This window comes from Silvibacterium bohemicum, assembly GCF_001006305.1.
Classification (GTDB): domain Bacteria; phylum Acidobacteriota; class Terriglobia; order Terriglobales; family Acidobacteriaceae; genus Silvibacterium; species Silvibacterium bohemicum.
In genome coordinates this window covers 788,895-846,565 of the sequence record NZ_LBHJ01000012.1, presented here as the reverse complement: position 1 = coordinate 846,565, position 57,671 = coordinate 788,895, and the positions used below count along the sequence as shown (strand labels likewise).

The 57,671-nt window shown below is 60.2% G+C and carries 52 protein-coding genes (1 of these 52 only partly in view); 27 read left to right on the top strand and 25 right to left on the bottom strand.

Going from position 1 to position 57,671, the window contains the following annotated elements; translation table 11 throughout:
* The first annotated feature begins 136 nt into the window (after positions 1-136).
* From XX99_RS19775 to trmD, 3 genes are read left to right on the top strand one after another with little or no spacing between them, the layout of a single operon-like run.
* Positions 137-421, top strand: coding sequence for a KH domain-containing protein (locus XX99_RS19775; RefSeq protein WP_197081909.1), 285 nt, complete (start codon positions 137-139; stop codon positions 419-421).
* Positions 378-1,040, top strand: a complete 663-nt coding sequence (rimM, locus tag XX99_RS19770) for a ribosome maturation factor RimM (RefSeq protein WP_082125735.1) — start codon at positions 378-380, stop codon at positions 1,038-1,040. Before XX99_RS19775 ends, rimM begins: the two co-directional genes overlap by 44 nt.
* Positions 1,041-1,057: 17 nt before the next feature.
* Entirely contained in the window at positions 1,058-1,864 is an 807-nt protein-coding gene (gene trmD / locus XX99_RS19765; protein ID WP_050061065.1) for a tRNA (guanosine(37)-N1)-methyltransferase TrmD, read from the top strand.
* A 12-nt stretch (positions 1,865-1,876) separates the two neighbouring features.
* On the opposite strand, the gene XX99_RS19760 is transcribed toward trmD, so the two are convergent.
* Positions 1,877-4,309 carry an ABC transporter permease gene (locus XX99_RS19760; RefSeq protein WP_050061064.1) on the bottom strand — a complete coding sequence of 811 codons (2,433 nt, stop codon included), beginning with the start codon at positions 4,307-4,309 and terminating at the stop codon, positions 1,877-1,879.
* A 278-nt stretch (positions 4,310-4,587) separates the two neighbouring features.
* Between XX99_RS19760 and rplS the strand changes: the two genes are divergently transcribed.
* The 3 genes from rplS (at position 4,588) to XX99_RS19745 (ending at position 6,932) form a co-directional block, all read left to right on the top strand.
* On the top strand, positions 4,588-4,941 hold the full coding sequence (gene rplS, locus XX99_RS19755; protein WP_050061063.1) for a 50S ribosomal protein L19: 354 nt from the start codon (positions 4,588-4,590) through the stop codon (positions 4,939-4,941).
* Positions 4,942-5,168: 227 nt separating this feature from the next.
* Positions 5,169-6,164 (top strand): ribonuclease HII, encoded by a 996-nt coding sequence (locus XX99_RS19750; RefSeq protein WP_082125734.1) that lies wholly within the window; start codon positions 5,169-5,171, stop codon positions 6,162-6,164.
* Between the two features lie 9 nt (positions 6,165-6,173).
* Complete coding sequence (locus tag XX99_RS19745; protein WP_050061062.1) at positions 6,174-6,932, top strand: PIG-L family deacetylase; 759 nt, start codon at positions 6,174-6,176, stop codon at positions 6,930-6,932.
* A gap of 24 nt (positions 6,933-6,956) precedes the next feature.
* Here the strand turns inward: XX99_RS19745 and XX99_RS19740 are convergent, their stop codons facing one another.
* From XX99_RS19740 to XX99_RS19720, 4 genes are all read right to left on the bottom strand, one after another.
* Positions 6,957-7,373, bottom strand: coding sequence for a DUF1801 domain-containing protein (locus XX99_RS19740; protein WP_050061061.1), 417 nt, complete (start codon positions 7,371-7,373; stop codon positions 6,957-6,959).
* A gap of 293 nt (positions 7,374-7,666) precedes the next feature.
* The gene (locus XX99_RS19730) at positions 7,667-8,092 is read right to left on the bottom strand and encodes an SRPBCC family protein (RefSeq protein WP_050061059.1); all 426 of its coding nucleotides are present in this window, start codon (positions 8,090-8,092) and stop codon (positions 7,667-7,669) included.
* Positions 8,089-8,412, bottom strand: a complete 324-nt coding sequence (locus tag XX99_RS19725) for an ArsR/SmtB family transcription factor (RefSeq protein ID WP_050061058.1) — start codon at positions 8,410-8,412, stop codon at positions 8,089-8,091. Before XX99_RS19725 ends, XX99_RS19730 begins: the two co-directional genes overlap by 4 nt.
* 160 nt (positions 8,413-8,572) lie before the next feature.
* Positions 8,573-10,786, bottom strand: coding sequence for a DUF1800 domain-containing protein (locus XX99_RS19720; RefSeq protein ID WP_050061057.1), 2,214 nt, complete (start codon positions 10,784-10,786; stop codon positions 8,573-8,575).
* Between the two features lie 67 nt (positions 10,787-10,853).
* Here XX99_RS19720 and XX99_RS27805 point away from each other — a divergent pair, with 67 nt between their 5' ends.
* Together XX99_RS27805 and XX99_RS19710 are read left to right on the top strand one after the other, a co-directional pair.
* Positions 10,854-11,273 carry a hypothetical protein gene (locus XX99_RS27805; protein ID WP_197081908.1) on the top strand — a complete coding sequence of 140 codons (420 nt, stop codon included), beginning with the start codon at positions 10,854-10,856 and terminating at the stop codon, positions 11,271-11,273.
* Between the two features lie 227 nt (positions 11,274-11,500).
* The gene (locus tag XX99_RS19710; protein ID WP_082125733.1) at positions 11,501-12,304 is read left to right on the top strand and encodes a 2-keto-4-pentenoate hydratase; all 804 of its coding nucleotides are present in this window, start codon (positions 11,501-11,503) and stop codon (positions 12,302-12,304) included.
* Positions 12,305-12,404: 100 nt separating this feature from the next.
* Here XX99_RS19710 and trxA read toward each other — a convergent pair whose 3' ends face one another.
* The 3 genes from trxA to thrC all read right to left on the bottom strand — a co-directional run bounded on the left by trxA (position 12,405) and on the right by thrC (position 15,642).
* The gene (trxA, locus tag XX99_RS19705) at positions 12,405-12,812 is read right to left on the bottom strand and encodes a thioredoxin (protein WP_082125732.1); all 408 of its coding nucleotides are present in this window, start codon (positions 12,810-12,812) and stop codon (positions 12,405-12,407) included.
* Positions 12,813-13,342: 530 nt separating this feature from the next.
* Positions 13,343-14,263, bottom strand: a complete 921-nt coding sequence (thrB, locus tag XX99_RS19700) for a homoserine kinase (protein ID WP_082125731.1) — start codon at positions 14,261-14,263, stop codon at positions 13,343-13,345.
* Positions 14,260-15,642, bottom strand: a complete 1,383-nt coding sequence (thrC, locus tag XX99_RS19695; protein ID WP_156186100.1) for a threonine synthase — start codon at positions 15,640-15,642, stop codon at positions 14,260-14,262. Before thrC ends, thrB begins: the two co-directional genes overlap by 4 nt.
* Positions 15,643-15,812: 170 nt before the next feature.
* On the opposite strand from thrC, the gene XX99_RS19690 reads away from it, so the two are divergent.
* The 5 genes from XX99_RS19690 (at position 15,813) to XX99_RS19670 (ending at position 20,761) form a co-directional block, all read left to right on the top strand.
* Positions 15,813-16,214, top strand: coding sequence for a helix-turn-helix transcriptional regulator (locus tag XX99_RS19690; protein WP_050061054.1), 402 nt, complete (start codon positions 15,813-15,815; stop codon positions 16,212-16,214).
* On the top strand, positions 16,207-16,989 hold the full coding sequence (gene modA, locus XX99_RS19685) for a molybdate ABC transporter substrate-binding protein (RefSeq protein ID WP_231581509.1): 783 nt from the start codon (positions 16,207-16,209) through the stop codon (positions 16,987-16,989). Before XX99_RS19690 ends, modA begins: the two co-directional genes overlap by 8 nt.
* Entirely contained in the window at positions 16,990-17,679 is a 690-nt protein-coding gene (modB, locus tag XX99_RS19680) for a molybdate ABC transporter permease subunit (protein ID WP_050061053.1), read from the top strand.
* Positions 17,669-18,409, top strand: coding sequence for an ATP-binding cassette domain-containing protein (locus XX99_RS19675; RefSeq protein WP_050061052.1), 741 nt, complete (start codon positions 17,669-17,671; stop codon positions 18,407-18,409). Before modB ends, XX99_RS19675 begins: the two co-directional genes overlap by 11 nt.
* A gap of 264 nt (positions 18,410-18,673) precedes the next feature.
* Positions 18,674-20,761, top strand: a complete 2,088-nt coding sequence (locus tag XX99_RS19670) for a phosphocholine-specific phospholipase C (RefSeq protein ID WP_050061051.1) — start codon at positions 18,674-18,676, stop codon at positions 20,759-20,761.
* Between the two features lie 58 nt (positions 20,762-20,819).
* Here XX99_RS19670 and XX99_RS19665 read toward each other — a convergent pair whose 3' ends face one another.
* The 4 genes from XX99_RS19665 to XX99_RS19650 all read right to left on the bottom strand — a co-directional run bounded on the left by XX99_RS19665 (position 20,820) and on the right by XX99_RS19650 (position 24,131).
* Positions 20,820-21,839: a UDP-N-acetylmuramate dehydrogenase gene (locus tag XX99_RS19665; protein ID WP_050061050.1), complete on the bottom strand. Its 1,020-nt coding sequence runs from the start codon at positions 21,837-21,839 to the stop codon at positions 20,820-20,822.
* Between the two features lie 14 nt (positions 21,840-21,853).
* A complete protein-coding gene (locus XX99_RS19660) occupies positions 21,854-22,495 on the bottom strand; it encodes an alpha/beta hydrolase (protein ID WP_050061049.1) in 642 nt (213 codons plus the stop codon).
* The gene (locus tag XX99_RS19655) at positions 22,492-23,475 is read right to left on the bottom strand and encodes a ring-cleaving dioxygenase (RefSeq protein WP_050061184.1); all 984 of its coding nucleotides are present in this window, start codon (positions 23,473-23,475) and stop codon (positions 22,492-22,494) included. Before XX99_RS19655 ends, XX99_RS19660 begins: the two co-directional genes overlap by 4 nt.
* 83 nt (positions 23,476-23,558) lie before the next feature.
* Positions 23,559-24,131, bottom strand: a complete 573-nt coding sequence (locus XX99_RS19650) for a TetR/AcrR family transcriptional regulator (RefSeq protein ID WP_050061048.1) — start codon at positions 24,129-24,131, stop codon at positions 23,559-23,561.
* Between the two features lie 142 nt (positions 24,132-24,273).
* On the opposite strand from XX99_RS19650, the gene XX99_RS19645 reads away from it, so the two are divergent.
* Entirely contained in the window at positions 24,274-24,903 is a 630-nt protein-coding gene (locus tag XX99_RS19645) for a carbonic anhydrase (RefSeq protein WP_050061047.1), read from the top strand.
* 56 nt (positions 24,904-24,959) lie between these two features.
* On the opposite strand, the gene XX99_RS19640 is transcribed toward XX99_RS19645, so the two are convergent.
* The 3 genes from XX99_RS19640 to XX99_RS19630 form a co-directional block, all read right to left on the bottom strand.
* Entirely contained in the window at positions 24,960-25,859 is a 900-nt protein-coding gene (locus tag XX99_RS19640) for an Fpg/Nei family DNA glycosylase (protein WP_050061046.1), read from the bottom strand.
* Between the two features lie 414 nt (positions 25,860-26,273).
* Positions 26,274-28,343 carry a RecQ family ATP-dependent DNA helicase gene (locus XX99_RS19635; RefSeq protein ID WP_050061045.1) on the bottom strand — a complete coding sequence of 690 codons (2,070 nt, stop codon included), beginning with the start codon at positions 28,341-28,343 and terminating at the stop codon, positions 26,274-26,276.
* Between the two features lie 100 nt (positions 28,344-28,443).
* The gene (locus XX99_RS19630) at positions 28,444-29,676 is read right to left on the bottom strand and encodes a DUF481 domain-containing protein (RefSeq protein ID WP_050061044.1); all 1,233 of its coding nucleotides are present in this window, start codon (positions 29,674-29,676) and stop codon (positions 28,444-28,446) included.
* A 452-nt stretch (positions 29,677-30,128) separates the two neighbouring features.
* On the opposite strand from XX99_RS19630, the gene XX99_RS19625 reads away from it, so the two are divergent.
* The 5 genes from XX99_RS19625 to XX99_RS19605 all read left to right on the top strand — a co-directional run bounded on the left by XX99_RS19625 (position 30,129) and on the right by XX99_RS19605 (position 33,951).
* Positions 30,129-31,058: a dehypoxanthine futalosine cyclase gene (locus XX99_RS19625; protein WP_050061043.1), complete on the top strand. Its 930-nt coding sequence runs from the start codon at positions 30,129-30,131 to the stop codon at positions 31,056-31,058.
* A 51-nt stretch (positions 31,059-31,109) separates the two neighbouring features.
* A complete protein-coding gene (locus tag XX99_RS19620; RefSeq protein WP_082125729.1) occupies positions 31,110-31,493 on the top strand; it encodes an AbrB/MazE/SpoVT family DNA-binding domain-containing protein in 384 nt (127 codons plus the stop codon).
* Entirely contained in the window at positions 31,486-31,911 is a 426-nt protein-coding gene (locus XX99_RS19615) for a PIN domain-containing protein (protein ID WP_050061042.1), read from the top strand. Before XX99_RS19620 ends, XX99_RS19615 begins: the two co-directional genes overlap by 8 nt.
* A 76-nt stretch (positions 31,912-31,987) precedes the next feature.
* Entirely contained in the window at positions 31,988-33,616 is a 1,629-nt protein-coding gene (locus XX99_RS19610) for a cellulose synthase family protein (protein WP_050061183.1), read from the top strand.
* A gap of 77 nt (positions 33,617-33,693) precedes the next feature.
* A complete protein-coding gene (locus XX99_RS19605) occupies positions 33,694-33,951 on the top strand; it encodes a hypothetical protein (RefSeq protein WP_050061041.1) in 258 nt (85 codons plus the stop codon).
* 279 nt (positions 33,952-34,230) lie between these two features.
* Here the strand turns inward: XX99_RS19605 and XX99_RS19600 are convergent, their stop codons facing one another.
* From XX99_RS19600 to XX99_RS19565, 8 genes are all read right to left on the bottom strand, one after another.
* The gene (locus XX99_RS19600; protein WP_050061040.1) at positions 34,231-35,100 is read right to left on the bottom strand and encodes a hypothetical protein; all 870 of its coding nucleotides are present in this window, start codon (positions 35,098-35,100) and stop codon (positions 34,231-34,233) included.
* Between the two features lie 445 nt (positions 35,101-35,545).
* Positions 35,546-38,911 carry an Rne/Rng family ribonuclease gene (locus XX99_RS19595; protein WP_050061039.1) on the bottom strand — a complete coding sequence of 1,122 codons (3,366 nt, stop codon included), beginning with the start codon at positions 38,909-38,911 and terminating at the stop codon, positions 35,546-35,548.
* Positions 38,912-39,370: 459 nt separating this feature from the next.
* Positions 39,371-40,471 (bottom strand): rod shape-determining protein RodA, encoded by a 1,101-nt coding sequence (gene rodA, locus XX99_RS19590; RefSeq protein ID WP_050061038.1) that lies wholly within the window; start codon positions 40,469-40,471, stop codon positions 39,371-39,373.
* Entirely contained in the window at positions 40,472-42,547 is a 2,076-nt protein-coding gene (gene mrdA / locus XX99_RS19585; protein WP_082125727.1) for a penicillin-binding protein 2, read from the bottom strand.
* The gene (mreD, locus tag XX99_RS19580) at positions 42,544-43,062 is read right to left on the bottom strand and encodes a rod shape-determining protein MreD (RefSeq protein WP_050061037.1); all 519 of its coding nucleotides are present in this window, start codon (positions 43,060-43,062) and stop codon (positions 42,544-42,546) included. Before mreD ends, mrdA begins: the two co-directional genes overlap by 4 nt.
* Positions 43,063-43,065: 3 nt before the next feature.
* A complete protein-coding gene (gene mreC, locus XX99_RS19575; RefSeq protein ID WP_050061036.1) occupies positions 43,066-44,742 on the bottom strand; it encodes a rod shape-determining protein MreC in 1,677 nt (558 codons plus the stop codon).
* 77 nt (positions 44,743-44,819) lie between these two features.
* On the bottom strand, positions 44,820-45,884 hold the full coding sequence (locus XX99_RS19570) for a rod shape-determining protein (protein WP_050061035.1): 1,065 nt from the start codon (positions 45,882-45,884) through the stop codon (positions 44,820-44,822).
* 246 nt (positions 45,885-46,130) lie between these two features.
* The gene (locus tag XX99_RS19565; RefSeq protein WP_050061034.1) at positions 46,131-46,691 is read right to left on the bottom strand and encodes a carboxymuconolactone decarboxylase family protein; all 561 of its coding nucleotides are present in this window, start codon (positions 46,689-46,691) and stop codon (positions 46,131-46,133) included.
* A gap of 154 nt (positions 46,692-46,845) precedes the next feature.
* Here XX99_RS19565 and XX99_RS19560 point away from each other — a divergent pair, with 154 nt between their 5' ends.
* The 7 genes from XX99_RS19560 to ald all read left to right on the top strand — a co-directional run bounded on the left by XX99_RS19560 (position 46,846) and on the right by ald (position 54,118).
* Entirely contained in the window at positions 46,846-47,511 is a 666-nt protein-coding gene (locus XX99_RS19560) for a Crp/Fnr family transcriptional regulator (protein ID WP_050061033.1), read from the top strand.
* Between the two features lie 101 nt (positions 47,512-47,612).
* The gene (locus XX99_RS19555; protein ID WP_050061032.1) at positions 47,613-49,106 is read left to right on the top strand and encodes an aldehyde dehydrogenase family protein; all 1,494 of its coding nucleotides are present in this window, start codon (positions 47,613-47,615) and stop codon (positions 49,104-49,106) included.
* Between the two features lie 62 nt (positions 49,107-49,168).
* Complete coding sequence (locus XX99_RS19550) at positions 49,169-49,477, top strand: nucleotidyltransferase family protein (protein WP_050061031.1); 309 nt, start codon at positions 49,169-49,171, stop codon at positions 49,475-49,477.
* Positions 49,467-49,811 (top strand): HepT-like ribonuclease domain-containing protein, encoded by a 345-nt coding sequence (locus XX99_RS19545; protein WP_050061030.1) that lies wholly within the window; start codon positions 49,467-49,469, stop codon positions 49,809-49,811. The genes XX99_RS19550 and XX99_RS19545 overlap by 11 nt, the downstream gene beginning before the upstream one ends.
* Positions 49,812-49,952: 141 nt before the next feature.
* Positions 49,953-51,203 carry a cation:proton antiporter domain-containing protein gene (locus XX99_RS19540; protein WP_050061029.1) on the top strand — a complete coding sequence of 417 codons (1,251 nt, stop codon included), beginning with the start codon at positions 49,953-49,955 and terminating at the stop codon, positions 51,201-51,203.
* Between the two features lie 163 nt (positions 51,204-51,366).
* Positions 51,367-52,869, top strand: a complete 1,503-nt coding sequence (locus XX99_RS19535) for a B12-binding domain-containing radical SAM protein (RefSeq protein WP_050061028.1) — start codon at positions 51,367-51,369, stop codon at positions 52,867-52,869.
* 133 nt (positions 52,870-53,002) lie between these two features.
* A complete protein-coding gene (ald, locus tag XX99_RS19530) occupies positions 53,003-54,118 on the top strand; it encodes an alanine dehydrogenase (protein WP_050061027.1) in 1,116 nt (371 codons plus the stop codon).
* Here the strand turns inward: ald and XX99_RS19525 are convergent.
* A complete protein-coding gene (locus tag XX99_RS19525) occupies positions 54,115-54,825 on the bottom strand; it encodes a carbohydrate-binding protein (RefSeq protein ID WP_082125762.1) in 711 nt (236 codons plus the stop codon). The genes ald and XX99_RS19525 overlap by 4 nt on opposite strands.
* A gap of 76 nt (positions 54,826-54,901) precedes the next feature.
* A complete protein-coding gene (locus XX99_RS27800) occupies positions 54,902-55,717 on the bottom strand; it encodes a hypothetical protein (protein WP_050061026.1) in 816 nt (271 codons plus the stop codon).
* A 110-nt stretch (positions 55,718-55,827) separates the two neighbouring features.
* On the opposite strand from XX99_RS27800, the gene XX99_RS19515 reads away from it, so the two are divergent.
* A protein-coding gene (locus XX99_RS19515) for a HAMP domain-containing histidine kinase (protein ID WP_050061025.1) crosses the window boundary here: on the top strand, positions 55,828-57,671 show its 5' portion. The gene runs 544 nt beyond the window's last position; the window shows 1,844 of its 2,388 coding nt (coding positions 1-1,844); its start codon is at positions 55,828-55,830; its stop codon lies beyond the right edge, outside the window.

The following is a 57,671-nucleotide window of genomic DNA, read 5'->3' as shown; positions in this document are numbered from 1 at the left end:
GCCCTTACCCATTCGGGAACATCTTTCTCATGGATGGGCGGTACTCGTGAATTCCTCTGTTTTCCATTCAAGGTTGCTGATAATATTGCGCGAGCCCTAGAGCGAAACACCCACGTCCTCAAGGGAGGCTAATGGAATGACGCAGCAGGAGCGGCCAGATAATATGCAGGAGCTGGTGACAGAAATCGCACGTGCTCTTGTGGATGAACCTGGCGCAGTAGTTGTTGAAGCAGTTGAGAGAGAAGAGAGCACGGTGTTGCGCCTACGCGTTGCCCCCAGCGATGTTGGCAAGGTCATCGGGAAGCAGGGTCGAACTGCACGCTCTATGCGAACCATTCTGGGCGCTGTCAGCATGAAGCACCATCACCGCTATACGCTTGACATACTCGAAGAAGACAAAAACGGAGCCTCAGGCGAATAGCACGGCGGAAGAATCGGGATGGGCCCTGCTCGCCCATCTTGTGCGCCCGCAAGGCCGCCACGGCGAAGTTCTGGCCGACATCCTCACTGACTTCCCCGAACGCTTTTCCGAACGCAAACGGCTCTTTCTGATTGCCTCTGAGAAAGACGCCTCTTCTGCGGCTCGAAACCGCCCTCCTCGCGAAATCACCCTCGAAAATCACTGGCTACACAAAGGCCGGATCGTCTTCAAGTTCGCAGGCATCGACTCCATCAATGATGCCGATACGTTGCGCGGCCTGGATGTTGCGATTCCCGCCAGCGAACGCGCTCCTCTTGATGACGGAGCTGTATATATCAGCGATCTGATCGGCTGCGAGCTTGTGGATCTGGCGAGTGCACGGGAAACCGCTATCGGCCGCGTTGTGAATGTGGATCGCGAAGCGTCGCTGCTGGTGGTTGAAAATGCCGATGGCGCCGAGCTTCTGATCCCCTTCACGCGCGCCTATCTCGAAAAGATGGACCTCGCCGCAAAGCGCATCGAGATGCGCCTGCCAACCGGACTACTCGATATCAATGCTCCGCTCTCCGAAGGCGAACGCGCCGAACAACGCGCGCAAGAGTCGGGCAAGAGCGAGTGAGGCTGGAAGAGCCGCAAATGCGCTTCGATATCATCACAATTTTTCCGGACTTCTTTCACGGCATTTTTGGCCACGGAGTTGTGAAGCGCGCGCTGACCAATGGCTTGATTGACGTCAGCCTGCACGACCTGCGCGGGTTCACCCACGACCGCCATCGCACCGTCGATGACCGTCCCTTTGGCGGTGGCGAGGGCATGGTGCTCAAGCCCGAGCCACTCATCGCTGCGGTGGAGTCGCTCGGTATCGCCCCCAAAGCAGAGCGTAGCTCGACTCGCGAGACAGTGATTCTGCTCTCGGCGCAGGGAGCGAGGTTCACGCAATCCGTGGCAAGGGAGCTGGCCGGTCTCGGCCGCGTCGTGCTGCTGTGCGGCCGCTACGAAGGCGTGGACGAGCGGGTCAATGAACTGGTCTGCGATCGCGAGCTTTCGATCGGCGACTACGTGCTCTCCGGCGGCGAGCTGGGTGCGGCAGTGATCGTGGATGCCATCATGCGGCTCATTCCCGGCGTATTGGGCAACGAAGATTCGAGCGCCTATGAGAGCTTTGGCCATGCCGACGCAACGTTCCCCAACGATCCGGACGGGCCGCCTCGAGCGACTCATGGATCGGGCGGCCTGCTCGACTACCCGCACTACACGCGGCCGGCCGAGTTTCGCGGGATGGCCGTACCCGAAGTGCTAAGCGGAGGGGATCATGCTGCGATCCGCAAATGGCGGCGCGAGCGCGCGCTCGAAAAAACACTGCGCAATCGCCCTGACCTCATTGAAAACGCAGATCTTTCCAAAGAAGACCAAGCATTGCTTCGCCGGCTTCAGGGAAAGTAGGCTGGCTCTTCACTATTCCGAGCGCAGGGCCTTCATCGGCTCGATCGAAGCGGCACGTCGCGCCGGAAGAAGCGCTGCCAGCAGACCGGCGAGCATCAATCCGACGGCCAGCGAGCCGAGCAGAAGACCTTCGTGCCCGAAGTGAATTACGGCAACGGAAGCGATCAGCTTTCTGGCCGCAACGGTGAGCAGAAAGCCCGCAGCGACACCACCCAACAAGAGCAGAGTGACCCGGCGCAGCACCATGGCCAGTACACCGCCGCGAGAGGCGCCCAGCGCCATGCGCACGCCGATGTCGCGGGTGCCAAGTTCCACCTCATGACTGATGAGGCCATAGAGTCCAATCATCGCCAGCAATGCGGCCAGCGAAGCAAAGATGCCGAAGAGCCAGCCCTCCATGCGCTGCATCACCAGCTCGTCGGAGATGATCTCGTCCATGGTTTCAGGCGTGCGGAAGGGCAACGTGGCGTCGACATCATGAAAGATCCCGCGCAGCGACGAGATCACGGCTTTGGGATCTCCTCCTGTGCGGACGATCAGGCTGCTGTTGAGCAGCATCTGCCCCTGATCTTTCGCTGACAGCTCCGAATACAACCAGTCCATCTCCGGCAGCGGAGCCTCCATCAGATCCTGCCGAACGTCGGTGACGACGCCGACGATTCCGGTCTTCTCATCCGCCTTGTCGCTGTCGTCGATATGCTGGCCTACCGGCACCAGCCCTTTGGGGATGAACTTCTTCACAAAGGCCTGATTGACGACCATGGTACCGGCCTTGTTCGAGGCAATGTCGGCAGCCGGCGACAGCCGGCGGCCCTGCACCAAGCGGATGCCCATGGCGTCGAAGTAGCCCTCGCTGACAAAGCGGTTCTCCGCCAGGGTGACTTCGTTCGGTGGATAGGGCGGCTGGCCGGTGACATGGATCTCGCTGTTCGATCCCCAACTCTGGATGGGCACCAGGTTGATGAGGCCTGCAGCGCGCACGCCGGGAATATGCGCGACGCGATCGAGCATGGGCTGGTAGAAGTCGGCCCAAATATTGCGGCCTTCGTAGCGGCCGGGGGAAAGGTCGATCTCCGCAGCCAGAATGTGTTTTGCGTCGAAACGCAGGTTCGCGTTGCGATATCCGCCGACCATGTGCAGCAGCACTCCGGCGACGGCCAGCAATACGAGAGACAACGCGACCTGGGTGACGATAAACCCGGAGCGAAGACGATGCTGGGCCTGCGCCGTGCCGGTATTACCGCCACTCTTGAGAGCACGGTTGGGATCGGCGCCGGACAGTCGCAGCGCCGGAGCCAGCGACGCTACAACACTGGTAAGGGTCGAGATGAGAACGGCGGCGATAAGCACCTGCGCATCGATGTGCACCTCCGAGCCGCGCGCAATCGCGTGAATCATGAACGTGCGCAATGCGGCCAGCAGTAGAGACGCGAACAATATCGCGCCTGCCGCGCCGAAGACGGCAAGGAGCAATCCCTCGGAGAGAACCTGGCGGATAATCCGGGAGCGGCTAGCACCCACGGCGGTCCGCAACGCCATCTCACGTTCACGCTTGACGCCCCTGGCCATCAGCAATCCTGCGACATTGATGCAGCCGATGAGCAGCACCGCCAGTACCGCAGCGGAAAGCGCCCAGAGGGCGCCGGAGGTCGAGCCGTTGACGCCATCTTCCACAGAGATCAGCTGAAGCCTGCGGCCCGCATCGGTGTCGGGGTAGGCACGACCCAGGTTGGCCATCACCGCATTCAGATCGGCCTGCGCCTGCTGGCGGGTAACGCCGGGCTTCAGGCGTCCGACGGTATGCAGCCAATGTGAGCCCCGCGAGTTTCCCCAGCGCACACTCAAAGGTATGTAGATGGCGCTGCTGGCGTTCAGAGGGTAGCGGAAGTCGGCGGGCATCACTCCGATGCAGGTGTAGGGCTTGCCATCCAACTGAACGGTGCGGCCGAGGACACTCGGGTCGCCTCCGAAGTTCGTCTGCCAGACCTGATAGCTGAGAACCACCACGCTGCCCTTGCCCGGCTGGTCCTCGCCGGCGCGAAAGGTGCGCCCGAGGATGGGATGAATGCCGAAGACATCGAAAAAATTGTCCGATCCTTCGACTGACTTCAGTGCCACAGGTCCGGAGGGCGTCTGCAGGTTAACTCCGTTCGCAGTCCACACGCCGGAAAGCGCCGCGAAACTATGATTTTGCCCTTGCACATCCTTGAAGCTGGCATAGGAAAAGGGCTGATTGTATCCCTCTTTAGCCAGGGTTTGCGGAGCATAGATCAACTCAGGATGGTCGTAGGGCAACGGACGCAGGAGAACAGCGTCGACCACGCTGAAGATAGCCGTCGCCGCTCCCGCTCCGAGAGCCAGGGTGAGCACGGCGATTAAAGTGAAGCCAGGCGACTTCCGGGCCAGGCGCAGAGCGTAGTGAATATCCTGAAGCAGAGTTGTCATGGGCTGGTTCCTAAAGATATGCACCCTACGCTGCAGCAATTGGGCATCCAGTTTACGGCCCGCAAATGCTCGGTATTTCGAAGGTTCTCGCGAAATGCCCTGTCCAGAACCGGACCCGGTGTTCGCAGGCGGACATCAGGGCATGAGATCCTGAACGAGCCAGCGATTTGTCCTGCTTGCTGCAGGAAATCCGTCGAGAAATACTGGCCGTAGCGGGTACGCAATCGGCGCAATTCCGTGTAAACTAAAAGTTCTGAATCAAGAGCCAGGAAAGCACTATGTCTATTCATCCAGTAATGCAGCGGCTTGCCGACAAACTCAATCGTACCGATCTGCCCGCGTTCGTCGCAGGCGACACGGTGCGCGTGCAAGTCAAGATCAAGGAAGGCGATAAAGAACGCCTCCAGGCCTTCGAAGGCATTGTCATTGCGCGCAAGAACGGCGCGCAGGGCAGCTTCACGGTTCGTAAGATGAGCTTCGGCCACGGCGTCGAGCGCATCTTCCCCTTCAACTCCAAGGTCGTCGACAAGGTGGAGAAGATTCGCTCGGCTCGCGTTCGCCGCGCCAAGCTCTTCTACCTTCGCGGACTGCGCGGCAAGGCCGCCCGTCTCAAAGAAGTCGAGCGCACCTAGGACCGGTTTCTTTCAAACGCCCCGGTTTGCGCCGGGGCGTTTGTGCGTGTCTAGAAGGACTTGCCGTCCAGGCATACGCGCTTCGCGCCATTTGAGGGCCGGGTCTGGTCGGTTCTTCAAAGCCTGAAGAACCGACGAAGATTCATCTGGGCGTCCGGATTTTTTTTTGTTCTGGCGACGCGAAGCGTGGACGCCCATGCGGCCAGCATCGGATTACACTCGAAGAGATGGCGCGGACCTTTCAGTTGAAGCCAGGACCATCGGCTGCCGAGGCCACTGCGGGACGCCGGAATGCGGATGTCTCCGCTGCTACGCGCAAGCTCCGCATGCTGCGCACCTTGGTCTGCGGCAATAAATACGAAAAAGCTGCCCGCGCGCAAGGCGCTGTGCACATTGCCGGCGTGGATGAGGTGGGGCGCGGATCGCTCTTCGGTCCGGTCGTTGCTGCGGCCGTCATTCTCCCGCCCGACACTCGCATTCAAGGACTGCGCGATTCGAAGCAGCTGGAGCGCGAAGACCGCGAGCGGCTGGCTGATGTGGTCGAGCGCAAGGCTCTGGCGATGGCCATCGAAGAAGTCGACGCCCAAACCATCGACCGCATCAACATCTACCAGGCTACGCGGCTGGCCATGACCACGGCTGTTCTCAAGCTCACGCTCGCACCCGATCACCTGTTGATCGACGCCATGCGCCTGGACTTGAGTCAGGATCGGGGCCACGGACGACAAGGCGAAGACCGCACCTGCACTCAGACCAGCATCATCTACGGCGATTCACTCTCGATCTCCATTGCCGCCGCGTCGGTGGTGGCCAAGGTCTATCGCGACCGGCGCATGTGCGAGCTGCACGAGCAGTATCCGCAGTACGGATTGGCTTCTCACAAGGGCTACAGCACGCCCGAGCATCTGGCCGCGCTCGAGAAGCATGGTCCGTCGCCGCTGCATCGCAAAACCTTTCGGCCGGTGGCCCAGGCCTCGCTGCCCTGGGACGAACTATTCCATGGAGCGGAAATACCGGCCGCCGGCGATGCCATTCCGGATGACATTCTTGCCGAGCAGGCGATGGAAAACCAGATCATCAACGAGTCCATTGTCGATGAGGCCATTGGCGGCGAACCGCTCGCTGCGCTGCTTGACGAGCCCCTCGAAACGGAAATGACGCTCGAAGAGGCCGGCGAGGGGATTCTTATAGATTCTCTCGAACCCGGTCCACTTCCCTGCTGAGGAGCCTGCTTGCCTTTTCGACTGCTATGCATCACCGCCCATCCTGACGACGAAAGTGCCGGCTTCGGTGGCGCACTGCTGATGGCAAATCGTGGAGGCATCGAGACCTATCTGCTTTGCCTCACCGACGGACAGGCGGCCCATTTTCGCGGTGAGACCGCGGACGCTGCGGATCTCGGCCTACGCCGCCGTGCCGAACTGGCCGAGGCTTGCGAACTGCTGGGCATCACCGATTATGAGGTTCTGCATTATCCCGACGGTGCGCTGCTGAAGCAGGATATTCACGAAATGACGGGCACCATCGTCGAGCGCATTCGCAGGCTGCGCCCGCAGGTCATCCTGACCTTCGGAGGAGACGGCAACGTCAACCTGCATCGCGATCACACCGTGGTCTGCATGGCGGCGACGGCGGCCTTTCACTGGGCGGCCCGCGGCATTTATTTTCCCGAGCAGCTAGAGCAAGGGCTTGCGCCCTATGCTCCGCAAAAGCTCTATTACCTCAGCACGCAGTTCATCTCCGTTCGCGACCAACCGGAGCTGGAGTCGCTGCCAACTGTTCCCTATTCGCTGACTCTGGAATTAGGCGAGCTGGCGGACAAGAAGAACGAGGCGTTTGCCAGACATAGCTCGCAGGCTGGAGTGCTCGGACGCGTGCAAAGCTTCATCGACCAGCACAAGATGACGGAACGCTATCTTCTGGTCGCGGCGCCGGGACAGATCGAAGTGGGCTCCGATGACGGATTGTTTGCCGGCGTCACTCCGGATTAGAAGAGCCGCGCGCCTGAGCCCGGCTTACTTCTTCTTTGCTGCCCGCTGGGCGTGGGCTGCGGAGTTGGCTGCCACCGCTGCGCGGATGAGTTGCTGGAATGCAGCTTCGTCGATCTTCTCCCCTTCGCGCAGGTCGATTGCACGCCGTACATTTCCTTCGAGGCTGGAGTTGAAGAGCTTCTTTGGATCTTTGAGGGCGGCACCGCGTGCGAAGGTTAGCTTTACGACCTGCTTGTACGATTCCCCTGTGCAGACGATGCCATCGTGGGACCAGACGGGAACTCCCCTCCATTTCCACTCCTCCTGAATTTCGGGATCGGTGTCGTGAATGAGCTGGCGGAGATGCGCGAGAGTTTCTCCTCTCCAATCGCCCAGCTCCTGAATCCGCTGGGTGATGTTGGCCGAAGCGGCCTCACTGCTTGGATGACTTGTCGGCTTCATGTTCCCTCCAATCGTATGTTTCGCCGGCCAGCCCGATGGCGGCAGGCGTCTTGTCAGGCCGGTCGCTTTGGGAAAAGCCGCCAGAGTAAATGGCCTTTCCACATTAACAATCCCGTCAGGACCATGAGAGGAAAGAAGACGAACCGGGTTGGACGCGCGTACTGGGGAAGCTTTTCAAACGGGCTATAGATGTATCCGTAGATCGGAATGCTGATGACGATGTGAATCCAGCGAAGAACCGAACGTGAGAGGACATTTGCTCTCATAATCAAGCCTCCTTTTCGCTGCCGGTATTATTCGAGCCCGGCGACAACCCGTTCCAGACCGCCCATGAACTTCTGCCATCCGTACTGCGCGCCCTTGTAGTTGTCCTCTTGATCGGGACGGAAGCCGGACTGCTCCATGCGCACATGAGTGCCCGCAGGGGTCGGCGTCAGCGTGAACAGGACGATGCTCTCCATCCCTAATGTGCCCCAGGTGTAGGAAAGAGTGCGGAGCGGCTCCACGACGAGAACCTGGCAGTCGATGACACCGTTCCAGTTCGGCACCGGGTCCATGCGCAGGCTGAAGGAGTGCCCGGCGACAGGCTGAAAGTCGTTCTTCATCAGCCATTGCTCAATCAACGAGCTTTCGGTGAGGGCTCGCCACACTTTCTCCGGCGGGTGAGGGAACTCTTTCTCCACGACTACGGAACGGGTAGAGGAATCAGGTGTCGTCATTTGTCCATCCTTTCCAAGAGGTCTTCGAGGCGAGCGAATTTGTTTTGCCAGAATGCGCCATAGTGGCCGATCCAGTCTACGAGCGGCGCGAGTGCTTGCGGCTGAGCGCTGTAGTGGGTCTCGCGGCCCTGGCGGCGATTGCGAACCAGTTTGGCACGCTTCAGAGCCGAGAGGTGCTTCGAGACCATGGGCTGAGAGACGCCTGCATGCTCGGTCAGGGCATGGACGGTCTGGTCTCCGTCGCGGGTGAGCCGCTCGAAGATGGCTCGGCGAGTGGGATCGGCCAGGGCCTTGAAGACATTGTCTGTAGAACTTCGCACGAAGAAACCATAACCATTCGGTTATGGTTTGTCAACCGCGGTTTTTGATTGGTTTTCTCTCCGAATAAGAGTGCATCGTCGCCGATGCACTCCTGTAACCACGGCTGATTTCGGACGGACCATTATGCCGAGAAAGAAGGACTGGCTGGTCCGAACCTGCTCAGTGCATTTGAAACTCGGGCGATCCGAGGATCAATGCGGTCATCGTATCGAGCGACTGGGTGGGATCGGCCAATGCTTGAGACTGGTTTTGAGCCGCATTTGACGGTCCCGGGCTGGGCTGAGCTGCGCTGGACTGCTGCATTCCGGATTGCATGCCCGATTGCATGGAATCGCTCTGAGAGGAACCCATTGCAGGGTTTTGACTAACAGCCGGCGCAGCGCCTGCTGCCATATCGGGAGTGGCCGATCCGCTAAGTTCGCGGCGAATCACGGCGTTGGTCTTTTCCGATACCTGGCTGCCGATCAGCATGCCTTCCATCAGCTTGAGCGCTTCGTCCTGGCCGCTGGGCAGCCCAGACGCGGTCATGGCGATCGACTCGGTTCGTCCGCTGCTATGCAGCGACGACGGCGATGCAGCAGGTTTCGCCAATATGCCTTCGGCAAGCAGGCGGGGCCCATCGAAGTGAATGCCTCCAACCTTGCTGTTGGCGAACTGCATGGAGAAGTTCAGGCGGTCGACCAGGGCGCCGGAGTTCATCCAGTGATCGGCGGTGGTGGGATAGCCGGTGGGCGGCTGCATCTGGTAAAGCGGCTCGCCCATGCGGGCGAGGACCTGGACCACGGCCATGGGATTGGACGGATTAGTATCGGTGGCGCGGAAGACCGAGGCGACGAATTCGAGCGGCGTCTTGAGCTGGTTGCGGTAGTACTTCTGCGAATTGAATTCGGGCGAGTGCACCATGGTGCGCAGGATCTCTTTGATGTCGCCGCCTGTCGCCAGATATGTCTTGGCCATGCTGTCGACCAGCGCCGGCGGCGGATCGTCGGCCACGAAGCGCTGGGCCAGCTTGTAGCTGATGAAGTGCGCGGTCTGCGGCTGCGCTGCCAGCCACAGCAGCGCCTGCTGGCCTTCGAGATAGCCGTTGTCCTGCATGGTCTGCCCGAACCACTTGACCGAGCCCGGCTCGTGTTTGCGCGGATCGAAGACGAATCCACCGCCCTGCTGCGGATTGTCGATGGTCCAGCCGGTGAAGATCTTCGCCAGGTTCGTTACGTCGGCCTGGGTGTAGCCGCCATCCACGCCGACGGTGTGCAGTTCCATCACCTCGCGGCCATAGTTCTCGTTCAATCCCTTCTGCGCCTGCTTCTTGTTGGGCTTGCCTGCCGCGATGGAATCGGGGCCGATGCTCGACCAGTTGTCGAGATAGAAGAGCATGGCAGGATGCTGCGCCGTGGCCAGCAGCAGATCGCTGAACTTGCCCAGAGCGTGGGCACGAATGGCATCGCGCTCATAGGTGGGTGTGTACCACTGCGTCGCCTGCTTGCGTATGTCGACATTGAAGTGGTTAAACCAGAAGTCAGTCATCACCTCGAGCAGCTGGCGCTCGCTCAGCACAGCGCGGAGTATCTTGGCCTGCTGCAGCTCGCTGTCGATGATCTTGATGCCGTCTACGCCTCCACCCATGAGGGCGAAGACTTCTTTCTGACGCGGATTGAGGTCGTTGAGCAGCAGCGTCTTCTGGGGCTCGGGAACGAACTCGGCGAGCAGGGCGCGCTGTTCGGGCGGCAGCTTCAGGATGGTGGACATGCGCTGGTCTTTGGGATTCGACAGTACCTGATCGGCGAGCACCTGCGCCTGCAGCTGCGATTGTTGGCGCTGCTCCTTCTTCTGCGCGTCGGTCATCTCGGGAGCCGCGTTGCCCATCGCCTGCTTGGCCTTCTGTTCGGCCTCTCCCCGATTGATCTTCATGGTCAGCACTTCATACACCGACGCCAGGGCAGGGTCGGCGGGCATAGGCCGCTTGCCGTTGGCAGTCTGGCGAATGATCTGGTCCGAAGGAAACTGCACCAGAAGATCGCTCGGGGCGAGATAGAGCGAGGGGAACTCGGACAGACGCCGGTCGCAAACCGGATCAGGAATGCTCTGCAGATTGAGTTGCCGTTCGAACCAGGCGTCGGGGCCCATTTTGAGCACGGCATCGATGTCGCCGGGGCGCGCCCCGAAGGTGAGGCGGTCGAGCAGCTGAACGGCACGCTGCTGCTGATCGAGGGGCGGCAGCGGCTCCGGCGCGTGGGCAGTGGAGTGGGTCGGCTTGGCCTTGTGGTCCGCCGGTTTGATCTGAGTCTGGCTTTGCTGAGACTGAGCGCTTGCAATCAGCGCAGCCGTAAGCGGAAGAAGGGCGGCCAGTCGGCTTAGAGATAGAAAGCGCATAGGTTCCTCGGGAGAGGGTCCAAACAGGATCCTGACGCCAGAATAGACCCTAATCGCGGGGAGTTAGTTGTCTTCAGGCTCGATTTTGGGCCGTCGGGACGTCGATGAACAAGTGTATTTTGCAAGGAAAATGCCGGGAACCTTCGTAATATCCTTCGTCAAATTTTGCAGACCCCTTCGAACCAGCAGCTTGCTAGAATCAGCCAGGGCGAGATCGCAGATGAGTACAGACATCATCACCGGAGTGCGGCAGGCGGTACAGGATTTCGTAGCTCCTGAAATCCGTCAGCTGCGGGGAGATATTTCTGCACTCGACACTCGCATTTTCGCGTTCGAAAAGGTGATGGAAGCCCGCTTCAGCGAGATGAACGCCAAGTACGACGCGCGTTTCAGCGAACTCAACGGGCGTTTTGGCGAAGCCAATGCGCGCTTTAACGAAATGAATACAAGTTCAATGAAGCGAATACCAAGCTCGACGCCATCCTGAGTCTGCATAATTTCGAGATCCGACTGGCCAAGCTCGAGTCGCAACGAACTGCCTGATCGATTTGCCGATTCCCTTCCGCAACAGCTTCGAAGCTTGATCCCGCAAAATAGAGAGAGCGGAGTAACGGATGTGCCTGATTGCGCTTCCTAGTTAGGGAAGAACGCGGGCAACGGCCATTCATCAACGAATTCGCGGCGCCCATAATTCGGTGCGCAGAGGAGAGAGCAATGTCGACGACTACGGATGTAGCTGGACACAGAATTCCGCCAATCGAGAATGACCGGATGCGGCAGGCGGCGGAGGTTCTGCTTCGCGCGCGCCGGGAGAGGATGCCGATTGCCGAGCTGCCGGCGAATCTGCAGCCTCACAATCTGGATGAGGCTTATGCCCTGCAGGATGTGATGGCCGAGGCCTGCGGGCCGATCGGCGGATGGAAGGTCGGCGCTCCATCGCCAGACGCCACTCCGCTGTTTTCAGCCATGCCCTACTGGGGCGGCTACGGGCCCTCAGGAGTTCAGCTTGTCGACCACTTCCGCCGCCTGCGCGGCGTGGAGGCGGAGATCGCCTTCTGCCTTGGCCACGATCTGCCGCCGCGTGAGAAGCCCTACTCGCGCGAGGAAGTGGCAGACGCCATCGCCAGCGCCCATCCCGCAATTGAGTTGCTGGAATCTGCATTTCTCGATCCAGACAAGGCCGCTCGCCTGTCAGTCATCGGCGATCTACAGATGAACGGCGGATTCGTGCATGGGCCGGCTCTTCCCGATTGGCAGAACGTAAACCTGGCCGAGGAGTCAGTCACCGTGACCGTCGATGGAGCCGTACGCTTCAACGGCACGGCATCGAACTCCGCCGGCACGGACCTGCTGAGACTGGTGACCTACCTGGCGAATGAAGGCAGCTATCGCACCGCCGGGCTGCACGCTGGCGACTGGATCACCACCGGAAGCTGGTCGGGCAAAGCGCTGGCCTCATTGGGATCGACGGTCGAAGCTCGCTTTTCCACCTTCGGCGTGGTTACCCTGCGCTTCTAAGCCGTATGGAAGCGCAACACATCAGTGGCCAGATGCCTGGCTGACAGGAAAAAGCCCACGGCTCTGCCGTGGGCTTTTTCTTAGATCTAATTCGAGCTGGTTACGCCTTGACTACAGGCTCGCCAACCGCAGGCTGTGCTGCAGCCACTGCGGGCTGGGCAGCCGACTTTCCTGCAGGCTCGATGAAGCGCGACAGGCTCTTGTCGATGGTCTCTTTCGGCACGTAGCCGACGATCTGATCGGCAACCTTGCCGCCCTTGAAGAGCAGAAGCGCGGGGATGCCGCGAATGCCATAACGCATCGGAGTAGCCGAGTTGCGGTCGACGTCCATCTTCGCAACCTTCAGCTGCCCAGCGTACTGCGCAGCCACTTCCTCGACGATGGGTCCCAGGGCCTTACAAGGGCCACACCAGGCCGCCCAGAAATCGACCAGAACCGGCTGATCCGACTGCAGCACCTCCTGGTCAAAATTCGCATCGCTTACTTCGAAAGTCCCTTGTCCCGCCATGTTCCTCCTTTGAACTGCTAGCGAGCTGGGTTCGCGCCCGCTGCTATCAGTCTACCCAAGAATAGATGCTGAAACGCCAGAAAAGTCGCATTCCAGCACGCTCGAAACGGCTGCAACAAAGGTTGTAAAACAGGCGAATTTCCTCGCCGGACGGGCCTTCGGTTAAACCGAATGAAGCGAGCCGTTTACGCTCCCCATACCGCGGACTGGCTGCGGCGGTGCTCACCTGGCAGAAGGCCGGAACAGCCGGTCAAATGAGTTTCGGACCAGATAACGAACGGTCGGAGGAAAACTGCTGCGGGAAGGAAGAAACAGTGGAAGAAAGACGGCCGAATAAGACAATCCGGTAAAGGGGGGAGAAGCGGAAGTTACAGGGAAGTTATCGGCGCAAATTAAAAGCGCCCGGGTCCCGTTAGGAACCCAGACGCTAGAGCAGCCCTCCCCCAGAACTGCCCACGGTGTGAAAGTATTGGGTTTCTAGGCTTTAAGCAAGAAATCTTCGGTAATTCTTAAGTAATCGTAACTTTGGGTTACGAGAGTGGTATGTCCGAAACAGTCATTTCTGCGGCCCCAGAGGGGAGTTTGCAGCTCTCTATTTCGATATCTTCGAAGGCACTTGTCAGCTTACGCACCGTTACTTCGGTGGACGGGATAGCCTCTTCGGACTTGACCAGAATCAGCACTGCCGGTCCCGCTCCGCTGAGCGCCACGCCGAGCACTCCGTCTGATCCCGCGAGGGGCAAGAGGGGCGGCAACAGGGGACAGACCTGCGAGCGATAAGGCTGATGCAGCCGATCGCCCATGGCTTCGGCGATGAGATCGCCTCGTCCGGTGGCAAAAGCCGCGGTCAGCACTGCCACGCGCTGCAGGTTCGCCACCACATCGGCACGGGAGTATTCCTTGGGCAGCACCGCACGTGAAGCCACGGTGGCCAGAGGCTTGTTTGGCAGGACGATCAGGGCTCGCCATTGCTCCGGAGGAGTGAAAGACACGGCATGCAGCTTCGCGCCATCCCAACATCCGGCTACGAAGCCTCCCAGCCAGCAGGCGGCGGCGTTGTCCGGGTGACCTTCCAGGCGTGTAGCCTCGGCGAGAATCTGCTCGCGGCTCCAGCCCAGTTCGCCGAAGTGCGCGGCCAGCGCCACGCCGGCGAGGCGCACCGCAGCCGACGACCCGCAGCCCATCCCGAGAGGAATCTCATTGTGGACTTTAAGCGCCAACGGCTGCGCTTCGCGCTGATGCGCGGCAAGAGTCCTGCGATAGACATCGAGCAGCAGATTGCGTTCGAGCGCTCCGCAGATCTCAGGATTGCGTCCCTTGGCTTCGATCGAGAATGCCGGGCCGACGTTGGCTTCGATCGTCAGATAGCGATCGAGCGCGAGCGCCAGCGTATCGAAGCCCGGTCCGAGATTTGCCGAGGTCGCTGGAAGGCGCAGATGCAAGCCCGTCATTGCCGTCCGGCCTTTTCGAGAGCGCGCAATACCTGGTCAGGATCGGCATCGAGCTCGACCGTATTCCGGCGGGTGATCTCGATCTCAGGGCGCAGCGGAGCCAGCTCCTCTTCACGCAGCAGATCGCCTCGATGGTACTGGATCGTGTAGTCCGAATCCTTCAGCGTGTGGCCGGTCAGCAGCAGCACGACCGATTCCGAGGGATCGATGCGGCCCGCTGCCAGCAGCTTTTTCAATCCAACCAGGGTTACGGCAGAGGCCGGCTCGCAGCCGATGCCTTCGGCTCCGATCTCGGCCTTGGCCAGCGCAATCTCCGCCTCGGTCGCCTGCTCCACCCAGCCGCCGGTGGCTTCGACAACCTTGACTGCCTTGCGCCATGACGCCGGGTTGCCGATGCGGATGGCGCTGGCGCGCGTGTGCGCCTCGACTGCTGTAAGCTCGCGGCCGCCATTGGCCTGCATGCTGCGATACAGCGGGTTCGCGCCTTCGGCCTGAACAATCGACACGCGCGGCACACGGTCAGTGAGGCCGAGGTGCTTCATTTCGAGGAAGGCCTTGCCCAGCGCCGATGAGTTGGCGAGATTGCCGCCCGGCACGATGAGATGATCGGGAACCTGCCAGTCGAGCTGCTCGGCGATCTCGAGAGCGGGAGTCTTCTGGCCTTCGATGCGATAGGGATTTACGGAATTGAGCAGGTAGACGGGTGCTCGCCGCACCACTTCGCTCAACACGCGCACGCAGCCATCGAAATCGGTGCGCAGCTGGCAGGTGAGCGCGCCGTAGTCGAGCGCCTGCGAGAGCTTGCCCCAGGCGATCTTTCCTTCGGGAATGAGCACCAGGCTGCGCATGCCGGCACGCGCAGCGTAGGCGGCCATCGCCGCCGAGGTATTGCCCGTCGATGCGCAAGCCACCCATTCGAAGCCGCGCTCATGGGCGACGGAAAGAGCAGCCGTCATGCCGGCATCTTTGAACGAGCCGGTGGGATTCATCCCCTGGTGCTTGGCATAGAGCCGCTCGACGCCCGTCGCTTGCGCGCACCGGGGAAGCTCATAGAGCGGCGTATTGCCTTCGCGCAGCGAGATGATGTTGGACTCGTCAGCCAGGATGGGCAGCAGGTCACGGAAGCGCCAGACGCCGCTCTGGTCCTTGAGCTCGGTCGAGGTGCGGCGCTCCTTCCACAGCCAGCGCAGCGCGCTGGGATTGGGCAGGTTGCGCTTGACAGGCCGGGTAGCGGAGTCGGCCGCAGATTGCACGGACCACGCCGGATATTCGACCTCGTAGAGGTCTCCACACTCGGGACAGCGAAGGTTCTCTTTCAAGGCATCGAGCGCGATAACGCGAGCGCATCCGGTGCAGCGCAGTTGATGTACGTCTTGCATCATGATCGGTGCTTCTAGGGTATCAGCGACCGGCCGTCGGAGCACACGCGGACTGACCGTCCGGGCAACTGCGCCTTCGGCGCGAAAATCATGAATCAGGTGTCAAGCTTCAGTATCGGGTTAAAGCAATGGAGCGGTCACGCCATCGAGATATCGTATAAACTCCCATCGTGCCCGCTCTTCTCACACCGCGTGCGGCGGCTTTACGGTTAGGCATCGCCTATCCCACGATCAAGCAGTGGATCTATCACGGCAAGATTAAGACGGTGAAGACTCCCGGCGGCCACTACCGCATTCCCGAGGCGGAGCTGGACAGTTTTCTGCACAAGATCAAGAAGCCGGACACTCCGAAGCGGGAGATGCTGCGCACCATCAGCGGCCGCAATCAGCTGGTGGGCCGCATCGTCGAGCTCAAGTACGATGGACTTCTGGCGCAGGTGAAGCTCTCCATCGGAGGCCAGATCATTACCTCGATCATCACTGCGGAAGCAGCTCGCGAGATGCAGCTCGAGGTGGGCGAGACGGTAGCCGCGCTGATCAAATCCACGGAAGTGATGGTGCTGCGTGTCTGAGCTGAGAAAAATTCTTCTGATCTTTACAGTGATCTTCTTTGCCGGCTTCGCGCAGGCCCAGCAGACGCTGCGCATTGCCGCCGCTGCCGACCTGCAGCCGCTGCTGCCCGGCATCCTCACCGACTTCACCGCGCAGACCGGCATTCATGCCGAGGCCTCGTATCAGTCTTCGGCTACGCTTGCTACGCAGATCGTCAATGGCGCGCCGTTCGACGTCTTCATGGCCGCGGACCTGAGCTTTCCGCAGCGGGTGATCGCGGCGGGATTAGCCGAAGAGACGCAGCCGACCGTTTACGCGCAAGGGACGCTGGTGTTGTGGACGCGAAACGATTCCGGAATCAAGACACTCTCCATGGAGACGTTGCGCGACCCGGCGGTGAAGTCGATTGCGGTCGCAAATGCGGAACATGCTCCTTACGGACGCGCGGCCCAGGCGGCGCTTACGCATCTCGGCCTCTATGACGAGCTGAAGCCGAAGCTCGTGGTGGCAGAGAACATTGCGCAGACCGCACAATACGTGGACTCGGGCAATGCGCAGGCGGGTTTCCTTTCGCTGACGTCAGCGATGACTCCGCGGCTGAAAGCGAGCGGACATTTCATCCTGGTTCCGCGCGATGCGTATCCGCCGATTCTGCAGGGCGTCATCGTGATCAAGCGCGCTGGTGCGGACTCTGCCGATGCTCATCGCTTCCTCGATTTTCTTGCCTCGGCTCCGATCGTCCATCGCCTTGAGGCCGGCGGACTGGCTGCGCCCACGGGAGCGCAGGCCAAGTAAGTGGACTGGCAAGCTCTACTGCTGACGCTGCGGCTCGCGGCGATTACTACATCCCTGCTGCTGATTGCGGCCATTCCGCTGGCCTTCTGGATTGTCTTTACCCGCTCGCGGCTACGCGCTTTGGTCGAGGCCATCACCACCCTGCCGCTTCTGCTTCCTCCTACCGTGCTCGGCTTCTATCTGCTGGTGTTATTGGGTCCGCGCACGGCCCTGGGACGAGCCTGGATTCATCTCACCGGCCATCCACTCGCGTTCTCGTTCGTGGGATTGGTCGTGGGCTCGGCGATCTATAGCCTGCCCTTTGCGGTACAGCCTATCGCCGCCGGTTTCTCCGCCGTGGATACAGCATTAATCGAACAGGCCCGGTTACTGGGCGCCGGGCGATGGAGGATGCTCGGCGAGCTTCTGCTTCCTCTTTCTCTGCGTTCGGTGATTACCGCGGCGGTGCTGTGCTTTACCCACACTGTGGGTGAGTTCGGCGTGGTGCTGATGATCGGCGGCGATATTCCGGGATCGACGCGAACGCTTTCCATCTCCATCTTCGACCAGGTGCAGGACTTCAACTACGCAGCCGCGAACCGCACCGCTCTGGGACTTGTAGTGGTCTCTTTCACTGCGCTCGCCGCGCTGTATCTGCTGCGCGGAGAGCGCGCTATCTCTGTTTCAACGGGAGTTCACCGTGGCGAGTGATGCTGCCGCGGAACTTCTCGACGCTGACATTCTATTTCGGCGGGCGGGCTTTGAGCTGCGAGCGCGATTCATGCTGCGGGCGCCGTGGACCGTACTCTTCGGGCCCTCGGGAGCCGGCAAGACCACGCTGCTGCGCGTGATTGCCGGACTGGCGGCGGCGGAGCGCGGCCGGCTGACTCTCCACGGACGCGTGCTCACCGATACCGCAAAGGGAATTGCCGTGGCACCGGGCACCGGAGCCGCGCAGCGCAGGATCGGCTTTGTGACTCAGCAGGCTGCGCTCTTTCCCCATCTGACAGCGCGGGCCAATGTTGCGTTCGGACTGACTTCGCTCGCGCCATCGGCGCGCCAGGCGCGAGTTGCCGAGATGCTGCGTCTCTTTGGCGCCGAGGCGCTGGCTGAGCGCCGTCCGGCGGCACTCTCGGGAGGCGAACGGCAGAGGGTTGCGCTGGCGCGCGCCGTGGCTCCCGAGCCGGAACTCCTGTTGCTCGACGAGCCCTTCGCCGCACTCGACGTAACTGCGCGCGTAGCTATGATCGAAGCCCTTCGCACCAGTGGAGTGCAGGTGCTGTACGTCTCACACGATCTCGCCGACGCCTGGCAGACCAATGCCAACGCCATCGTGCTGGAATCCGGACAAGTGGTGGCGCAGGGCGAAGCGCGTGTGGTGCTGGCAGACTACCGGTCACAGCTGCTGGCACAGCTCGGCGCGTCGACTCCTTCAAGGTAAAGAGATCGTCTTAAGTGCGAAAGTAGTCTCAAAGTAGTCTTCAGAATTGCCTTTCGCTAGCTTCCTCACAGACTACTTCGGAAACTACTGGCAAATACCTTTCCAGCGGCATGGATAGTTACGGCACCATGAATGCTCTGACCCGAATACCTCATCTTTGCAGGTTTCTCGAATTACAACGCGGCTGTCATGCAACCGCAACAACCGATCGTTAGTTTTGCGGGCGAGCTTAGGCTGCACTAATTTTCCCTGTGAGGAGCCCCCATGAGTACAGATCGCCGTACATTCCTTCAACTTTTAGCTACTGGCGCAGCGAGCGCTGCCTTTCCCGCCAGCATCGCGAAAGCCCTTTCCATCCCCGCCAATCACCGCACCGGAACTATCGCCGACGTCGAACACATCGTGGTCATGATGCAGGAAAACCGATCGTTCGATCACTATTTTGGAACGCTGCGCGGCGTGCGCGGCTACGGCGATCCGCGGGCGGTGCTGCTGCCTTCCGGCAAGTCGATCTTCTATCAGCCAACTACTGCGGACGTGAATGGAGAGACGCTGCTGCCCTTCCATCCCGGCGCGCCGAACCTCGGCCTGCAGTTCATTCAGGATCTGCCGCACGACTGGACGACGACGCATGATGCCTGGAACCAGGGCAGCTGCGATCAGTGGGTTCCGAACAAGGGGACGACTTCGATGGCGCACCTGGTGCGCAGCGATATCCCCTTCCACTACGCGCTGGCCGATGCCTTCACTATCTGCGATGCTTACCACTGCTCGCTGCTTGGCCCGACCGATCCTAACCGCTATTACATGTGGACGGGCTGGGTGGGTAACGACGGCAGCGGCGGCGGTCCGGTTATCGACAACGCCGAAGCCGGCTATGGCTGGTCAACCTTCCCCGAAGTACTGCAGAGCGCAGGCGTGTCGTGGAAGATCTACCAGGACATCGGGCTTGGTCTCAATGCCAGCCAGTTCTGGGGCTGGACCGATGACGCCTACATCGGCAACTACGGCGACAACTCCCTGCTGTACTTCCACCAGTATCAGAACGCGCCTGCCGGCAGCCCGCTGGCCGACGGCGCCAAAGTCGGCACCGATATTTCTGCGAGCGGTACGCTCTTCGACCAGTTCCGCGCCGATGTGGCGGCGAACAAGCTTCCGCAGGTTTCATGGATCGTAGCTCCGGAAGCTTACACCGAACATCCCAACTGGCCGGCAAACTACGGCGCATGGTATGTCTCGCAGATTCTCGACGCACTGACCGCGAACCCCGAAGTATGGAGCAAGACCGCCTTCTTCCTCACCTACGACGAGAACGATGGCTTCTTCGATCACATGGTTCCGTTGACTCCTCCGCAGACACGGGCGCAGGGCATCTCCACGGTAGACACGACCAATGAGATCTTCCCCGGCAGTTCCGAGTACGCGGCCGGTCCTTACGGCATGGGAGTGCGGGTTCCGATGGTTGTGATCTCGCCGTGGAGCAAGGGCGGATGGGTGAATTCGGAGGTCTTCGACCACACCTCACTGATCCGCTTCATCCAGCAACGCTTCGGCGCGGAGTACGGCGGCTTGAAGGAACCGAACATCACGGCGTGGCGTCGCGCGGTCAGCGGAGACCTGACCTCGGCATTTAATTTCGCGAGTCCCAACGACGCAACTGTGCCCCTGCCCAGCACCACCTCCTACATTCCACCGGATAACCAGCGCCATGACGATTATGTTCCGGTTCCACCGGCCAATCAGGCGCTTCCAGTACAGGAGCCGGGCACGCGTCCTGCACGCGCGGTGCCGTATGAGCTTTATGTCGTCGGCGAGCCCAACTTCGCGAGCGGCAAGTTCGCGATCAACTTCGCGAATGCAGGCCGTTCGGCTGCAGTTCTGCAGGTACGAGCGGAAGAAGGCGCAACCGGACCGTGGATCTACACGGTAGGCGCCGGCGAGCAGGTCTCCGATAGTTTCGCCGGCACGAGCGGCAGCACTTACGACCTTTCGGTTTATGGACCGAATGGTTTCTTCCGCGCTTATAAGGGAAGCCTGGCTGGGGAGGGGAAAGCCAACCTCGTCACCGAGGTGAAATATGACACCCGGGGCGGCGGCATCACGCTCGAAGCCGTCAATGCCAGCACCAGCAGGACGACCATTACCGTCGCCGACGCGTACTACGGCGACAAGATCACCCGCACGCTTGCTCCCGGCCAGACATTCGTCGAAACATGGACGCTGACCGATAGCCACGGCTGGTACGACTTCACCATCACGGTGAGTTCCGACAGCAGCTTCTCGCAGCAGCTCGCAGGCCATGTCGAGACCGGCAAAGACAGCATCACCGATCCCGCGATCGCCACTGCGTAAGATCGATCGCCTTTCAAACCTTATTCCCGGCCCTTGCAGGAGGGCCGGGATTTTTTTCTTAACTGACGTAAACCGGCTCAGGCTCGAGCCGGATCTGAAACCTGTTCTGTACCTCGGCAATAATCCGATCGCGCAAAGCAAGGATGTCGTCGGCTTCGGCGTGGCCTCGGTTGATTAGAGCCAGCGTATGGCGGCTGGAGATGCCGGCCTCTCCCAGCGTGTAGCCTTTGTGAAATCCTGCCTGCTCAAGCAACCATGCAGCGGGAAGCTTGACCTGTCCACTGGGAGCGGGATAGCGCGGGATTTCCTTTTCATATCGCCCAGCGATGCGGGCGTAGTGCTCCGCGGAGATGATGGGATTTTTGAAGAAGCTTCCCGCGCTGCGGCAGTCCGGATCGTCAGGCATAATCAGCATGCCCTTTTGGTGGCGGATCGATCGTACCGCTGTACTGACCTCGGCGAGCGTGGGAGCTGCATTCTCGCCGAAGTGCTTTTTCAAATCCGCATAGGCAATGCGGGGCTCGCCATTCCTCGCTATCTTGTAATCGACACGCGTTACAAGATAGCGGCCACGCTCGGTCGTGTTGAAGATGCTCTGGCGATAGGCGAAGCCGCAGGCCGCGGATTGCAGATCTTCGAAACCAAGCGTGTTCAGATTGAGAACGCGCACGTTGAAGATGGTCTCGGAGACCTCCTGCCCATAGGCGCCTACATTCTGAACGGGCGTTCCACCTACGGTGCCGGGAATGCCGGCCAGGCATTCGATGCCGGAGTAGTTCCGCTCGACCGCGTAGGAGACAAAATGGTCCCAGTCTTCCCCGGCAGCCACGCGGAAGGTATCTTCCTGCTGCTCGATTCCCCGATTCGCGACGTGGAGAACGAGACCGGGGAAGCCTTCGCCGGAGACGAGTAGATTGCTGCCTCCTCCGAGGATGAAGAGCGGCAGATGGCGCGAGCGGGCGAAGTGGACGCCTTCGAGCATCTCTTCTTCGCTGGCGGCTTCGGCAAACCACCGCGCCGGGCCGCCGATCTTGAAGGTGGTGTGCGGAGCTAGCGGAACGTGTTCGAGAAAATGCATCTCGAATGAGGATACTAGGCGAACGCCTCGTCGATTAGCCGCTTGGCGAAGTCCAACTCTTCGGGCGTGATGGTGTGCGGGCGGCCTTCGTAGCGCCGTGCCGTCGCCTTCGCGCCCATTCCGCGCAAGACCGATGCCGACTGCTCCACGCGCTGCCAGGGAACGTGCGGGTCGGGATCGCCAGAGCCGAAGAAGGCCGGCATGCCAGCCAGATCGCCGGTGTGGGTTAAATCGCTGCCCGGGGGACCGATGAGCCCGCCGGTAAAGGCAAGCAGACCGGCATAGCGCCGCGGATGACGGGCCACAAACTCCGTAGACAGGCATGCGCCCTGCGAGAAGCCGCCGATGGCGATGCGTTCTGCGGGAATACCGGCATCGAGCGCCGACTGCACCGTGGTCGCCACCCGCCGCAAGGCTGATGAAAGCCAGGGCTCATTCTGCTCGATGGGCGCGAGAAACGAGTACGGATACCAGGTATTACCGGCAGCTTCCGGTGCGAGATAGGCCAGCTTCGGCAGATAGAACGCCTGGGCCAGCGACAGAATATCGCCGGCCGACCCGCCGCGCCCATGCAACAGAATCACCGCTCCCGCAGCTTCTTCGAGGGGCGCTCCAAAGTGCTGAAGCGGCCCATCCCGATGAGGATCGCTGGTCATACCGCTGTTCCCTGCTCGGTTTTGGCCTCGAACGGCGGCAGATCCTTGTGCAGCGTAAGCGGAGTGAGACGCTTCTCGATCAGCGCACGCCTGGGCTCCAGCCACTCTGGAATCCGCAGCTCCTCGCCCAGAGATTCAATCGGCTCGTCCAAGGCGAATCCGGGCGGATCGGTTGCCAACTCGAACAGCACGCCTCCCGGTTCGCGGAAATAGATGGAGTGGAAATAGGTGCGGTCGAGCACCGGCGTGACATCGAGATGCTTCGCGATCTCCTCCCGCCATTCCTGCTGCGCGGTATCGTCCTTGGCGCGAAACGCGATGTGATGCACGGACCCGGCGCCTACACGGCCGTAGGCTGCGCTTGGATCGATGTACAGGTCGATGTGGTTTCCGAGTGCATTTCCCTCCGCGGCAAAGCGCAGGCGGTTGCCCTGTTCGTCGACCTTATGAAATCCCATCACGTTCAGAATTGCCGTGGTTGCTGTCGCGTCGCGCTCATAGAGCGTGACACCGAAGAAGCCGCGAATCGCATGCTCCGGCGGAACCGAGGCGAAGCGCGGAGCTTTCACCGGACCCGCGTCGGCATGAGCCACGATCTCAAGCTTCATACCGTCGGGGTCGGGGAAGGTCAGCACCTGCTCTTCGAAGCGCTGGCCGCTTCGCTCCACCAGGATCTTCTGATCGCTGAGCCGCTGGATCCAGTAGTCAAGCGAAGAAGAGGGCACACTGAAGGCGGTTCTGGTTACCTCGCCCACGCCGGCCAGACCACGCGATGCGTGCGGCCAGGGAAAGAAGGTGAGGATGGTTCCCGGAGAACCCGCGTCGTCTCCAAAGTAAAAGTGGTAAGTACCGGGGTCGTCGAAGTTGACGGTGCGCTTGACGAAGCGAAGACCCAGCACCTCGGTATAGAAATCCAGATTTTGTTGAGGGTCAGAGGCGATGGCAGTTACGTGATGAAGTCCCACAATAGGGCTTGGCATATTCGGTCCTTTGACGACTAAGATTCTTTTTTTGAAGAAACGATTCACCTGCAGGCGGACCTGCCGTTTTCTGCATTTGCTCCCTATGGGTGAGCAATACCTGCCCACAGTATCTCGAATCCCGAGGAGCGATACTGCTCCGCCTTCGCGGGATCGTTGCGCGCGAAATCAATTGCCGTCTCCGCCAACGCGCTTATCGTCGCGGCGATAAAGCTCTGGGGCAGATCCTTGATGACGCGCTGCGCGACGGCATCTTCTGCCATCGTCTGGATTTCCTCGAAGGGCGCCAAACCGGCTCTCTTTGATTCCTCGGCCAGGCCGCCCCAGACTTCAATCTGCTTCAGAGCCCTCTGCTCCGCCGGGTTGGCGATTCCCCATTCAATGTACTGGTCCCACACATGCTGCAGGCGATGACGCACGCTCGAACGGCGCGGAAAGCCGGACATCAGGGCCTGAGCGAGGCTGGTCTTGAGTTCGCAATACAGCGCGTTCAGGAGATCATCTTTGGTCTTGAAGTAGGTGAAGAGCGTTCCCTCCGCTACCCCCGCCACGTTGCTGATGGCCGCAGTTGGCGCGCTCAATCCGCGCTCGGCAAATATCTGCGTTGCCGCCAGCAGAATCGCATTGCGCTTGTCTTCGCTCCTGAGCCTGGCCAAGCAATCTCCTATTTTTGAGTATAGGCTCAACGATTCTGCGTCGAGCTGGTGCGAGAAACGGCGCTTCGATCCAGCCATGCGCGACCCATCCCTCAACTACCGGGAACTAGCCCACGATACGATATCCGGAGGAGAACGAAGCATGGATGTTCGTCAGCGGCTCATCGAGGGAATTCGGCGCTTCCGCACCGAGGTCTATCCGGAACGCAGGGATGCGTATATCAAGGCCGAGTCCGAGCCGCAGAGGCCGCACACCCTGATCGTGGCCTGCGCCGATTCGCGCATCGATCCCGGCATGATCACACAGTCCGATCCGGGGGAGATCTTCGTCACCCGCAACATCGGCAACATGGTGCCCACCTACGGCGAAATGTTAGGCGGCGTCTCGGCTGTTCTCGAATACGCGGTTGCCGCCCTGAAGGTGCAGCACCTGGTGATCTGCGGCCACACCGATTGCGGAGCCATGAAGGCTCTCGTCAATCCCGAGCAGTTGGAGCGGATGCCCACCGTGCGTCGCTGGCTGCGCAACGCCGAGGCCGCTATGAGCGTCGCCCGCGAAGTCGACACTCACGACGACTTCCTCACGAACCTGACCAGGCAGAATGTACTCATGCAGATGACTCATGCCAAGACGCACCCGTCCGTGGCGGGGGCCATCGCGCGCGGGGAGCTGATCATCTCCGGATGGGTCTACGAAATAGGCTCCGGCAACGTTCTTGTGTACGACGAAGCCATACACGCCTTCAAACCTGTCGTCATCGACGGAGAGTGACGCCTATGTGAGTGATCGGAAGACTAGCTCCTGTGGGTGGGTCTTCACACTGAGGCTCACCGCCGCTTGAGGGCTTCCAGTTCGTCCAGCGTGCGCGGCCAATCGGCGCCCAGCAGCCGGGACAGGCTGCGGTCGGCGAGCACCTTGCCTCCGGTCTGACAGCGGGCGCAATAGTTGGTTTCATTATCCGCGTAGCGAATCCTCTGGATCTTCTCTCCGCATCGTGGACAGGGCTCGGCGTACCGCCCATGCACTGCCATATCCTTGCGAAAGGCCGTTACTTTTTCTGGAAAGCCGGCCTTCGCCTCAGCTTCCAATCGCTCGATCCATAGCGTGAGCGTCTGCCGCGTTGCATCGTAGAGCCGCCGCCATTCTTCGGGTTTCAGCTTGTGCGTCTGCGTGATCGGCGAAAGCTGCGCGGCATGCAGAATCTCGTCCGAGTACGCGTTGCCGATCCCGCTCAGCACGCGAGGATCGGTCAATGCCCGCTTGAGCGTTCGATTTTCAGCGGTCAGAGCAGCGCGAAACGCGTCGAGATCAGCGGCAAAGACGTCGATCCCTCCGGGATCGATCGAATGCAGGCCGTCCTCGCCGCTGAGGATGTGCAGCGAGGCGCGACGCTTGCTCCCTGCTTCGGTAAGCACCAGCGACCCGTTGGGGAAATCGAAGGCAGCCAGGCTCTGTCGGCCGGCCAGCTTTGCCTCCGGTGCACGCCAGTGCAAACGGCCGGCGATCATGAGGTGCAGGACCAGCCACAGATCGCCATCGAGGCCGATGGCGATGCGCTTGCCGATGCGGCGCAGCTCGCGCACCACGCGACCTTCGACACTTTCTACCGGAGGCTGCGCGGTGCGGAGCAGAAAGGCACTGGCAATCCGAATACGGATCAGAGGCTGCCCGACGATGCGGGCTTCGAGAGCGCTGAGATAAGCGGCGATGTCCGGCAGCTCCGGCATGCCTGCAAGCTTAAAGGAGAGCGGCCTGTTCTCGCGATGCAAGAATGCGCCAGCAATAGCTGAGTCAGACCCTATGCGCCCGATACCTAATTGGACTCGCGTGGAAGTTATCGTCTTTAGCTCACATTGGAGTTGTCATCCCGAGCGAGCACCGCGAGCCGAGGGACCTGCAGTCTCTCGAAGATGAAGACACATTCGGGTGCTCCATCCTTCACAGCATCCTCGTGAAGGGAGAGACGATAAGTGTCCGCATCAAACGAATTAAAAAATAAAAAACTGCGCAGAAGTACGTCGTGGATTTATCCGGCTCGGCTATGGCGCCGAACTGAAAAGAAACTGCAGGTCCCTCCACTTCGGTCGGGATGACAATCCTCTACGAGAAATCAATGGCTCGGAAGACTAGAGATAAAAAGACTATTCACTCACCGAACACAGGGCGCAGATGCTTTCTCCAAAGCGTGACGCCTTTTCCGGGCCGATTCCATCCACGCGCAGCAGGTCTTCCAGGGTGCGCGGCCGTTCCAGCACGATCCCGCGCAGCGTCTTGTCGCCGAAGATGCGGAATGCCGGGAAGCCGCTCTTCTTCGCCTCGTCGAGCCGCCACGCGCGCAGCTTTTTATCCAGCTCCGCTTCCTGCGGCGAATATGCGACTTCAGCGGCGGGCGCAGCACTCTTTTTCGCAGCGGGCGTTCTTTCCGTCGAACGCGCTCCCTTGCCGCGAGAGCGGCCCTTTGCGCTGCTCTCCGCGCCCGCATCGGGGAGAAATAGCCGCAGCCGCGTGCTGCTCTCGATCTCCTCCCCGGCGTCGGTCAAGCTGACTTTGCGATAGGCGATGGTGCGGCCGTCCTTCTCGAACTCGGCGTCTTCAAACGACGCGTAGCCGCCGCGCGCCATCGCGACCAGCAATGCTTCAAACTCGTCGCGTTCCATTTGCTCATTGGGAAAGAGCTGCTTGTGCAGCTTGCCAGTTGACATGCCCTGAACCGGCCGCAGCGCGCGCACCACGGCGAAAACAGTATCTTCCTCGCGATGATCGAGCGGCCGAAAGACCTGCGCGATGGCCTCGGCGGGAGCGCAGAAATCGCATAGTCCGCAGCGCTCGCCTGCATCTTCGTCGTCGCCGAAGTGTTCGACCAGCATGCTCATGCGGCAATGTCCGCCCTCGGCGAAGCGCAGCATCTTTTCGATTTGCGTCTGCCGGTGCTGGCACTGCCGCGCATAAGGGTCGCGCCAGGCGCGCTCACCCTTCGTCACGGTGCCTTCGAAATCGATCACGACGCCGCCATGCGCTTCCAGCTTCTCGAGAGCCTTGGAGAATACCTCCGCATCCATATCGAGATCGAAGCGCAGCTCATCCGCGGGGCGAGCATCCCTGCCGAGCTTGCGCACGATGCGATCAAGCACGGCTAACTCCGGATAATCGCGCTGATAGAAAAAATCGTGAGTCCGGCGGTCGGCAAACGAGTGCATCAGGATGGTCCGGCTGGTCAGCCCATCGCGGCCCGCGCGGCCGATCTCCTGGTAATAGCCTTCCACGCTGGCGGGCAGCGCCGTGTGGATCACGGTCCGGACGTCGGCCTTGTCGATGCCCATGCCGAAGGCGATCGTGGCCACCACCACCTCCAGCCGGCCGGAAAGAAACTCGCGCTGCACGCGCTCCCGCACCTGGGCATCGAGGCCCGCGTGATAGGCAGCGCTGGGATAGGACTCGGCGAGCTCGGCGGCTGTGGTTTCGGCCTCCTTACGTGTGGGGGCATAGATAATCGCCGGACGCCGCTCCTTGAGCGAAAGCAGCTCGGCGCAGAACTGCGCACGCCGCGGCTTCGAAACCTCCACCACTTCGATGGCCAGGTTGTCGCGGCGGAATCCGTGGATGAATCGCGCTCCGGATTTCATCTCCAACTGCTCGGCGATGTCGTTCTGCACTACCGGGGTCGCCGTCGCGGTCAAAGCGATCACCGGAGCGGGTCGCAAGAGTGAGAGGGATCGCCCCAGGAGCCGGTAGTCGGGACGAAAATCATGTCCCCATTGCGAGATGCAGTGCGCCTCGTCGATGGCGATCAGGTTCGGCTTGCGCTTGCCCAGCATCTCGGCGAAGCCAGGCACCCGCAACCGCTCCGGCGCGATAAACAGGAACTGCAACCGTCCCGCCAGGTATTCGCGGCAAGCGTCGCGCGAGGTTTCGCGGTCCATCCCGGAATGAATGCGCGCCACACGCAATCCGAGAGCCGCGAGCTTCGCTGCCTGATCTTCCATGAGCGCGATCAGGGGGCTGATCACCAGCGCCGTCCCGCCGCGAACTACCGCCGGCAGCTGGTAGCAGAGCGACTTGCCCGATCCGGTCGGCATCACCAGCAGCACGTCGCGCCCGGAGATGGCGGCCATGCAGACCGCCTCCTGATTGGAGCGGAAGCCGGCGAACCCGAAGGTTCGATGCAACACATCGGATGGTGAAGCGGAAACTGGCTCGACGAGACTTGTCATTGCGGGGCGATTGTTCCCAGTTTACCGCGCAACGTCACGTCCAGCGATATGCCGGATGTCCCGCGCCTGGAACTTCAAGCGCGGGACCGATCAACCACGCTCAGTACGTGGATTTGAAAGCGTACGTAGCGCCAAAGGTGAACTGGAACGAGTTCCGCAGCGTCGGAGGCACGGCCGGAGGAGGATTGTTCAAGTAGCTGTCGATCGTGCCCACCGTGAAGCTCAGCTTCTTGTACATGGGAAAGATGAGAGTATCGGTTTCGTTCGCCGAATAGGCAGTGGAGTTGTTGTAAGCGGGAATGTAGGAGACTTGTTGATTGAAGATAATCCCCTTCGGCAGCTTGAGCAGATATACACCGGCAAAGGTAGAACCGATCAGGTCCTGATTGACGCCCGAGCTGGCATTGATGAACGTCTGCTTCTCGTATTGGATTGTGGCCTTGATGTCGAGCTGCTGTTTCGGCTGCTTCACGATCGTCCAGCCAATGCCGCCGCCATAGATCTGCTGCAGATCGAGTCCCTGGCTGTAGTTGTGATCGAACGCGGTCTGTCCCAACGCATAAACGCGCGGCGAGAAGTATTGATCTTGCTCGGCGTCGGCGTGGTAGATGGCACTCTTGGTATCTGTCTCGGGATAGAAAACACCCTCCGACGTATAGGCCGGCTGCGTGATCTTACCGTACGATCCAGTGAAATCGATGGTGGTGCGGCTGGTGGGGTTGAGCCAGGTCACCGTGGGCACCACGCGCGCGAGATTTACAGCTCCGTTGAAGGTGTATTGCTTCTGCGTGGCCTGCACGATGGTCGCGCCTGCTGTCGCAGCGCCGTTCCAACCTTCCAGTATTCCCGGATGGCCGATCAGCTCCTTGGTCATGGTGGCTTCGTCCACGATGTACTGCGCGCTCTTGACCGGAATGGGCTCAATCAGAACCCCGTTATCGGGATGCACGGTGATCATTTCGTCAGAAACAGAGATGGTTCCCTGCGGTATGTTCGGAGGCAGCTTGTGCCGCTGCGGAGTCACACTTTTATCCAGAACTGCCAGCTTGCTCAGCGTGCGCAGCTCTTTGATTTTGTCCCAAGACACGTTGATGTCGCCAACAATATCGCTGTGGAAGGTTACCGTTCCTGAGACTTCGCGCACAAAGGTGCCCGAAAGCTGATCGCCGTTGCTGAAGACAATCACGTCCGGCGGAGCCTTTTTGGCATCCTTGGCGGAGGCTGAGTCGGGCTCCGCTGCAATCGCGTGGCCTAACGCAAGCAATGTGAAAAGTGCCAAGAGAAAAGCGGAGAACGAGGGAAAAAAGAGGACCGCATTTCTGCGCGATGACATGAGAAAGATGACTCCTGGGAATTCGAAGTTCGGTCTTCACCGATACCGCTTGCCCGAAACTTCACCGGGCGGGACCTGGGATGAATGGAAGCTGGAATAGGAACCGGCTTGCCTCAATTTATGGTATCGCGCTCCGGCCGCAGGAGAATATCGCGTTCGACGCGATACCGGCCTTTGCGAACCAGCCTTGGAAACCCGTAGTGAGGATGGACCTGGAGCCTTGCCGGGATAGTAGATTGCGAGTAAAGACCATGTCTGGCCGCTAGGATGCCCTATCGGCGCGCTGAGGATGCCACCCCACATACGACAGCCAAATCTAATTGTGAAATTTTGCCTAGCGTTCTTGCGATAAAAGATCCGTGGCGTCGCGATGTGCGAGATCAGAGATGGGCAATGGGTAGCTACTGAGGCAGGAGGTGGTCTCCAACTTCAACATCTTTTAAGATTAAAAGATGGCAATCACACGCAAACAGGCTCTGGATCTCTTCCGCTCCGACGACCTGATCGGCCTGGGCATGGAAGCGGACGCGGTACGGCGTCGGCTGCATCCTGAAGGCGTGGTCACCTACATGCTCGATCGCAGCGTTCCGTATCCCTCCGCTGGCGGCCTGGATGCGGTTTTTAAGAAGATCGACGAGACCCTGGAGAGCGGCGGGGTAGGGGTGCATCTGCTCGGGAATCTGCAGCCTGGCCCGAAGATCGACGACCTGGAGAGCGTGGTTCGCGCGATCAAGCAGCGCTACGCCAAAATCTGGCTTCGCGGCTTCCCTGCGCCAGCGATCCTGACTCTCGCGGAATCCAGCCATTTCTCGATTCAACAAACCCTCACCCGTCTGCGCGACGCCGGACTCGATTCGATCTCCGGCGAGGGTGCCGATCTTCAAACAGACGAAAACACCGCTTCGCAATGCAGCGTCGAAAACTGGCTGCAGGTCCATCGCACCGCGCATCAACTGGGCATGGCGACCAGCGCTGTAATGGCCTTCGGCGCCGGTGAGTCGCTGGAGCAGCGCGTGGACTTCCTCGATCAAATTCGCAGCCTTCAGGAAGAGACTGGTGGCTTTACCGCCTTCGTCCCCCGCAGCGCTGCGCTTGCGGGCCGAAGCATGGAAGAGGCAACTGCGGTCGAATACCTGAAGGTCCTTGCCATTTCCCGGCTCTCCCTCGACAGCATCGACAATGTGCAGGCGACGTGGGCCGCGCAGGGACTCAAAGTCCTGCAGATGGGTCTCCGCTTCGGCGCGAACGATGTAGGAGCAGCAATTCCGGATGAGAATCCGGCAAAAGCTACAACCGAGGAAGAGCTGCGCCGCATCATTCGCGACGCCGGCTTCAAACCTGCACAGCGCGATTCGATGTACCGGACGATGCTTCTGAGTTGATAAAGCTTAAGTAGCAGGATCTCTGATAATCTGACATTCAGAGATTCCGATATGGAAACTAGTCGCGTCGGGAAGCGTGGAACCATCGTTGTGCCGGTTAAGCTGCGTCAGCGCTTCGGTCTCAAGGAAGGCGATCTCCTCGTCACTGAAGAACGTGAGGACGGGATACTGTTGCGTCCGGCAGTCGCCGTGCCTGTCGAGATATATACGCCACTTCGTAAAGCAGAATTTCTTCTCAACAATGCGGTGACCAGGGAAGATTACGACCAGGCCTGCGAAGATATCCGGGCGCTGGGGCTTGATCCGAAGACAATTCCTCACACGGAAGACGTGAGACGCAACGATCTTCCGACGGCAGCCGAGGCGAACAAACAGTGGACGGCTCTTCGAAAAAATCTGAGTAAGCGCGCGCTAAAACCCGGCAAACATGCCTGAGCCGTTGCGCGTATTTCTGGATGCGAATGTCCTCTTCTCCGCTGCATACAAGCAAAAGAACGGCCTTCTGGAGTTTTGGAGCATGCCCGAAGTCCAACTCGTAACCTCGTTCTATGTGGTTCAGGAGGCGCTCAGGAACTGCACGAGCGAGGATCATACCCGGCGGCTTGAATCTCTTCTGGCTGCAACCATCATCGTGTCCGACGCTTTACCCGGAACGCTGCCACCCCACATCGATCTGCCGACGAAAGATCAGCCGGTATTGGCGGCCGCGATGAATGCGGGCGCTGATTTTCTCATTACCGGCGACAAGACCCACTTCGCGCCCTGGATGAATCTGCCGATTGAGACCCGGCATGGCATTCTGATGATCACGCAGCCTCGGACTTTTCTGGATTACCTAAAACAACGCCGCTAAGCACAGAGCACTTACAATAATCCTGAATCCAACCAAAGGTATGGCCTTGCTGAAACAGCTCGCTCCCGAACTCGTTATGCGCTGCAATGCAGCCATGCTCGCGCTGCTGCAGCCGAAAAACGATCTGCGCCACTACCTCCGCTATCACTATGGCGACCACACCTTCGAGAATCTCTACCGCTGGAATTGGTTCGACACCTCGCTGCTCATCCCCTATTTCGTGGTGATGATCATCCTGGCCTTTTATGGCCTGCACCGTTACCAGCTGGTCTACCTTTACTACAAACATCGCAAGAACGACGTGAAGGAACCGCCGCGGCGTTTCGAGCAATTGCCGCTCATCACCATCCAGCTTCCCATCTTCAACGAGCAGTTCGTCATCGACCGCTTGATCGATGCCTGCGCCAACCTCGACTACCCGCGAGAGCTGCTGGAGATTCAGGTTCTCGACGACTCCACGGACGAGACCAAAGAGGTGGCGTCCGCCATCTGCGATCGCTACCGGGCCATGGGCCATCCTATCGTCTACCTGCATCGGACGAATCGTTATGGGTACAAGGCCGGAGCCCTCGATGAAGGATTGAAGACAGCCAAGGGCGACTTCGTCGCCATCTTCGACGCCGATTTCGTTCCGCCGCGCGACTGGCTGATGAATGTGGTTCACCACTTCGCCGAACCGGAGATCGGCATGGTGCAGACCCGGTGGACGCACCTCAACCGCGACTATAGTTTTCTCACGCAGGTCGAAGCTATTCTGCTCGACGGCCACTTCGTGCTGGAGCACGGCGGCCGCTCTCGCGCCGGCGTCTTCTTCAACTTCAACGGCACTGCAGGCATGTGGCGGCGCGAGGTCATTGGACAGGCCGGCGGCTGGCAACACGACACCCTGACCGAAGACACCGACCTCAGCTATCGCGCGCAGCTCGTCGGCTGGAAGTTTAAATATCTTCAGCACGTCGAATGCCCGGCCGAGCTGCCCATCGAGATGACCGCTTTCAAAACCCAGCAGGCGCGCTGGGCCAAAGGCCTCATCCAGACATCGAAGAAGATCCTGCCCCGCGTGCTGCGCAGCGATGCGCCGAAGCACACCAAGCTCGAAGCCTGGTACCACCTCACCGCGAATATCAGCTACCCGCTGATGGTGGTGCTCTCGGTGCTGCTCATGCCGGCCATGATCATTCGCTTCTATCAGGGCTGGTTTCAGATGCTGCTGATCGACTTGCCGCTATTCATGGCATCGACCTTCTCTATCTCGTCCTTTTATCTGGTTTCGCAAAAAGAGCTCTACCCGCGCCGCTGGTACCGGACATTTCTCTATCTGCCCTTCCTCATGTCGCTGGGCATCGGGCTTACTGTGACGAATACCCGCGCGGTGATGGAAGCTTTGTTCGGCATCCAATCCTCTTTCAAGCGCACGCCGAAGTATCGTGTGGAAAAACGTGGAGAGAAATCGAAGGCCATGAAATACCGCAAGCGCCTGGGCATCGTGCCCTGGATCGAGCTTGGTATCGGCTGCTACTTCGCCATGACTATCTGGTACGCGTGGACCAATGAGAACTACTTCACCATCCCGTTTCTGCTGCTCTTTGTGATCGGCTATTGGTACACCGGGATGTTGTCGCTCTTCCAGGGACGCTTCGAGCGCTGGAGAGGTGGGGCGAACCTCGACGAGTCATCGCCGAAGCCGTATCCTGTCGGCGTGTAATTCGGAAAATCTTAGGTAACAATCTTCCCGTAGAAGTCTTTGGGAAGTCCTGCATCCGGGAGTATTCTGGAGTCGAGATGAGCGTCGTCGAAGATGTCCGCACCGTTGTCCAGGATTTCCTGGCGCCTGAACTTCGCGAACTGAAGGTGCGCGTGGACGCGCTGGAAAAACGCATGGACGAGCGTTTCAGCCAAGTGGATAGCCGTTTTAACCAGATGGAGAAGAACGCGCAGGCTCGTCACGAGCAGGTCATGTTTGCTATCCAGCAGCTCGCCGACTACGCCACGCTTGCCCAGCGCGTATCTCGCCTCGAATCGAAAGAAGCCTCCCACTAGCGCAAAAAAAAGCGGAAGCCGAAGCTTCCGCCCTATGCAGTTCGGGGGAGCTCAACTCTCAGACTGAAGTAGAAACCATCGATTTCCTCCCTGTCGTGAAAGTGCATGCTATGGCATGCCAAGAAGGAAGGTCGAGACACTAAGGGGCACTGTACTTTGGTTACCTCGAGCTATCCCAACTTAGGCCGAGATAGCTCCGACTCGCTAAATCCCTTTAGGTCACGAAACGAAAAAGGGCAGGCCGAAGCCTGCCCCATCCATTGAAGCAATAAGTGGAAGTTAGAAGCGAACGCCGAAGGTGACGGGAATCAATCCCTCGCTGCCTTCGCCGTTCTGTGTCGCCGTTGCCGCTGGTGAATCAACCCAGACGTAACGGGCTTCCGCATAAAGCTTGGCGTTGCTGTCTTCGCCGAAGGCCTTCCAGTAGCCGCCAACACCGAGGTTCAAGCCGCCCTGATTGCTGGAGAAGTGCCCGATGGTGACGTTCTCGGTGCCTATTTCACAGAAGAAAGAGCAGAACTCTTCTTCTTCAGGAGCCGTGAAGTTGGTCACCTTGCGGTAGAATCCGCCGCCGCCGGTCACGTAGCCGCCGAACTTCTTGGTTATCGGAAGGTAGAAAATGGGATCGATGGTGAATGACCAGGTATTGATGTTGCCGCCCGGAGCACCGACCGCCGCCAGTGTGGCGCCAGGAATTTTATTGCGATTGAACTGGTATTCCAGGAGCGCACCGAAGTGCTTGGTGAAGTTCCAGCCAGCACCCGCAGTGATGTTGTAACCCCAGGTATCGTAGCCATCGCGTACGTCATTCCCAACGGGAGCGGTGAACCCTCCTCCGCCCTCAAAGGCGAGGTGGCTCCAGCGATTCTCGTAGCCGGGGTAGTGGTTGTTCGATTGGCCATATTGCCCGCCTGGCTTGGGTGCGGGAGTCGGAGCGGCCGCGCCATCCAGGGCATCGCCGGAATCCAAATAGGCCTTCCAGTCAGTAGAGCTTGAATAGGCATGGCCGCTATCTGTCGCGGTGGCGTCCGTCGCTGTCGCATCGCTTTGAGCGAGTGCCGGGTAAGATGCAGCAGCAAGAGCAAGAACGGAAGCGGCAGTGGCGACGCGGCGCAGAAGAGTCCGCGAAAAATTGCAGTTCTCGGTCATGGGGGTCCTCATGTCTCGAATGAAAGTACAGAAGCAGGACGTGGGCTGCTCCATAGGTTCTAACACTATCTAGATGACTTAGACTCGCCAAGCGTTGTTTTTGTCTACGCGACTGCGCGTCGAGCGATACGCGCCTTCGGCGCCATCAAACTACAGGCGCTTCCGTTGGTCGCTTAACCTACCGGTTAGTTCAGGCAATCAGTTTAACTTGACAAAGATTTGACGATAGTAAACCGAACTCAGTGGAATAAATCGTGGACGCCGAGCTTAAAAGCTAAACCCGAGAATCAAGCCTGATACCCCGAGTCTCGCGCGTGAAAGCTGAGATCGAGCGGCAAGCCGGATGAAAAATACGAAACTGCAACCAAAGAAAGCGGCTTCGCCAGCCACCTCGAGAAACAATCCCAAAGTGGCGGCGAAGCCGCGATTGCCTGGACGGCAAGTCCTAGTGGATGTCGAACTGTTCGGGGTGCAGGGCCGGATCGCTCTTCACGATAATGGTCTTGCCCAGCATCTCCTCCATCTCGTTCAGCCACCGGGCATTGTTCGCCTTGAGCGTCTTCACCACTTCCGGATTCACGCGCAGCATCACATCGCCGCGGTCGAGATGCTTCTGCATCTTGCGCAGCTCGACGAAGATCTCGTTGGCCACCGTGGTCGGGCTCTTCACCATTCCCGTGGCCACGCACACCGGGCAGGGGATGCTCAGGGTCCGCTCGAGCGATTGTTTGACGCGCTTGCGGGTGATCGCGACCAGTCCGAAGTCATTGAACTGCAGAACCTTCGAAGGAGCGCGATCCGCCTTCAATGCCTCTTCGAGAGCAGCCAATACCTTGTGCCGGTTTTTGCGTTCGTCCATATCGATGAAGTCGATCACGATGATGCCGCCCAGGTCGCGCAGCCGAATCTGCCGCACGATCTCCGGAATCGCATCGAGATTGGTCTTCACGATGGTGTCTTCGAGACGCGCCGTCTTGCCGACATATTTGCCGGTATTGATATCGATGGCAACCAGAGCTTCGGTCTGATTGATGACAATCGAGCCACCAGACTTCAGCCATACCTTCGACTTCAGCGCCTTGGTGATCTCGTCCTGGATACCGAACTGCTCGAAGAGCGGCGTCTCCTTCGTATAGAGCTTGACGCGGCGCACCAGCGAGGGTTGGAAGCGGTTGAGGAAACGCACCGTGCGCTCGTATTCGGCTTCGCTGTCCACCCAGATCGCCGAGAAATTGTCGCTCACCTGGTCGCGCAGCACGCGCTCGATGAGGTTGAGGTCGTGGTAGATCAGCGCAGGCGCCTTGCTTGATTCCTCGCGCTGCTTGATGTCGTTCCACAGGCTGATCAGGAAGCGCAGGTCGGCGCGCAGCTCTTCTTCGCTGGCTCCATCGGCGGCGGTGCGCACGATGAATCCGCCCGACGCGTCGCCCTTTTCGCTGATCAGAATCCGCTTCAGCCGCTGACGCTCTTCGTCGGAGTCGATCTTGCGCGAGACGCCTACGTGATTGACGGTCGGCATGAAGACCAGGAAGCGGCCAGGAAGCGCAATGTGGCTGGTGATGCGTGCGCCCTTCTTGGCGATCGGCTCCTTGGCGATCTGGACCAGAATCTCCTGGCCCTGCTTCAACAGCTCACTGATGATGGGCAGGTCGGTGACCTGAGCCGAAGGACGGCGTCCGCCGCCTCCGCCACCATGACGGCGTTGGTTGGAACGTCCGCCGCGATCTCCACCACGGCCTCTCCCACGATCTCCGCGGCGTCCGCCACGGCGCTCGCCCTCGCGTCCACCTTCACGGGAGCCTTCGCGCGCCGGCGCTGCGCCGTCCGCGGTTACGGCTTCACCGTTGGGCTCATCGCGTTCGACGCCCTCACCCTCTTCGTCTTCTTCGTCCTCATCGAGGTCGACTTCGCCGTACTCCAGCTCGTCCGAATCCTCATCCTCTTCTTCGTCGGCGCCCGGTTCTACCGACAGCCGCTGATTGAGGTGCGTATCGCGAACCATGTCGCCGATCTCGGCACCCGAATGCTCAAGGGTTTCCTCTTCAAGCTCTTCGATATCGTGCTCGTCGTGGTGCGCGTGGATCGGCTCGAAGTCATACTCCTCTTCGTCGATGACCTCTTCTTCGAGAATGCCTGCGCCCGGAGAAAATCCAAAGGGCTGATCTGTTTCGATAGCCGGCTCGCCAAGCTGTGGAGAATCGTTCCGCTCGTCGAGCGAATCAGACTCTTCCTCAAACTCAACTTCAAATGCAGCGGGCGCGGTTGCTTCATGAATCACAGCTTCTTCGAAGATCGCTTCCGGAGCTGCTTCATGCTCCGCGGCCGGCAGCTCTTCTTCGATTACGCTCGAAACGCGGAACTCGCTGGGAGCGACGGCATCGATGCGGTACGACGCCGAGGCCGTCTCGGGCTCGAACTCGTGGGTTTCCTCAATTAATTCATGTACAGGCTCGTGCGGATGAGCTTCCACGGCTGGCTGATGAGCTTCTGCTACAGGCGTCTCAAGCTGGTCGTGAACCAGGGCAACGGGCTCGGTGACGATCTCTGCGTGCGATTCCGGGGCATGAGGTTCCTGGGCATGAGGTTCCGGGGCGTTCTGCGCGATCTGGTCGGGAACAGCTTCGATCGGCGCGGAAGGCGTTGGAACTGCGAACTCGACTGGCTCCTCAAAGGCCGAAGCGACGGCGACCCTATCCGCATCTTCTTCTGCCATCTCGAAATCGGAGACGGGAATCGTATGGGCAACCTCGGCGAGAATCTCGTCGACCTGGGTTTCGATGTCGTCGCCTTCGAATTCGGCGATCGGAGATTCGTGTTGTACCGGTTCGGTCTCTACAGCAGCGGCATGCTGACGGCGTGCGCGGGATTCGCCGGGCAGCAGCGATCCGCCATCCCATTCGGTTAGCGCCTCGATCAGCGTCGAGGGCTTGGGAGCAACGTAGTTCGGCTTGAAAGCGGGAGCCGCCGCCTGCTGGGGCTCGGGTTCAGCCGTGGAACCAGGGGCGGGCGCGCCGCCGTATCTCGAAAGCGACTCACCGGGCAGCAGAATCCTGTTGCTGGCCATGGTGCCGCCTGGGGCTCCGCGCTCGGGCAGAGTCAGCGGCTCGTCCACTATCGATTCCCGAATTGATTCCCTGAACGAGTCCCGGTTCGAGTCTCGGTTTGAGTCCCTGGTTGACTCTCCAGCCGACTCTTCCGCCGCTTCTGGAGATTCGGACTGGGCTGTCGTGCCCTCCTGGCCGCGCGGCCGGAAGCCTCTGCGGCGTCCGCGGCGTCCACGCCACCGGCGGGTGCCGGAGGGCGAATCGCCATCTTCGGAGCCGTCGGCGGCCGCGGGCTCGGCTGAACTCTCTGCTACAGCCTCCTGGGGCTGGCGGCTGCGGCTGGCGTCACGGCCGCCATCGCGACTCTCGCGGCTCTCGCGGCTCTCGCGACCACCGCTTTCACGGCCACCTGCTTCGCGGCTGCCAGTTTCCCGGCCACCGCTTTCGCGGCTTGCGTTTTCACGATTGTTGTCGCGCCCGCCTTCCTTACGCTGCTGCTGGCCGCCGCCCACGCGCTCGAAGTCCGCCCCGCCATCCTGCTCTTCCAGGAAATCGGTGACGTACAGGAACGCATCGCGTTCGAGACCGAGGTCGACGAAGGCCGACTGCATGCCGGGAAGCACGCGCGTCACTCGTCCTTTGTAAATGGAGCCGGCTAGGGTGTATTCGTTCTCACGCTCGTAGTAGATTTCCGTGAGTTCGTCGTTCTCTAGAATGGCCAGCCGCGTCTCATGCGGCGTGGTCGAAATGCATATTTCCTTTGACATGCTGCCTCTCTGGTCTCACGGAGTTCTCCGCGAGACAACGGCGAGACAGATCAGAGCGGAATACCGGAGAGGATCGGAAATGACAGTGGGATAGCCGTGGAGATTCCTGGCATAAGAACTCCATCGCGCCCGGACCGGAGAACCGGCGGAGACACGTTGAAAAAACCGGCTGTCTTGTGGGAAGCGTTCAAAACTCGGAAGGTGTTTGAATTTCGGCAAACGTCCGAATTACGATTAGCGTCCTGACGCAGAGAGTTTGTGACCGCTTCAGCCAATTCGATTGGCGGGGCCGTTACCCGTCTCAATGCGCTCATTCCTTGAATCCTGCCCGGCCCGGTAATCTACCTGGCCGGTTAAAGTTAAAAACCCTGAAAAAACCTGTACTTGCCATCCGCCGCCCGGTCCATCTCAGACCCTGGGATGCGGATTTTCTTCCTAACCTCGTGTGCGGCCGGGAATTCAATTCACGAAGCGGCTCATGCGGACATTCATCACCATGCCCAGAGCCAGGAACGTAAACAGCACCGAAGACCCTCCGTAACTCATTAACGGGAGAGGAATTCCGGTGACCGGCATCAGCCCTAGAACCATTCCGACGTTGACCGCGATCTGAAAGATCAAAACGGCCACCACGCCCATCACCAGGAACGTACCTGGGAGGTCTGAGGCTGTCTGTGCGTTTTGAATCAAACGCATCAATACCAGAAAGTATAGCAGTAACACGAGCACGCAACCGATGAATCCGTGCTCCTCGGCAAATGCGGCAAAGATGAAGTCCGTATAGGGGATAGGCAGGAAGTCGCCCTGCGTCTGCGTGCCCTTGGTCGCGCCCCGCCCGAAGACGCCGCCGTCGCCCACGGCAATCAGCGACTGCCGGATCTGGTAGCCGCTTCCTTTAGGGTCGGCATCGGGATTCATGAAGCTGGTCAGGCGCTGTTTCTGGTAGGGCTTGAGGATCTTGCTGCTGGTAAAGGCCACGCCCACCACCAGCAGACCCGCCAGCACCAGGATCGACCCCTTCTTCCAATCGATTCCACCCAGAAACAACCCGGCGAGCAGGATCGGCGAGTAGGTCAAGGCCGTTCCCAGGTCGGGCTGCTTCAAGACCAGCAGCATGGGCACGCCGACCATGGCCATGGCCTTGAAGATGTCCGGCCAGGTCAGCTTTCGCCCCACCAGGCCGCAGAAATAGCGCGTAACCGCCACGATGAGAATGAGCTTCACCCACTCCGACGGCTGAAAGTGGATACCACCAGGCAGCTTGATCCAGCGCCTGGCTCCCAGGACTTTGGTCCCGACCACCAGAACCCCGATCAGCGATAGCAGACAGAAGCCGTAGATCCAATGGATGAAATCGAGCAGGCGATGGTAGTCGATCAGCGAAAAGGCAAACATCGCCCCCAGACCGCCCACCGTCCAGAGAATCTGCTGCCTATAGAAGCCGACGAACTTGGTATGCAGAGTCGCGCTGTAAATCTCGAAGACACTGATCACGGACAGCAACATCACGAACCCTAGAAGGGTCCAGTCGAAGTCGCGGAAAGATAGAAAACGGCGCATTTAGTGAACCACCGTCGCCAGCGCGTCGGCTTTGGCATTTTCGTTCTTTGCCTTCGCGGGAGGCGGCAAAAAGAAATGCCCGGCAAACGCGGTCGCTGCTGGATCGCCTTTGGGTGCGCGCGGATCGATTGGTTTGCCGCCTAATCCCTTGGAATCGTTGGGCTGCGACCAGACTGCTCCAACCTCCACCGGCTGTGGCTTTTCGGCCACCAGGTTGTTGTTGAGCCGCCGCTGCTTGTCCACATAAGCCTCGATTACCTTGGCGACCAGGTGCGCCGAACCCGCGCCCCATCCGCCATGCTGCCAGAAGACCGCAACCACGATATCCGGATTGCGCCGCGGCGCCATCCCCACAAACCACGCATTCGCACGCTCTGACTTGATCGATGAAACGCTCTTCACTCCGGCGCTGTGATTTACCACCTGCGCCGTACCGGTTTTACCCGCAAAGTCGATCCCCTCCAGGTGCGACGCAAACGCTGTACCGCTGGTCGTGGTCTCCGCCATGCCGTCGGTGATGATCTCCCAATTGTCAGGATTGATGGGAATCGTCGCATCGCCCGAGCCGGAGAAGGAATCCCTCATCGCGCTGCGGTATTCGGCAGGCAATTCGTCGGGGAAGACCACGTGCGGACGCTTCAGGACCCCGCCCGAGGCGATCCCGCCCAGCGCCCTGGCGAGTTGAATCGGCGTAGCGGCCACCGCGCCCTGCCCGATGCCCACGGAAACGGTTTCGCCCGCGTACCACTTCCGGTGGTACTGCTTCATCGCCCACTCGGTCGAGGGCATAACCCCGGCAATTTCGTCGGGCAGGTCGATGCCAGTCTTTTGTCCCATCCCCAGCGCATGAGCATATTTCGCAACCGTGTCGATGCCCAGCCTCGCCGCGAGCATGTAGTAAAAGGTGTCGCACGACCACGGAAGCGCGTGCTCGATATCCACCTCACCGTGATGCTTATCACATGCGTAGAAGTGGCCGTAAAGAGTGGCGCCACCCTGGCAGTTCACCTTGAAGTTCTGCGCCACACCTTCCTGAAGGCCGGCGACCGACATGATGACCTTGAAGGTCGAGCCCGGCGGCGATTGCGCCTGAATCGCTTTGTTCAGTAGCGGATGGTCGGGGTCGGTGATGAGCTTGTTCCACTCGTCGCGGCCGATTTTTACCGCAAATGCGTTGGGATCGAAGGTTGGCCGGCTGACCATGGCCAGAATTTCGCCCGTATGGGGATCCATGGCCACGATTGCGCCTTCACGGTCGCCCAGCGCGTTCTCGGCCGCCCGCTGAATATCCATATCGATGGTCAGCCGCAGGTTTTGCCCCGGCTTCGAGCGCTCGGTGCCGAGTTTGCCTACCTCGCGGCCGTGGCTGTCGACGAGCACGTCGCGCGAGCCGTCCTGCCCGCGCAACAGGGCGTCGTATGCCTCTTCCACGCCCGATTTGCCCACTACGTCGCCCGGCTCGTAGTACTCGTAACGGGGATCGTTGAGCATCTCCTCGCTCACCTCACCCACGTAGCCGATCAGGTTCGCCGCAAATCCGTCTTTGGGGTAAAGCCGGCGCTGCTCGTCGACGGTTTCGAGTTCCGGCATCTCGTCGCGGTGCGCTTCGATGAACTCCTGCTCGTCGGGCGTGATGTCCTGCTTCAACGGAAGCGGCTGGTACTTCGGAGCGGTGCGGTATTTCTTCAGAATGGCGTGGATCTGGTCCACGGTCATGTGCAGTCCGCGGGCGATCAGCGGCAGATCCGGCTCCAGGTTATGCCCCTGCTCACGCACCAGGAAGCAGGAAACCGAAGGGTAGTTATCCACCAGCAGCCGGCCATCGCGGTCGAAGAGCTGACCGCGGGGCGCGAGGATCGGCACCTTGCGGATGCGGTTCGCCTCGGCCAGCGCCCGCCAGCTTTCGGCATTCACTACCTGCAGCCGCCACAGCCCGAAGATGAGCACCGCCATTACCGCCACGATCACGTACTGGAAGATGGTCAGCTTGATGGCCGGCAGATCGCCTTCCCTGGTGAGAAGGTCGCTTGCGTCCTGCGCCGAGCTTTTCTTCGCGAACCGTCCCCAGAGATTCATTCCCGTATCCTCGCTCGATCGAGTAATGCGAACAGAACGACTGCGATCAGTGCGTTGATCGCGGCGCGCAGCAGCTCATGCAGCCAGTTCCACACCAGCGGCTGGGCCAGCAGATGGCGCACCAGCACCCAGTCGATGCCATTGTGCAGCAGCATGAAGAGAAAGGTGAGCACCAGCCGGGTGCCGTGAGCTTCGGTGTCTATTCTGACGCCGAGAGAAGCCGCAAGGTAACCGATGAAGGCCTTGGCGATGCCGAAGACACCGATCGGCTGATGGGTCAGCGCGTCCTGAAGAATGCCTACCGCCGCGCCACCGAGCGTGGCGGTCACGGGATTTCGGCGCGCCATGGCGAAGTAGACCACCACCATCAGGGGCAGGTCGAGCATGCCGAAGCGCAGGAAGTGCAGCGTAACCAGCGATTGCAGTCCCAGGGCCAGCAGCGGAGCCAGAATGTAGATAAACAGCGGAAAGGAGCGCTCGTCCACCTCACGCCGCGTTGAAGCCATCAATGCCATGCTCTAGGCTCCATGCCCCTGCGGTGCAGGGGAAGAGTTGGAATCGGCCGGCCTTTTAGGCATGGTGGCGGGCGGGCGGCTGCCGTCATCGGGAACCACGACAGGACCGTTCCGCGCCGGAGTCACCGGTTTGGGAGCTGGCTGCGTCGAGGAGCCTGACGCGGGAGGGTTGAACGTCGAGCTGGGTCTGGGCGCCCGGTTCTCGGGACCATCGACGATGACGTGAACCTTAGTATCGGGCTTCAAACTGCCGGCAGACGACGCGGGCTTTCCGCTCGAAGAAGCTACGCCGGAAGACGCTGCTCCCGGCGAATGCGCAACCGGGTTGGAAGTCTGGCTCGAAGCCGGCTTCGCAGCAGGCTTTGAAAGGGGCACGCCGGAGGAAGCAGTCCCGCTCCGGGCAGCGGTAGATGTTTTCGCTGCATCAGCTGCATCGGCCGCAGGTTTCGCTGCTGCGTGCGTGGTGGCAGCCTCCGAAGTCGCTGAGGTGGCTCCCGTGGTGGTGGGAGCACGTTCGATCTTCGCGGTCGCCGGAGCCTTGGGCAAATCTTCTATTCCGTTTTTGACGGGAACGGTCCGCTCGCCGGGCGTCAACGCGGTCGCCGGAGGTGTCGAGCCGGGCGTAAATCCATCCGGCGCCAGCGGCTTCGGCGGATGCAGCGGTTGCACCACGTTGCCCGTACTGTCCACATTCGAATCCGGATTCGTATCCGCAGGTGCGCTGGGATCGATCTTGCTGGGCAGGCGCTCGGAGAGGATATCCGAAGCCCGCTTCTGTGCGGCCTCACCCTCGGCTTCGCTCTCCGCGAGGTCCTTTTCCTCTTGCGAAGAGACCGCATCGCCCATTCCGGTGATCACCAGAACCTCTTCGAGCTGCGCAAGATTGGCCGAGGGATGCACGATGACATCCAGCAGCGGATCGCGATCGGGATCCGGAACCACCCGGTCGACCGTGCCTACCGGCATCCCGCGCGGAAAGATCTGGTCGCCTCCGCTGGTAACGATCTTGTCCCCTGGCTTGATCCGGTCGTCGGGCGAGACGTTGATCATCTGCACCTGGTTAAAGGCGCCGCCCTTCAGAACTCCCCGGGTGCGGGTCGACTCCAGAATCACGCCTACGCCACTGGTCGGATCTGAGACCAGCATCAGCTGACTGGTCGACGGAAAGACGTCCTTCAGGCGGCCAACGATGCCATCGGCGGTCATCACCGGCATGTCCGGCTTTAATCCATCGTTCGAGCCCTTGTCGATGTAGACGATGCCCGACTGGTCTGTCCCCGAAGTGCCGATCACCTGCGCCGGCAGGCTCTGATAGATGTAATGTTCTTTGAAACCGAGCAGGCGCTGGAGGCGCTGCCCTTGCCTGGCATCCTCGACCACGCTAGCCTGCTCCAGGCGGAGCTGTTCGATCTGATTTTTGAGCGAGGCATTGTCGCGACGCACATGGATGAGGTCGATATATCCGAACCACACATCTTCGATGGACTGGCCGAAATTGCGCAGCAGCCGCTCGGGCGTGGCCACTACGGTCACCACCACATAACGGATGAGGCTCACTGCTTCGGGATCGGAGGCGTCTTTCGACGGCCGCTTGGCCTGCACCGCCAGCACGAGCAGCTGCATCACCAGCACCAGCAGAAGCACCAGAGCGTTCTTATATCGGCTGAAGAAGGATTCCATGGCGCTGACACGGCCTTCGCCGGCCTACTCCTCGCGTATCTGCGGCCGCTTGGTCACAGCCGCGGATACTGTCAATGCTAGTCGATCTTAATCTTGCGCAGCAGGCGGAAGTCGCTGAGCATCTTGCCCGTACCCAGGACCACACTGGCCAGCGGGTCGTCGGCGATCGATACCGGCAGGCCGGTCTCTTCGCGTATCCGCTTGTCGAGGTTCTTGATCAAAGCGCCGCCGCCGGTAAGAACTATGCCGCGGTCGCTGATGTCGGCGCTCAACTCCGGAGGAGTCCGCTCCAGCGCTACGCGGATCGCATTCATGATGGTCGAGATCGACTCGCCCAGCGCCTCGCGGATCTCGCTGTCTTCGATGGAGATGGTCTTTGGCACGCCCTCGATCAGGTTGCGGCCCTTGATCTCCATGGTCAGAGGCTTGTCCAGCGGATAGGCAGACCCAATCTCGATCTTGATCTGCTCCGCGGTACGCTCGCCGATGAGCAGGTTATATTTCCGCTTGAGGTAGTTCATGATGGACTCGTCCATCTGGTTGCCGGCCATGCGCACCGAGCGCGAATAGACAATGCCAGACAACGAAATCACCGCGATGTCCGTGGTTCCACCGCCGATGTCGACGACCATGTTGCCCGACGGCTCAGTAATCGGCAGACCTGCGCCGATTGCCGCCACCATCGCCTGCTCGACGAGGAAGACCTCGCTGGCCTTGGCGCGATAGGCCGAGTCCTCGACGGCGCGCTTTTCCACCTGCGTGATCTCCGAAGGCACGCCGATCACGATGCGCGGATGCACCATCATCTTGCGGTTATGCGCCTTCTGGATGAAGTAGTTGAGCATCTTCTCGGTGACCTTGAAGTCGGCGATGACGCCGTCCTTCATCGGCTTGATGGCCACAATATTGCCGGGAGTGCGGCCGAGCATCTCCTTGGCTTCCTTGCCGACAGCCTCGACTTCGCCGGTGTTCTTGTTGATGGCGACGATGGAAGGCTCGTTGACAACAATGCCTTTACCCGCCGCATAGACGAGCGTATTGGCGGTGCCGAGATCGATGGCAAGATCGCTAGAGAAAACGCTGAACAGCGAACGCACACCGTGCGAGCGCGAGGGACGCGACTGATAACCGTTCGATGACATGAATACGTAGACTTTTCTAGAGGCTCGACTTTATTGTAAGGCCTCGCCGCAATCGCAATGCCGATAGTTGCGGATGTAATGCAATAAACATTAGCACCGCGTATTCGTTCCCGCACCCACCTTGCCACCAAAGTTGTAAATCCCGGGCTCACGCGCAGAAGCCAGGATGTCCCTGGCTTCTGCTGGTGTGCGAGCCAGCGTGTTTCTCGCTGGCCGGTTGAGTAATTAGTGCCCAGCTTCTTGAACTTAAGCGGTGGCGGTCGCCGCTTGCTGCCTCAGCGCAATCTTCGGGAAATCCACATCCACGTCCGCCGTGTTGTTGAAGTAATTCGTAAAGACGTTGAGCGCGACATGGGCGATGATTTCCGCAATCTCTCCGTCGTTGAACCCGGCAGCCCGGACCGCTTCTACATCGGACTCTGAGGCCCGGCCCTGCTTGGCAACGATCTCCCGCGCAAACTTCAGTGCTGCCGCAGTTTTCGGCGAGGCCGAGTCCCCGTCGCGAGCCGCTTCGATCTCCGCACCTGACAGGCCCACCATCTTGCCGATGGCAGTGTGAGCCGATACGCAATATTGGCAGGAGTTTTGTTCGCTGACCGCCAGCGCCAGCTCCTCGCGGAGCTTGTGGTTGAGAACGCCTCCGGCCAACGCTCCGCTGAAGGAGAGATATCCCTGCAGAACGGCCGGCGAGTTGGCCATAACGCGCGTCATGTTGGGGGTCATCTTCATCGCAGAATGCACTGCGTCCAAGAGTTCCTTGGCTTTTCCGGTTGCCTGGTCGGGTTGAATCGCGGATAGTCTTGACATATTGTTCTCCTCGCAATGACCGGCTCTTCAACGCACGGTGATTCTGCCTCTTTGATTCCGCCATTCGTCCCGGGATACCGGCAAAAGATGTAATCTCGCTTACACTCGGCGTAGCCATCTGGCACCGGACAATTGAGAACTGCGCACTCAATACATGAAGAGCCTGACTGAAGCCGCCTCGTTCTCCTCCGTCGAACTTTTCAAGGGCCTGCCTGCTTCACACCAGCAGATGCTCGAAGAGAAAAGCCTGATATGCAACTTCGAAGCTGGGCACATTTTTTTTCGCCCCGGCGAGACCGGCCAGGTCTTGTTTTTCCTGGAAACCGGGCACGTACAGACCTTTCGCATTTCGGGCCGGAAAAAACTGCTCATCGCGGATCTTGAGCCGCCGGCGGTCTTCGGTGAAATGGGCTGCGTCGGCCAGTGCATGTATCACTGCACCGCGCAGGCCACGGAACCGTCCCGCATCCGCACCATCTCGCGCGCCGATCTCGACAATTTACTTCGGGAACATCCGCAGATTGCGCTGCGCATGCTCGATCTGGTCAGCGAACGATTTCTTCATGTCTTGCTCGACCTGGAAGCCACATCTTTCCGGCCATTGATCCCGCGGCTGGCCAAGCTGCTCATCGAGAACGCCAAGGACGGCTGCGTTCAGGACCTGACTCACAAAAAAATTGCCGAACAGCTGCGCGTCTATCGCGAATCGGCTACCACCGCACTCGGGGAATTGAAGAAAGCCGGCATCATCGCCATCGAACGCAAGCAGATACGCATCCTTGACGGCTCTCGCCTGGATCGCGCCGCCCGCGAGCAATAGCCGGCCCAAAATGAAAAACCCGGATGGCCAGCCACTTCTGCCGTTAAGCGACTGCTGCCGGCCCAATCGGCTATCCTGAAGCTTCGCCTAAGGAGACTCACGTGTCCCACAAGCTTTACAAGAACCTCATCGGCGGCCATTCCGTCGCCAGCCACACCGGCAAGACCTTTCTCAACATGAATCCCGCCAACTCCGACGACATCGTCGGCGAGTTCCAGTCTTCCGCCGCCAAAGACATCGACGACGCGGTCAATGCAGCGGAGCAAGCCTGGAAATCCTGGCGTCTTACTCCTGCGCCCAAGCGGGCGGAGATCCTTTACCGGACGGGAGAGCTGCTCACCCAGCGTAAGGAGCAGTATGCCCGCGACATGACCCGCGAGATGGGCAAGGTGTTGAGCGAAACGCGCGGCGACGTGCAGGAGGCCATCGACACCGCCTATTACATGGCCGGCGAAGGCCGCCGCCTCTTCGGCCAGACCACTCCATCCGAGCTGAAGTCGAAGTTCGCCATGTCCGTGCGCATGCCAGTGGGTGTCGTCGGCATGATCGCCCCGTGGAACTTCCCCATGGCCATCCCCTCGTGGAAGCTTTTTCCCGCGCTGGTCTGCGGCAATACGTGCGTGATCAAGCCGGCGGAGGATACTCCGCTGTCGACCTACAACCTGGTCGAGTGCCTGATCGAAGCAGGGCTGCCTGCAGGAGTGGTCAACGTCGTCACCGGCTTCGGCCCCGACGCGGGTGCGCCTATCGTCAGCCATCCCGGGGTTCGCGCTGTATCGTTTACGGGATCGAGCGAGGTCGGCCGCATCGTCGGCCAGACCGCCGCGGCCAACTTCAAGCCCTGTTCGCTGGAGATGGGCGGCAAGAACGCCATGATCGTCCTCGACGATGCCAACCTCGACCTGGCCGTCGAAGGCGCGCTGTGGGGAGCTTTCGGCACCACCGGCCAGCGCTGCACCGCGACTAGCCGCATCATCGTGCACCAAAAAATCGCTGCCGAATTCACCAAGAAGCTTGTGGCGCGCGCCGATGCCCTCAAGGTAGGCGACGGCCTCGACGAGCATACCCAGATGGGTCCGCAGGTGAACCAGCAGCAGATCGAAACCAGCATTCGCTATACGGAGATCGCTCAGAAAGAAGGGGCGCATCTGCTCACCGGGGGCAGTGTTCTCGAAGACGGCGTCTACGACAAGGGCCACTTCTTCGCGCCCACCGTCTTTGGCGCAGTGAAGCCGAAGATGCGCATCGCCCAGGAAGAGGTCTTCGGCCCGGTCGTCAGCCTGATCGAAGTCGACAGCTTCGAGGAGTCGCTCGAAGTGGCCAACGGCATTCAGTACGGCCTTTCGACCGCCCTTTATTCACGCGATGTAAACAAAGCCTTCCAGGCCATGCGCGATCTGGAGGCGGGCATCACCTACATTAATGCGCCGACGATTGGAGCCGAGGTCCACCTGCCCTTTGGAGGGGTCAAGCAGACAGGTAACGGACACCGCGAAGGCGGGACAGGTGCATTGGATTTCTACACCACCTGGAAATCCCTCTATATCGACTATTCGGACAAGCTGCAGCGGGCGCAGATCGATACCGGCGAGTAAGCTGATTCCTTTTCGCAGACACAGATCCGGGTTGCTATTCTTTCACTCACGTGGAGGACGCTTTGAACGCACATGTGGCGCAGAAAAAAACTGAACTTCTGACTTTGTGCCGGCAGTATCGCGTGCAAAGGCTGTCGATCTTCGGTTCGGCTCTCCGCGAGGACTTCGACGCGCAACACAGCGATCTCGATTTCCTCGTGGAGTTTCAGCCTCTTGCCAGCGATTCCTACGCCGAGGCATATTTTGGCCTTCTGGAAGGATTGGAGCGGCTTTTTCAGCGACGAGTGGACCTGGTGGTAGAGTCAGCAATCAAAAATCCTTATTTCCGCGAAAGCGTCCAGCGGAGCCAAAGCCCTCTCTATGCGGCTTGAAGTTAAGAAATATCTATACGATATTCAGCACGCTGCTGAGCTCGTCGTACTCTTCACCGCAAACAAGGAATTTACTGACTATCAACAAGATGCTATGCTGCGGCTCGCGGTCGAGAGAGCGTTGACAATTATCGGGGAGGCGCTATCTCAGCTCGCCAAGCTCGACGCAGTCTTTGCTTCCCGGCTCAACGAACACCAGCGCATCATCGCCTTTCGAAATATTCTGATTCATGCGTATGCTGAAGTAGATGATCGGATCGTATGGGATGTGGTCCGACAGAAGATACCTGCTCTCTTGGTACAGGCATCCAGTCTGCTGACTGAGAACGCCTGACGGGTGTGGCCACTTTTCGAAGCCAGCCCTGAACGCATGGCGAATAAAATGAAAGACAGGTTAGCCGCCAGAAATTCCCGCTTCACCGGCTACTGACCTGAAAGTGCATCCAAGGTAGAACTCAATACTCCTGGAGCCCCCATGACCCTGCTACTCATCCAGATGACTGCGGTCCTGCTCACCGCGCTCTTCTGCGGATGGCTTGCCCGCAAGCTGGGCCAGTCGCGTGTTATCGGAGAAATCATCGGCGGCATCTTCCTCGGCCCCTCGGTCTTCGGCCGCCTCGCACCTCACGCCTCAAGCGTCCTCTTTCCGCCCAGCTCTTTAGGATCATTCGAAGTTCTCAGCACTATCGGCCTCATCCTTTTTCTTTTCTTAATCGGCAGCGAGCTCGATTACGACCATCTGCGCAAGCAGAAAGCGACGGCCACGCTGGCCAGCGGGATGAGTATTCTCTTTCCGTTCATCATGGCGGCGGTTGTGGCCCATTCTCTGCGCATCCGCTTCGCACCGCATGGCATCGGCAGCCTGCCGTTTGTACTCTTTCTTGGTATCTCGATGAGCATCACCGCCTTCCCGGTGCTGGCCCGCATCCTGGAAGAGCGCAAGATGCAGTCAACGCCGCTCGGCGCCACGGCACTGATGTGCGCCGCGGTCGACGACGTCTGTGCGTGGTCGCTGCTGGCCATTGCCCTCACGCTTCTGCCGAACGCAGGCAGCTCCACGCCGCTCGGCTGGCGGCTGGTGTGGCTGGCCGGATATCTCGCTGTCATGCTCGGGGTGGTCCGGCCGCTCGGAGCGTGGCTGGTCAAGCGCCAGGACAGCGTCGCCCTTTCCTACGAGCTTTTCGGACTCGTTATTGCCGTTGTGCTCGCCTCCGCCGCGATGACCGAGGCGATCGGCGTGCATCCGCTCTTCGGAGCCTTCCTCGCCGGCGTCTGCTTCCCGCGTATCCCGGATTGGCAGGCCGCGGTTCGCACTCGCCTGGACACGATCGTTTCCGTTCTTCTGCTGCCGCTATTCTTTGCACTGACCGGCATGCGCACCCGTCTCGACCTTCTCAGCGGGGGGCGCATCTGGCTCTGGACCGGCATCGTTTTTCTGGTAGCCGTCGCGGGCAAGATGGGCGGCGCAGTGCTGGCGGCGCGCTGGACCGGCCAGTCATGGCGCAACGCCGCGGCGCTCGGAGCCCTGCTCAACACCCGTGGCCTGGTCGAATTGGTAGTGCTGAATATCGCCTATAACGCGCACGTCTTCTCACCCACGCTCTTCACCATGCTGGTGGTGATGGCCCTGGTAACCACTATGATCACCACCCCCATCCTCAATTTGCTTGGCATCGAAGATCGCAGCAAAGAGACGCAGGATTTCGCCGTGATCAAGGCCGCGTAACGGGCAAGCGCGGCTAAACCGGCATTTTGCCCGTCCTATCTATATTGGCCCCATTGTGAAAGATGGCGGGCGGTCTAGGTTGAGCCGCGTGGCCTGTAATATGGGTGCCGTAAGGCTGCACGGAATGTAGCTAATCTTCCCGAGTTCTGCGCAATGAGGCCCGATGAAGATCCTTTTGCTCTCCATGCCCGACTCTTTTGAGCACATGCCCACGGTGGCGATCCGCATGCCCAACGGAGCCCTCACCTCGCTGGCCGGCAATCTCGACGAGCATCATGACGTCTCAGTCGCCGACCTCATCCTTTGTCAGCGCGACGTAAAGGCGAAGGTTACTGAACTGATCCGCGATCTCGATCCCGACCTGGTCGGTATGTCGGTGATGACCTTCCAGCGCCGCACCGCCGAGCGCCTCATGTATCTCATCCGCGCGATGAAGCCGGGCATAAAAATCGTTGTCGGAGGTTACGACCCCAGCCTCGATTCCGAAGCCTATCTCAACATGCCGGTCGACTTCATTGTGCGCGGCGAAGGCGAAGTGACCTTTCGCGAATTGACTCGCGCACTGGAAGGCCGGGGCAGCCTGCACTTCATCGCCGGCCTGTCGCATCGCGAGCCGGGCGATCCTGGCGAGAACAGGTGGGTTCACAATCCGCAGCGTGCTCCGCACCGCCTGGAAGATAACGACATCAAGCTGCCCAAGCGCAGCGCCCGCATCCTCGAGGGCTACACGCTGCTGGGGCGGCAGGTCGACGTCATCGAGACCTCGCGCGGCTGTACCTACGATTGCAGCTTCTGCTCGATCATCGAGATGCGCGGCCGCAACTTCTTCGCCTATTCCTTCGATCGCGTCCTCGATGATATCCGCGACGCTAAGAAGCACGGCGCCCGAACCATCTTCCTGGTCGACGACAATATCACCTTGAATGTTCGCCGCTTCGAGGCCCTCTGCCATGCCATCATCGATGCCGGCCTGAACACCCTCGATTATTTTGTGCAGGGCATGACTTCAGCCATCGCTAATCACGGAGAGACGCTTGCGCCGCTGATGCGTCAGGCAGGTTTTCGCTACGTATTCCTGGGCATAGAAAACATCCTCGAAAGCGATCTCCAGCTTCTGCAGGCCTCGGCCAAGAACACCGCCCGTGCCGGAGGCAAGAACATCGGCAACGCCACGCTGCAGGCCATCGAGTATCTGCACCAGAACCAGATGTTCGTTGTGGGAGGCCTGATCGTCGGCAGCCCCAACGACACCGCCGAATCCATCGAGGCCAATCTTGCGTTCGCCCGCCAGTATGTGGACTGGCCCTATATCCAGCACCCCACTCCGTATCCCAAGACGCCGATGACTGAGGAGTTTCGCAAGCTCGGCCTTATCGAGAACGAGCGCCTGGAAGAGTACGACGGAACCACGCCGGTGGTGCGCAACGAAAACCTCTCCGCCGACGAGATCGAATATCTGCGCTGGAAGGCCGAGCGCGGCATGAAGACCCGCCACATCCCCGCTGTCTTCCGCCATGATCCCTGGTTCGTCCTGCGCAACGCCGGAAGGATGGCCGCCCACACCTACCGCGGAGCTACCCTCCGCACCTTCCTCGGTCTCGAAGACGAGCGCCAGGCCTTTACCCGGTACAAAGAGATCCGCCGCGCCGAACGCGAATACGTTTAGGCAGCACGCTGTCCCGCCCTCACCCGATTTTCGCGAAACGGTAACAATCGCCGACAGCTTTTGCGCCAAAGGCGTGTGCCGCTGGACGCGGAGTCCGGTAGGATAAAAAGTTCGCTCGAAAAGGGGACGGCAGATGATCATCGGAGTACCCAAGGAAGTCAAAGACCACGAGAGCCGGGTCGGCATCACGCCGGCCGGAGTCAAATCGCTCTCTGAAGCCGGGCACAAGGTCCTGGTCGAGACCCACGCCGGCGAACTCTCCGCCTTTCCCGATGACGAATATCAGTCCGCAGGAGCAGAGATCGTTGGCTCGGCCCACAATGTCTGGGGTCTGGCCGAGATGATCGTCAAGGTCAAGGAGCCGGTCGAGAAGGAATATCAGCATTTCCGCGACGGACTGGTTCTCTTCACTTATCTGCACCTCGCGCCCATCCCCGATCTCACCGAGAAGCTGCTGAGCAAAAAAGTCACCGGCATTGCTTACGAGACCATCCGCGACCGCGCCGGGACTCTACCTCTGCTTACGCCGATGTCTGAGGTTGCCGGCCGTATGTCCGTCCAGGTTGGCGCAGCCTATCTGGAAAAGGAAAAGGGAGGCCGCGGCGTGCTGCTGGGCGGCGTTCCTGGAGTTCCTCCCGCGAACGTCTGCATCATCGGAGGCGGCATCGTCGGAACCAATGCCGCGAAGATCGCCGTGGGCATGGGCGCCAAGGTCACCATCGTCGATCTGAATCTCAACCGCCTGCGCGAGCTCGACGACATCTTCAACGGCAAGCTCTTCACCCTGGCCTCAAATTCTTATAATCTCTCGCGCGCCACCCAGGAGGCCGATCTGGTGATTGGAGGCGTGCTTATCCCGGGCGCAGCCGCGCCGAAGATCGTGACCAGAGAGATGGTCGGCAGGATGAAGAAGGGCGCGGTCATCGTCGATGTCGCCATCGACCAGGGAGGCTGCATCGAGACGGCTCGCCCCACCACGCATAGCGATCCGGCCTACGAGGTAAACGGCGTCGTACACTACTGCGTGACCAACATGCCTGCAGCGGTGCCCAACACGTCGACGCTGGCGCTGACCAACGCGACCTTCCCCTATGTCCTCAAATTGGCCAGCAAAGGCGCGAAAGACGCCATCCTCCACGATGACGGCATTCGCGACGGCGTCAACACCTATCTCGGCACGCTCACCTGCGAGCCCGTGGCCACGTCGCAGAAGAAGCCCTGGACGCCGGTCCGCGAGCTGTTAGCTTAAGGCGACGGCTGGAAGTCGAAGTAGGCGAGGTTCATGTTCCCCTCGGTGAGAATGTGGACGGTCAGGACATTCTTTCCCTTGCGCAGGTGAAGCTGCGCGAGATTTGGCGCGATGTTCCAATGGTGCCACTGCCGCCACGCCACCGGATCGGCGTCTGTGGCCGTCGACTGGATCGCGAGTGGCCCCGTCGCAGGCTGGCCATTCACGTCGAGTGATATTGTCCCGCCTCTATTTGAGGTGTAAAGCAGGTCGGCGCTGTAGCTGCCGGTTTTTTCCACCTGCACGGTGACGTTGAACCACTCGCCAGGCTCGGTCCAGCCGACATAGAGCTGGTTTTCCGGCGGCGTCGCCAGATCGTACTGCGTATCGTCGATGGCGGTCGGGTGATGAAATTTTGTGTACGAAATGTCCACGGCTTCGGCAATCCGAAATTCGTTGAGATAGGTCCCATCGGCCGGATTCAGCCCGCCGCTACCCAAATTTTTTGGCGTGGTGTCGTGATAGGCCACACCCTCCCCGCCGAAGTCATAGTAGGCGCACTGCACCCGGCCCGGAATTTTTTGGGCTCCGCCCGAATAGCGGCTGTCGTGGAAAGGGGTTCCCGCATATTGGTGGAGAAAGTCATCGCTCCAGGCATGAGCGCCGGGGACTGAAATGTGAACCAACAAGAGAGGGACGGTAGACCAGCGCAGCCGAGATGGTGGCATCGTACCTTTCTTAAGAGCTGTTGCTTCCAGAGAAAGAGGCGTGGCCGCAGCCACGCCCTTTCAGTCGGAAAAATTCTTACTGGCTAACGTGGACGGACCTTTCCAGCCGGAAGGTCAAGGTGGTCTCGGCTGGAATTACGATGTCTTTTTTGCCCGTGAGGCCGGCGCCCGCTGTACCGGCTCCGGCGCCGGCGAGACCGCCGATCAGCGCGCCTTTGCCGCCGCCAGCCAATCCGCCGATGATCGCGCCTAGCCCCGCTCCTCCGCCGACGAACCCGGCGGTGCGCTTGCCTTTACCCTGCTCCACACGCTCGATCGTGCTCGAAGCCACCGGGTAGGAGGCCCCTTGCGCGCGCACCGTATCCAATCGCAAAGACAGCACCGCGCCGCCCTTGAAGTGGCCCAGCGCCTTGGCATCCACCACTGTTCCGGAGGCAGTTGAGCCGGCGCGGATGACGGTCACGCCGCCAACCCTCACAGGAGAAGCCACGGACGCGGTAAAGGTGTCTCCAGGCTGACTGATCTTCGATCCCACCGCCTGCCTCAGGGTTACGGCGATATGCGTTCCCGCCGGAATCACCAGCGGTGGAGGCGGGGCAGGAGCTGCCGCGGTCATGGCTGGGCCGGCAGTCATCGCTGGGCCGGCCGCTGGAGCAGGCGCAGGCGCTGCTGCAGCTGGCGCCGGAGCAGGAGTAACGGGAGCCGGAGAAACGGGGGCGCCCGTGGTGGGCGACACCGGAGCAGGCGACGCCGCCGTCTGATCGGCGGAAGCCGGCGCCGGTGCTGGATTTTCGCTGGTGGCCTGCTGGCTTTGTTTCTTGCAACCACCGGCAAGCAGCAGACCTGCCAGGGCGAAAGGGAGGAATGACCGCGAAGCGCGCTTGATATTCATGACGGGACTTATGATGCCACATTCTGGGCTTATGGCAGCAAGGCAACTTAAATTCCTTTCCGGGAAGGCCCCTTTTCGGCAGCCTATAATCGTTCGTCAGGGAGTATTGATTGGGTGATTCCAAACACCGCCGGGCAACTATCGTGGCGCTGGCCTCCGCCACTTTCCTCCTGGTGCTGCTGCTGAGCGGCCTTAACGCTTTTAAACTGGGCTTCCTGCACCCCAGTTCCACCGTTCAGATCCTGCTTTTCAGCGCGCTCTCGACGCTCATCTTTCTGCTCTTCGTCACGCTGCTGATCCTGCTGCTGCGCAACATCCTGAAGCTGCTCGCCGACCAGCGCAGCCGCGTTCTCGGCTCGCGTCTGCGTACGCGCATGATCCTCGGCGCGCTGTTGATCTCCTTCGCGCCCGCACTCTTCATGTTTGCTTTCAGCTTCTTGCTGCTCAACCGCTCCATTGATCGCTGGTTTTCGCAGCCGGTGGCCGAGTTGCGGGAGAACTCCACGCGCATTGCGCTGGAACTGGCCCAGTACGTTAGCCTGAACGCCCGTTCGGAGGCCGAATCGCTGGCCCGTTCTCAGAGTTTCACCGCCGCGTACGAGGCTTCGAATCCCACCGCGCTGGTCGACGAAATTCGCACCCATCGCATCACCCTGCAGGGTGGCTTCGCCATCGTCTACCGGGACCGGGCAGCGGTCGCGAGCTACGAAGCGCCGCAAAACACGCGCCCGGTGAGGGTCCACTCCTGGCTCAACGACGACACCTCGGGTGATCCTCCAGGGCCGGAACCTTTGGACACCACGGTTCTGAAAGCCGCGCAGCGCACCGACGAGCCGATCCTTACCATCGGCAACAGCGAATTCGCATTGGGCGACGCCACACTGGCTGATGGAGGAATGGTCGTCGTGGGATTGCCCATGCCCGCCGGCCTCGACTCCACCGTGATTCAGATCCGCAAAGGGGCCGACGAGTACTGGTCCATCTACCGGCAGCGGAGAAGCATCCGCAGCACTTACCTGCTGCTGCTGCTGATGCTGACCGCGCTCATCTTCTTCGCCAGCAGTTGGCTGGCGCTCTATCTCTCGAAGCAGATTACCCGTCCGGTCGAAGCCCTGGCCGACGCCATGAATGAGATTGCCGAGGGCGAATACGGCAAGCGCATCACTGTATCGGCCACCGAAGAGCTAGGCGAGCTTATCCGCTCCTTCAATCACATGGCCGCCGATCTCGAGCAAAGCCGCACCCTGGCCGAGACCTCGGCCACCCAGCTTTCCGCAGCCAACATCACGCTGGAGAGCCGCCGCAAACAGCTGGAGATCATCCTCGAAACCATCCCCAGCGGCGTTGTCACCCTCGACGCTAATCGCTCTATCGTCCAGGCCAACCGGGCCTTCCTCGACCTCTTCGCGCCGAACTCCGCGGGCGACCTCAGCGGAACGCCCCTGGCTGCGGTTCTTCCGGCGGAATTGGCATCCGAGATTGCCCTGCTCGAACGCCGCGCCCAGCGCATGGGCATCGCCGCATCAGAATACGAAATGCCCGGACAGGCGGGTGCGCTCAGCCTCACCATGACCATCGCTGTACTTGATCTCGGGGGCAGCCGGCGCGGCTCCATACTCGTAACTGAAGATGTGACAGATTTCCTCCGCGCCCAGCGCCAGCTGGCCTGGAAGCAGGTCGCGCAGCGCGTGGCCCACGAGATCAAGAACCCTCTCACGCCGATTGCTCTCTCTGCCGAGCGCATTCGCCGCCACATGGATCTTCCTCGGCCCGAGTCGGACGCGGTCATCCGCAAATGCAGCGATGTGATTCTTTCCTCGGTTGAGTCCATGCGCGTCCTGGTCGATCAGTTTGCGGTGCTAGCTGAATTTCCCGCCGCACAGCCCAAGCCTGACGACCTGAACCTTATCGTCGAAGGCACGGTCGCGCTCTTTCATGGGCGGCTGGACAAGAT

What these genes read in the sequence shown, in the direction of transcription:
- XX99_RS19775 (WP_197081909.1), top strand. Translation starts at nt 137, where the DNA reads ATGACGCAGCAGGAGCGGCCAGATAATATGCAGGAGCTGGTGACAGAA.
- trmD (WP_050061065.1), top strand. Translation starts at nt 1,058, where the DNA reads ATGCGCTTCGATATCATCACAATTTTTCCGGACTTCTTTCACGGCATT.
- XX99_RS19760 (WP_050061064.1), bottom strand. Translation starts at nt 4,309, where the DNA reads ATGACAACTCTGCTTCAGGATATTCACTACGCTCTGCGCCTGGCCCGG.
- rplS (WP_050061063.1), top strand. Translation starts at nt 4,588, where the DNA reads ATGTCTATTCATCCAGTAATGCAGCGGCTTGCCGACAAACTCAATCGT.
- XX99_RS19750 (WP_082125734.1), top strand. Translation starts at nt 5,169, where the DNA reads ATGGCGCGGACCTTTCAGTTGAAGCCAGGACCATCGGCTGCCGAGGCC.
- XX99_RS19740 (WP_050061061.1), bottom strand. Translation starts at nt 7,373, where the DNA reads ATGAAGCCGACAAGTCATCCAAGCAGTGAGGCCGCTTCGGCCAACATC.
- XX99_RS19730 (WP_050061059.1), bottom strand. Translation starts at nt 8,092, where the DNA reads ATGACGACACCTGATTCCTCTACCCGTTCCGTAGTCGTGGAGAAAGAG.
- XX99_RS19720 (WP_050061057.1), bottom strand. Translation starts at nt 10,786, where the DNA reads ATGCGCTTTCTATCTCTAAGCCGACTGGCCGCCCTTCTTCCGCTTACG.
- XX99_RS19710 (WP_082125733.1), top strand. Translation starts at nt 11,501, where the DNA reads ATGTCGACGACTACGGATGTAGCTGGACACAGAATTCCGCCAATCGAG.
- trxA (WP_082125732.1), bottom strand. Translation starts at nt 12,812, where the DNA reads ATGGCGGGACAAGGGACTTTCGAAGTAAGCGATGCGAATTTTGACCAG.
- thrB (WP_082125731.1), bottom strand. Translation starts at nt 14,263, where the DNA reads ATGACGGGCTTGCATCTGCGCCTTCCAGCGACCTCGGCAAATCTCGGA.
- thrC (WP_156186100.1), bottom strand. Translation starts at nt 15,642, where the DNA reads ATGCAAGACGTACATCAACTGCGCTGCACCGGATGCGCTCGCGTTATC.
- XX99_RS19670 (WP_050061051.1), top strand. Translation starts at nt 18,674, where the DNA reads ATGAGTACAGATCGCCGTACATTCCTTCAACTTTTAGCTACTGGCGCA.
- XX99_RS19665 (WP_050061050.1), bottom strand. Translation starts at nt 21,839, where the DNA reads ATGCATTTTCTCGAACACGTTCCGCTAGCTCCGCACACCACCTTCAAG.
- XX99_RS19660 (WP_050061049.1), bottom strand. Translation starts at nt 22,495, where the DNA reads ATGACCAGCGATCCTCATCGGGATGGGCCGCTTCAGCACTTTGGAGCG.
- XX99_RS19655 (WP_050061184.1), bottom strand. Translation starts at nt 23,475, where the DNA reads ATGCCAAGCCCTATTGTGGGACTTCATCACGTAACTGCCATCGCCTCT.
- XX99_RS19645 (WP_050061047.1), top strand. Translation starts at nt 24,274, where the DNA reads ATGGATGTTCGTCAGCGGCTCATCGAGGGAATTCGGCGCTTCCGCACC.
- XX99_RS19640 (WP_050061046.1), bottom strand. Translation starts at nt 25,859, where the DNA reads ATGCCGGAGCTGCCGGACATCGCCGCTTATCTCAGCGCTCTCGAAGCC.
- XX99_RS19635 (WP_050061045.1), bottom strand. Translation starts at nt 28,343, where the DNA reads ATGACAAGTCTCGTCGAGCCAGTTTCCGCTTCACCATCCGATGTGTTG.
- XX99_RS19630 (WP_050061044.1), bottom strand. Translation starts at nt 29,676, where the DNA reads ATGTCATCGCGCAGAAATGCGGTCCTCTTTTTTCCCTCGTTCTCCGCT.
- XX99_RS19625 (WP_050061043.1), top strand. Translation starts at nt 30,129, where the DNA reads ATGGCAATCACACGCAAACAGGCTCTGGATCTCTTCCGCTCCGACGAC.
- XX99_RS19620 (WP_082125729.1), top strand. Translation starts at nt 31,110, where the DNA reads ATGGAAACTAGTCGCGTCGGGAAGCGTGGAACCATCGTTGTGCCGGTT.
- XX99_RS19615 (WP_050061042.1), top strand. Translation starts at nt 31,486, where the DNA reads ATGCCTGAGCCGTTGCGCGTATTTCTGGATGCGAATGTCCTCTTCTCC.
- XX99_RS19610 (WP_050061183.1), top strand. Translation starts at nt 31,988, where the DNA reads ATGCGCTGCAATGCAGCCATGCTCGCGCTGCTGCAGCCGAAAAACGAT.
- XX99_RS19605 (WP_050061041.1), top strand. Translation starts at nt 33,694, where the DNA reads ATGAGCGTCGTCGAAGATGTCCGCACCGTTGTCCAGGATTTCCTGGCG.
- XX99_RS19600 (WP_050061040.1), bottom strand. Translation starts at nt 35,100, where the DNA reads ATGACCGAGAACTGCAATTTTTCGCGGACTCTTCTGCGCCGCGTCGCC.
- XX99_RS19595 (WP_050061039.1), bottom strand. Translation starts at nt 38,911, where the DNA reads ATGTCAAAGGAAATATGCATTTCGACCACGCCGCATGAGACGCGGCTG.
- rodA (WP_050061038.1), bottom strand. Translation starts at nt 40,471, where the DNA reads ATGCGCCGTTTTCTATCTTTCCGCGACTTCGACTGGACCCTTCTAGGG.
- mrdA (WP_082125727.1), bottom strand. Translation starts at nt 42,547, where the DNA reads ATGAATCTCTGGGGACGGTTCGCGAAGAAAAGCTCGGCGCAGGACGCA.
- mreD (WP_050061037.1), bottom strand. Translation starts at nt 43,062, where the DNA reads ATGGCATTGATGGCTTCAACGCGGCGTGAGGTGGACGAGCGCTCCTTT.
- mreC (WP_050061036.1), bottom strand. Translation starts at nt 44,742, where the DNA reads ATGGAATCCTTCTTCAGCCGATATAAGAACGCTCTGGTGCTTCTGCTG.
- XX99_RS19570 (WP_050061035.1), bottom strand. Translation starts at nt 45,884, where the DNA reads ATGTCATCGAACGGTTATCAGTCGCGTCCCTCGCGCTCGCACGGTGTG.
- XX99_RS19565 (WP_050061034.1), bottom strand. Translation starts at nt 46,691, where the DNA reads ATGTCAAGACTATCCGCGATTCAACCCGACCAGGCAACCGGAAAAGCC.
- XX99_RS19560 (WP_050061033.1), top strand. Translation starts at nt 46,846, where the DNA reads ATGAAGAGCCTGACTGAAGCCGCCTCGTTCTCCTCCGTCGAACTTTTC.
- XX99_RS19545 (WP_050061030.1), top strand. Translation starts at nt 49,467, where the DNA reads ATGCGGCTTGAAGTTAAGAAATATCTATACGATATTCAGCACGCTGCT.
- XX99_RS19540 (WP_050061029.1), top strand. Translation starts at nt 49,953, where the DNA reads ATGACCCTGCTACTCATCCAGATGACTGCGGTCCTGCTCACCGCGCTC.
- XX99_RS19535 (WP_050061028.1), top strand. Translation starts at nt 51,367, where the DNA reads ATGAAGATCCTTTTGCTCTCCATGCCCGACTCTTTTGAGCACATGCCC.
- ald (WP_050061027.1), top strand. Translation starts at nt 53,003, where the DNA reads ATGATCATCGGAGTACCCAAGGAAGTCAAAGACCACGAGAGCCGGGTC.
- XX99_RS19525 (WP_082125762.1), bottom strand. Translation starts at nt 54,825, where the DNA reads ATGCCACCATCTCGGCTGCGCTGGTCTACCGTCCCTCTCTTGTTGGTT.
- XX99_RS27800 (WP_050061026.1), bottom strand. Translation starts at nt 55,717, where the DNA reads ATGAATATCAAGCGCGCTTCGCGGTCATTCCTCCCTTTCGCCCTGGCA.